This window comes from Nocardioides halotolerans DSM 19273 (genome assembly GCF_000422805.1).
Taxonomy (GTDB): domain Bacteria; phylum Actinomycetota; class Actinomycetes; order Propionibacteriales; family Nocardioidaceae; genus Nocardioides; species Nocardioides halotolerans.
Genome location: NZ_KE383923.1, coordinates 498773 through 555195, shown reverse-complemented (window position 1 = coordinate 555195; position 56423 = coordinate 498773). Strand labels below are relative to the sequence as shown.

Below are 56423 nucleotides of genomic sequence, written 5' to 3'. Positions count from 1 at the left end.
AGCGCCGTCCGCACGCCGTACGACCGGCTGCTGACCTGGATGCGTCCCCGCGACCACCGCGTCGCGGCGCGCACGGTCTCGGCGCTGTGTGCGGTCGGCGTCGCCGTCACCGTCCTGACGCTGCCGCTCGCCCCCGCGCAGATGCGCGAGGCGAACCCCACGATCACGGCCCTCGCGGTCCTCGCGCTGGTCGTGGCGGGCCTGATGAGCATCGCGGCGTGGTTCTTCGACGAGGCGAGCCGGCTGGCCTGGGCGCTGTGCCCGATCACGGCGATCGCGGTGATCGTGTTCGTCGACCTCGCGACCCACGACGCCTCGGTGTCGGCCCAGATCTTCTTCGTGTTCCCGATCGTGTACGCCGCCGCCATGCTGCCGCGCCAGGGGGCCGTCCTCATGACCGCGCTCGCGCTGGCGGGCGAGCTGGTCGTGGTCTTCAGCCAGCTGCCGGTCCGGCAGGCGCTCCTGGACAGCTCCTACACGGCGGCCGCGCTCGTGACCGTGGCGGTGATGCTGGTCCGCGGCGCCGAGCGCCAGGCGGCGCTCGTCGCCGAGCTGGGGCGGCTCGCGCTCATCGACCCGCTGACCGGCCTGGTCACCCGGCGCGCCTTCGACGAGGCGCTCGACGTGGTGCTCGCCCATCCCGATGGCGAGGAGGGCACCTCGCTGGTGCTGATCGACGTCGACGACTTCAAGTCGCTCAACGACCGGTTCGGCCACCCCGGCGGCGACCGGATCCTGGTCCAGCTGTCCGAGCTGCTCGTCGACGGCTCGCGCCGCGGCGACGTCGTCTGCCGCCTCGGTGGCGACGAGATCGCGGTGCTGCTGCCGCGCTGCACCTACGACACGGCGGTGCGTCGCGCCGAGGAGATCAACCAGCTCGTGCGGACCCACGGCTTCCAGCTCGACGTCGGCGAGCTGGTGAAGGTCTCGGTGAGCGCCGGCCTCGCGCACGCACCGACCCACGGCTCGGACGCCCACGCGCTCTACGTCGCCGCGGACTCGGCGCTCTACGAGGCCAAGCGGAGCGGGCGCGACCGGGTGGTCGCCCAGCCGATGCCCGCGGTCTGAGGGACGGCTCGGCTCAGGAGGACGAGCCCACCAGCTCGTCGTCGCCCTCGGGCGTCAGGTAGTGCCCGTCGTCGAAGAGGATGATGCCGTTGCAGAGGCGGCACCAGCCCTGGCCGCTGCGGTCGGAGACGACGTGGGCGCCGTAGCAGTTGGTGTCGTGCGCGTCCGGACACGCCGGTGTGTGGCTGCACATGTTCGATTCCCTCTCCCCATGTCCGATCCCTGCCGGGGTTCGAACGTTCCAACTCTGTTGTACTCCTCGAGGGGGACCGGCGCACGCGCTGTGCCGCAATCGCGGTGGAAATCCTCCGAACGGACCAGTCGCGCCTGGTGGACGTGGCCCGAACGTGTCAATGCGCGCGCTCAGAACACGTCGACGTGGACGTGGTCGCGGTGCTCCAGGACGGCCGGGTCACCCGAGCTCTCGGGCGGGTCGTAGTCGCGCCAGCCGTCCCCGGACCTCCGCCCCGCCGTCCAGATCCGGTCGTCGAAGATCACCGTCCGCACCGAGAGCCGGTCGGCCTGGCTGACGAGGTAGTGCGCGATCACCCAGCCCCGCGTCCGGTTGGCCGGCGAGACCGGACGGACGAACGCGTCGATCGCGCGGCCGTCGTAGTGGGCCGAGCCCTGCATGTGCCCGGTCGAGACCCCGCCCGGTTCGAAGCCGCCGAGCGGCAGGTCGGGGAAGCGGGCGAGGAGGTCGCGGCGTACGGCGTCCGCGCGGGCCGTCAGCCCGGAGTCCGCCAGCGCCGTCGGCCCGTCGTCGCTCTCGCCGAGCCGGCAGCTGAACCCCTCGGGCGAGTTGCCGGTCAAGGCGGAGGCCAGCGCGCGGGCGTCGGCCTCGTGGTCGGCGTAGGCGTCCGGGAAGCCGGACCGCTGGACCTCCTGCGCCGCCACCGTGATGTCGAGCTGCTGGTAGCCGTCGACCTTCACCAGCGCGTCGTAGAAGGCGTTCGCGGCGTGGACCGGGTCGCGCACCTCCTCCTCGGTGCCCCAGCCCTGGGAGGGGCGCTGCTGGAAGAGCCCGGCGGAGTCGCGGTCGCCGCCGTCGAGGTTGCGCAGGCCGGACTCCTGGTAGGCGACGGCGAGCGCGATGGAGGCCGCCCGCGCCGGCAGCCCGCGCTGCACGGCGATCGCGGTGATCAGGCCGGCGTACCTCGCCTGCGACGGCTCCAGGACCACGCTGTGGTCGCCCGTCTCGGCGGTGCACTGGTCGGGGGCGAGCCACGGCACGACGTCCTGCCGGACCGCGAACCAGCCGACCCCGGCGAGCAGCGCGACCACGGCGATGCCGATGGCCACGACCCCCCGACGCCTCACGCGGGCAAGTGTCGGGGATCAGTCCAAGTCCCTGCCCTGGTCAGCCGGGGTCAGTTGGCGTGCAGCGCGGCGTTGAGGGCCACGCCGTCGCTGCGCCACGGCACCGCCTCGACCGCGCCGGTGACCGAGTTGCGGCGGAAGAGCACGTTGTCGACGCCCGACAGCTCCAGCGCCTTGACCACCCGCGACGTGCCGTCGGTGTCCTGCACCGTGACCTTGGTGCCGGCGGTGACGTAGCAGCCGGCCTCGACGACGCAGTCGTCGCCGAGCGAGATGCCGAGGCCGGCGTTCGCGCCGACGAGGCAGCGCTTGCCGATCGAGATCACCTCGGTGCCGCCGCCGGAGAGCGTGCCCATGATCGAGGCGCCGCCACCGACGTCGGAGTCGGCGTCGACGACGACGTGGGCCGAGATCCGGCCCTCGACCATCGAGGTGCCGAGCGTGCCGGCGTTGTAGTTGACGAACCCCTCGTGCATGACGGTGGTGCCCTCGGCGAGGTGGGCGCCGAGCCGGACCCGGTCGGCGTCGCCGATGCGGACGCCGGTGGGCAGCACGTAGTCGACCATCCGCGGGAACTTGTCGACGCCGTAGACGGTCACCCGCGCGCCGGTCGCCATCAGCCGCGCCCGGGTCTGCTCGAAGCCGGCCACCGCGCACGGGCCGGCGCTGGTCCACACGACGTTGGTCAGGACGCCGAAGATGCCGTCCACGGAGACCGTCCTGGGCCGCACGATGCGGTGGCTGAGCAGGTGGAGCCGCAGCCAGGCGTCCTCGGTGGAGGCGGGCGGGGCCTGCAGGTCCGCGACCTCCACGAGCCGGACCTCGCGGGTCACCCGGCGCACGTCGTCGGGCCCGGCCAGCGCCGCGAGCTCGGCCGGCGCGTCGCTCCCGTCGGCCGCGCCCAGCCCCGGCGCCGGGAACCACGCGTCGAGCACGGCCCCGCCCTCGTCGAGGGTGACCAGGGCGTGCCCCCAGGCGTTGGTGGGTGTCTCGCTCATCCCGGCGAATCCTATGGGCGGTCGGCGGCGGCGCGTTTCACCGGGTACCCGGTGAAACTGGCGCTGACCGCAAGGAACTCCAACCGGTCAGCGCCAGTTTCGTGCGGGCAGTCCCGTCTGTCGACGCCAACGTCTACCGTCACCGCGTGGTCCACGAGCTCTCGAAGGCCGACGCCCGGCGCATCTGCGTGCAGGCGCAACTGCTCGACGCGCCGCGCCCCGGCAGCGTGCTCGAGGTCATCCGGCACCTCACCGTGCTGCAGGCCGAGCCGACCGCGCCGCTGAGCGTGCCGAGCGCCGACCTCGTGCTGTGGAGCCGGCTCGGGTCGGCGTACGACCGCGCCGAGCTCGTCGACCTCGTCGATCAGCAGGTGGTCATCGAGCACCAGGGCTACCTGCGGCCCAGCGAGGACCTCGCGCTGTTCCGTGCCGAGATGTCGATCTGGCCCGGCCGCGAGCCGCTCAAGGAGTGGCAGCGCGACATCGCCCGGTGGGTCGAGACCAACGACGGCTGCCGGCGCGAGATCCTCGACGAGCTGCGGCGCGAGGGTCCGCTGCCGACCAGCGCATTCGAGGACACCTGCGAGGTGCCGTGGCCGTCGTCGGGGTGGAACAACAACAAGAACGTCCAGATGCTGCTCAAGCAGATGGTCGCCCGCGGCGAGGTCGCGGCGGCCGGGCGCGAGGGCCGCCAGAAGCTGTGGGACCTCGCCGAGCGGATCTACCCCGACGACCCCGTGCCCGACCCCGACGAGGCGCTCGCGACGCGCAACGCCCGGCGGCTTCGCGCGCTCGGGCTGGCACGCGCGCGCTTCGCCGAGCAGCCCGGCGAGCCCCACCACGTCGGCGAGGCCGGCGAGCCGGCGGTCGTCGAGGGCGTGAAGGGGGAGTGGCGGGTCGAGCCGACGCTGCTCGACCGGCCGTTCGAGGGCCGGGCCGCGCTGCTCTCGCCGTTCGACCGCCTCGTCCAGGACCGCAAGCGCCTCGACCAGCTCTTCGAGTTCGACTACCTGCTCGAGATGTACAAGCCGGTCGAGCAGCGCATCTGGGGCTACTACGCGCTTCCGATCCTCCACGGCGACCTGCTGGTCGGAAAGCTCGACGCCACCGCCGAGCCGGCCGAGGGCGTGCTGCGCGTCGACAAGGTCCACGAGGACTTCGACTGGTCCGAGGAGACCCGCGTCGCCGTCGCTGCCGAGATCGACGACCTGGCCGGCTGGCTCGGCCTCGAGGTCATGTACGTCGACTGACTACTCGCCGGTCCGGCCGTCGATCGCCTCGCGGAGCAGGTCGAGGTGGCCCAGGTGGCGCGCGTACTCGTAGACCACCTGCGTGAGCGCGCCGCGCACCGAGCCGGTGCGGTCGTCGGGGTCCCAGACGAACTCCAGGTCGCTCGCGTCGAGCCCGTCGAGGACGCCGTCGGATCGGGCGCACTGTGACCGCCAGGTCTCGAACGCCTCGGCTACCACGGCGTCGTCGGCGACGGCGTCGCGGAACTGCGCGTCCCAGTCGCCGTCGGGCACGAAGAGCTGCGGCTCGTCGGCCCGCGAGAGGGTCAGCACGAACCAGTAGTGCTCCATCTGCGCGAGGTGCCTGACCAGCCCGAGCACCGACAGCCCGGACGGCGGCACGGCGCGGGCGGCCAGCTGGTCAGCTGACAGGCCCTCGGCCTTCCGCTCCACGCTCGCGCGGAGGTCTCCCAACCAGCGCCTCATGCTCTCCAGCTCGGTCATCGTCCCGTCCACCACACGTCGCTCATGGCCCCAGCCAATCACTCCATCAGGACGAACGGCGTCCGGATAGGCCCGGGCGGGCGGCCTGTGGAGAGGGACGGCGGTGCCGGCGCGGTCCTCGGCACGATGGCGACGTCCTGCTCTCGGGTCCACAATGGAAGGAGCGTTGATGTGTCCCTGTCGCGCACGGGAGGTCCGGTGTCCGCCACCAGCGAGGAGCCGCTGCTGCGGGTGCCCATGTCCTGGGAGGAGTACCTCCGGCTCCCCGAGAAGCCGAAGGCCGAGTGGGTGGACGGGGTGGCGGTCCTCATGACGGCGCCTCCCCTCTGGGAGCACAGCGACGTCCTCGCCCGGCTCTGCGCGTGCCTGGTGTCCGCCGGCCCGGGCCTGCTCGTCGCCACGGACACCAGCGTCAAGCTCCCGGACAACCGGGTGCGGCGGCCCGACGTGACGATCGTCGGTGCGGTCCCCTCGGACGGCTGGGTCACCGAGCCGCCGCTGATGGTCGCCGAGGTGCTGTCCCGCTCGACGCGCTCGGAGGACCTGGTCCGCAAGTCCGCGGAGTACGCCGGGGCGGGGATCGGCCAGTACTGGCTGGTGGACCCAGAGCTGCGCACCCTCACGGTCATGACCAACGTCGACGGCACCTGGGAGGACCTGGTCCGGCTGGACGACGGCGAGCCGGAGGGCAGCGTCGAGGTCGCCGGAGTGAGGATCCCGCTCGACCTGCGCCGGCTCCTGCGCAACTGATTCGCACCCGCTCGCGCGCCGCCGTACGCTGGTGCCACAGGCGTTCGAGCCGTCATCAGCGGCGAGCCTCCGGAAGAAAGCCACTGCCCCGGCAGCGGCGAGTAGAACCGGACGGGTGGCCCGTCACAGCCGTGAGAGAGGCTCCCAGCGACACCGGGGGCAAGCAGGGTGGTACCGCGGTCTCCGCTGACAACAGAGATCGTCCCTGCGGTTGGCACACCGATCGCAGGAGACAGACCGCATGACCTACCCGAAGGCCTCGACGAGCACGTCCGACGGCGTCCCGCCGAACCCTCGCTTCCCGCAGATCGAGGAGGCGGTGCTCGCGTACTGGGAGCAGGACGGCACCTTCCAGGCCAGCGTCGACGCGCGCGAGGCCGGCGAGGACGGCGCCAACGAGTTCGTCTTCTACGACGGTCCGCCGTTCGCCAACGGCCTGCCGCACTACGGCCACCTGCTCACCGGCTACGTCAAGGACGTCGTCCCGCGCTACCAGACCATGCGCGGTCGCAAGGTCGAGCGCCGGTTCGGCTGGGACACGCACGGCCTGCCCGCCGAGCTCGAGGCGATGCGCCTGGAGGGCATCAAGACCACCGACGAGATCCTCGAGCTCGGCATCGAGAAGTTCAACGAGGCCTGCCGCGCCTCGGTGATGAAGTACACCGCCGAGTGGCGCGAGTACGTCACCCGCCAGGCGCGCTGGGTCGACTTCGACCACGACTACCGGACCTACGAGCCCGACTACATGGAGTCGGTGATCTGGGCGTTCAAGCAGCTCTACGACAAGGGCTGGGTCTACGAGGGCTTCCGCGTGCTGCCCTATTGCTGGAACGACGAGACGCCGCTGTCCAACCACGAGCTCCGCATGGACGACGACGTCTACCAGATGCGGCAGGACCCGGCCGTCACCGTCGGGTTCCGGGTCACCTCCGAGGGGCCACTGCGCGACGCGCTGCTGCTGACCTGGACGACCACGCCCTGGACGTTGCCCAGCAACCTCGCGGTGATGGTCGGCGCCGAGATCGACTACGTCGCCGTCGAGCACGACGGCGCGCGGCTGGTGCTCGCCGAGGCGAGGCTCGCGGCGTACGCCCGCGAGCTCGGCGACACCCCCGACGTCGTCTGGCGCGGCACGGGCGCCGACCTCCTGGGCCTGACGTACGCGCCGCCGTTCAGCTACTTCGCGGGGCACGAGAACGCCTTCCGCGTCGTGCGCGCCGACGAGTTCGTGACGACCACGGACGGCACCGGTCTCGTGCACAGCGCCGGCGCGTTCGGTGAGGCCGACAAGGAGGTCACCGACCGCGAGGGCATCGCCCCGGTGATGCCGGTCGGCAAGGACGGCCGATTCACCGAGCCGATCGACGAGTACGCCGGCATGCTCGTCTTCGACGCCAACCTGCACGTCATCGACGACCTCAAGGCCGCCACCCGAGGAGAGCCGGCCGGGAGCGTCACGCCCGGCACCGTGCTGCTGCGCCGCGAGACCTACGACCACAGCTACCCGCACTGCTGGCGCTGTCGCGAGCCGCTGATCTACAAGGGCGTCTCGTCGTGGTTCGTCGAGGTGACGGCGTTCAAGCAGCGGATGCTCGAGCTCAACCAGCAGATCAACTGGGTGCCCGAGCACACCCGCGACGGCTCGTTCGGCAAGTGGCTCGCCAACGCCCGCGACTGGTCGATCACCCGCAACCGGTTCTGGGGCTCGCCGGTGCCGGTGTGGCAGTCCGACGACCCGGCGTACCCGCGCACCGACGTCTACGGCTCCTTCGAGGAGCTCGAGCGCGACTTCGGGCGGCTGCCGCGCGACCGCGCCGGCAACCCCGACCTGCACCGCCCCTACGTCGACGAGCTGACCCGCCCCAACCCGGACGACCCCACCGGGAGGTCGACGATGCGCCGGGTGGCCGACGTGCTCGACGTGTGGTTCGACTCGGGCTCGATGTCGTTCGCGCAGAACCACGTGCCGTTCGAGAACTCCGAGTGGTTCGAGCACCACTTCCCGGCCGACTTCATCGTGGAGTACGTCGGGCAGACCCGCGGCTGGTTCTACACGCTGCACATCCTGGCCACCGGCGTCTTCGACCGGCCGGCGTTCGAGAACTGCATCAGCCACGGCATCGTGCTCGGCTCCGACGGCGAGAAGATGTCGAAGTCGCTGCGCAACTACCCCGACGTGCGCGAGGTCTTCGACCGCGACGGCGCCGACGCGATGCGGTGGTTCCTCATGGCCTCGCCGATCCTGCGGGGCGGCAACCTCATCGTCACCGAGCAGGGCATCCGCGACGCCGTGCGCGGCGTGATGATCCCGCTCTGGAACAGCTGGTACTTCTTCCAGCTCTACGCCAACGCCTTCGGCGACGGGCAGGGCTACGACGCGCGCGCCCGCTCCGACTCGACGGACCCGCTCGACCGCTACCTGCTCGCCAAGTGCCGCCAGTACGTCGACCAGCTCACCGGCGAGATGGACTCCTACGCGATCGCCGACGCGTGCGAGACCACCCGGCAGTTCCTCGACGTGCTGACGAACTGGTACATCCGCCGCTCACGCGACCGGTTCTGGGGCGACAACACCGACGCGTTCGACACCCTCTACACGGTGCTCGAGACGGTCTGCCGGGTCACCGCGCCGCTCCTGCCGCTCACGACCGAGGAGGTCTGGCGCGGGCTCACCGGCGAGCGCTCGGTGCACCTGGCCGACTGGCCGCTGGCCGACGCGCTGCCGGCCGACGACGCGCTGGTCGCGGCGATGGACAAGGTCCGCGAGGTCTGCTCGGCCACCTCAGCCCTGCGCAAGGCCGGCAACCTGCGCAACCGGCTGCCGCTCTCGACGCTCACGGTCGTGGTGCCCGACCCGGCCGCCCTCGACGGCTTCGAGTCGATCGTGCGCGACGAGGTGAACGTGAAGACGGTCGTGCTGCTCCCGGCCGACGCGCCGGAGGCCGCGGCGTACGGCGTCTCGCAGCGCCTCACCGTCAACGCCCGCGCCGCCGGGCCGCGCCTGGGCAAGGAGGTGCAGCAGGCGATCCGGGGCTCGAAGTCCGGCGACTGGTCGGTGGCCGACGACGGCACCGTCACCGCGGGCGGGCTGGCGCTGGAGGAGGGGGAGTACACCCTCGAGACCGTCGCCGGCTCGGCCGACGAGTCCGCGGCCGTCGGCGTGCTGCCGACCGGCGGCTTCGTCGTCCTCGACACCGACGTGACGCCGGAACTCGCCGAGGAGGGCCTCGCCCGTGACCTGGTGCGCGCCGTCCAGCAGGCCCGCCGCGACGCCGGCCTCGACGTCTCCGACCGGATCTCGCTCACCATCGGCGGCGCCGACGCCGTCCAGGCCGCCGCCCGTGCCCACGAGCAGCTGATCACCAGCGAGACCCTCGCGACGTCGTACGCCGTGGTGGGCGGCCCCGACGGCGACCCCCAGATCGCCGTCACCAAGGCCTGACCGCTCCGGCGAGTCGGCGTTACTGATCATCAGTAGCGCCGACTCGGCGTGTTACTCGTCAGCACGAACGCCGACTCGGCGGGAGCTCAGGCGGGGGAGAGGCCGAGCCGGCCGGCGAGCTTGTCGAGGTGGGCGAGCACCTCGTCCTCGGACTTGTCGGGCACGCCCCAGATGAGCTCGGAGACGCCGGCCTCGGCCCAGGCCGCCAGGTCGGCGGGGTCGGGACGGAACGCGATGAGCACCCGGATGTCGGGGAGGCCGTCGCGACCGGCCTCGGTCCAGGCGGCCTTGAGCGCCTCGATCTGGCCGCTGATGTCGGTCTGGTTGGGGGTGGTCATCCAGCCGTCGGCGTGCCGGGAGATCCACCGGAACGTCTTCGGGCCGCCTCCCGCGCCGATGATGAGCGGGATGTGCGCCTGCACCGGCTTGGGGTAGGCCCACGACGGGCCGAACGACACGAACTCCCCGTCGTACGCCGCCTCCTCCTGGGTCCAGAGGGCGCGCATCGCCTCGACGTACTCGCGCAGCACCGTGCGCCGCTTGCCCGGCGGGACGTGGTGGTCCTCGAGCTCGTCGGTGTTCCAGCCGAAGCCGGCGCCGATGGTCACCCGGCCGCCGGAGAGGTGGTCGAGGGTCGCGATCGCCTTGGCGAGGGTGATCGGGTCGGACTCGACCGGCAGCGCGACCGCGGTGGAGAGCCCGATCCGCGTCGTGACCGCGGCGGCGGTGGCCAGGGAGATCCACGGGTCGAGGGTGCGGGTGTAGCGGTCGTCGGGCAGCGACTCGTCGCCGGTGCCCGGGTGCGCTGCGGTCCGCTTGACGGGGATGTGGGTGTGCTCGGGGACGTAGAACGTGTCGAAGCCCCGCTCCTCGGCGGCCTTGGCCAGCCCGGCGGGCGTGAACCCACGGTCGGAGGAGAACAGCACCAGCCCGTTGCGCATGGGCGAAGCGTAGGGCAGAACTAGAACGAGTTCTAGTTTCTAGGATGGCGGCATGTACGCCCAGACCGCGTCCCGGCTCGTGCGCGCTCCGCGCGCAACGGTGTACGCCGCCCTCCTCGACCCGCGCGCGATCGAGACCTGGCGGGTGCCCGACGACATGACCGCCCGCGTCGCCGAGTGGGAGCCGGTCGAGGGCGGGCGCTTCCGGGTGGCGCTGACCTACCGCGCAGAGGACCGCACCGGCAAGACCGAGGGTGCGACCGACGCCTACTCGGGGGAGTTCACGTCGCTGGTGCCCGACGAGCAGGTGGTCGAGCGCGTCGAGTTCGACACCGCGGACGCCGCGCTCCGGGGTGCGATGACGCTGACGTGGCGGCTGACCGACGCCGGCGGCGGCACGCAGGTCGAGCTGCTCCATGAGGGCATCCCCGACGCCGTGTCGCCCGACGACAACGCGGCCGGCACCGACATGTCGCTCACCAAGCTGGCGGCGTACGTCGAGGGGGCCGGCTGAGCCCGGCCTGATTGACTAGCGCCGTGCCCGCCCTCGACCTCTCCGCGACCGCCGTCGACCTGACGGTCCAGCTCGTCGACATCGAGTCGGTCAGCAAGAACGAGCAGGCGATCGCCGACGCGGTCGAGGAGGCACTCTCGCCGTACGAGCACCTGAGCGTCAGCCGGCACGGCAACACCGTCGTGGCCCGCACCGACCTCGGTCGCGGCGAGCGGGTCGTCATCGCCGGCCACCTCGACACGGTGCCGGTCAACGCCAACCTGCCCGCGCGCCGGGAGCAGCGGCCGGACGGCGACCTGCTGCACGGCCTCGGCACCTGCGACATGAAGGGCGGCGACGCGGTCATCCTGCGCCTGGCCGCCACGATCCCCGAGCCCAACCGCGACGTCACCTACATCCTCTACGAGGCCGAGGAGATCGACGCGGAGTTCAACGGCCTCAACCTGCTCAGCCAGAGCCACCCCGAGCTGATGGAGGCCGACTTCGCGATCCTCATGGAGCCGTCGAACGCCGAGGTCGAGGCGGGCTGCCAGGGCACGCTGCGGGTCGAGGTGCGCGCCACCGGCGAGCGGGCGCACTCCGCGCGCAGCTGGAAGGGCGTCAACGCCATCCACGCCGCGACGCCCATCCTCGAGCGCCTGTGCGACTACGAGCCCCGCAAGCCGGTCATCGACGGGCTGGAGTATCACGAGGGCCTCAACGCCGTCTTCATCCGCGGCGGCGTCGCCGGCAACGTGCTGCCCGACGAGTGCGTCGTCGAGGTCAACCACCGCTTCGCGCCCGACCGCAGCGAGGCCGAGGCGCAGCAGTTCGTCCGCGACTTCTTCGAGGGCTACGACGTCACGGTCACCGACAGCGCGCCGGGTGCGCTGCCCGGTCTCGACCTGCCGGCGGCGAAGGCGTTCATCGACGCGGTGGGTCGCGAGGTCAACCCCAAGTTCGGCTGGACCGACGTGGCACGCTTCACCAGCCTCGGCATCCCGGCGGTCAACTTCGGCCCCGGCGACCCGATGCTGGCCCACAAGCAGGAGGAGTTCGTGCCGGTCGAGCACATCGAGCGCTGCGAGCGCCAGCTCCGCGACTGGCTGTCGTGAGGCGGCCGGCATGGTGAGGAGCAAGCAGAAGGGGCCGATCATCCAGCGACGCGACCAGGTCGACGGGAGCACGACCGACCAGCGCCTGCTCGACTCGCGCGGCCCCTCCGACTGGGTGCACGCCGACCCATGGCGGGTGCTGCGCATCCAGGCCGAGTTCGTCGAGGGCTTCGGGGCGCTGGCCGAGCTCGGGCCGGCGATCGCGGTGTTCGGGTCGGCGCGGACGCCGGCCGACCACCCGACGTACGCCTTGGCCGAGCGGCTCGGCGGCGCGCTGGTCGCGGCCGGGTTCGCGGTGATCACCGGTGGCGGTCCCGGCGCCATGGAGGCCGCCAACAGGGGGACGAGCGAGGCCGGCGGCGTCAGCGTCGGCCTCGGGATCGAGCTCCCGTGGGAGTCGGGGCTCAACGAGTGGGCCGACGTCGGCATCAACTTCCGCTACTTCTTCGCCCGCAAGACCATGTTCGTGAAGTACTCCCAGGGCTTCATCGTGCTGCCCGGCGGCTTCGGCACCCTCGACGAGCTCTTCGAGGCGCTCACGCTCGTGCAGACCCGGAAGGTCACGCGGTTCCCGATCGTGCTCGTCGGCACCGACTACTGGGCCGGGCTCCTGTCGTGGATGAAGGACACCTGTCTCACCGACGGCAAGATCAGCGCGAGCGACCTGGAGATGCTCACGGTCACCGACGACATCGAGGAGGCCGTCAAGCTGATGGTCGACGCGCGGGACGGGCGGGTGGTCGACCCGTGATGTGGTTCTTCGCGATCCTCGTGGTCGTGGTGATGGGGGGCGTCGCCGCGCTCGCAGCCGGGCGGGGCGCCCCGATGTCCGACGCGTACGACGACCGGCCCGACTCGCTGGTCCCGCGCGAGGGCGCGCTGCGTGCCGAGCACATCCGCCGGGTCCGCTTCTCGCTCGCCTTCCGCGGCTACCGCATGTCGGAGGTCGACGCGCTGCTCGACCGCGTGGCGCGCCAGCTGGACGACGGTCCCCGGCCGCCCGAGGACTCCGCGGAGCCACGCACCCCCGGTCAAGACGAGGTTGTCGACACGCCCGCGGATCGGGAGGCTCGTGGCGACGGACCGCCGGGGTAAGGCACACTCTCGCCCGTGTCGCTGCCCGTGGTCATCTACGTGCTCACCGCCCTCGCGGCGGTGGTCGTGGTGCTCACGCGCCTGCGGATGCGGGGCGGCCAGGGGGCCGGCCGGTTCCACGTCGGCAACCGCCTGCTCGACGTCCACACGGCGACGGGCGTGCTCGCGATCGCGGTCTGGACGACGTTCCTGATCGCGCCTGAGGACTCCCCGGTCGGCACCTCGACGTTCGGGATCATCGGGCTGGGGCTGTTCTGGATCGTCACGATCACCGGGCTGATGATCCTGGTCCGCTGGCTGCCGAGCCACGGCAAGCACGCCTCCGAGGCGGTGCAGGACACCTGGTCCGAGGGCCCGGGTCTCTCGGTGCTCGCCCACGTTGGCATGCTGGTCGGCGTGGTCCTCTTCACCTTCGCCTACCTGACCAACGCGGTGTGAGCCGGGTCCTCCGGAGCCTCGTCGCCCCGGTGGCGGCCCTGGTCGTGGCCGCGGGTGCGCCCGGCGTACCTGCCTCTGCTGCCACGGCGTCGTCGGTGTCGACGGCCCCCGGTCACGTGGCCGAGCGCGCCGGCAACGTCCTCGAGACCAGGGTGCTCGGACGATCGGCCCGCGGCCGCCCCATCACCGCCTGGCACCTCGACAGCCGGCCTCTCGACGGTCGTCGTGGTCCGACGGTCGTGCTGCTCGCGACCATGCACGGCAACGAGGGAGCGCCGCGGCAGATCCTGCGGACCCTGCGCAGCGCGCGGGTCATCCACGGCGTCGACCTGTGGGTGGTGCCGGTCTACAACCCCGACGGCTTCGCGGCCCACCACCGCCGCAACGCCCACGGCGTCGACCTCAACCGCAACTACCCCTACCACTGGGTCGACCTCGACGGGAGCTACGAGTCCGGCCCCCGCCCCGCCTCGGAGCCGGAGACGAAGGCGATGATGCGCTTCCTGCGCGACGTCGATCCCGCCTACCTGCTCAGCTTCCACCAGCCGCTGCACGGCGTCGACACCGACAACAAGCGACCGGGCTTCTCCCGGCATGTCGCACGCACGCTCCACCTGCCGGCCACGACCCTCGACTGCGGCGGGGTGTGCCACGGCACGATGACCGGCTGGTTCAACCACAACTTCCGCGGCTTCGCCCTCACCGTCGAGTACGGCGCGCACCCGCCGCGTCGGCTGATGGAGGCCGTCGCACCGCGCCAGGTGCTGCGGATCTTCGGCGCGTTCGGGTCCTTCACTAGCTCCCGTTGAAGGCCGGCTTCTCCTTGGCCACGAACGCCGCCACGGCGGTCCGGTGGTCGGCCGTGGCGCCGGTGCGGGTCATCATCTCGCCCTCCAGGGTCAGCGCCTCCTCGAAGGTGTGCGAGGCGGCATAGGCGACCGAGCGTCGGATCGCGCCGAGCGCGACCGTCGGGCCGGCGGCCAGCCGGGCAGCGACCTCGGCGACCGTCGACTCGAGCTCGTCGGCGGGCACGACCTGGGTCGCCAGGCCCAGCGACAGCGCCTCCTCCGCCTTGACCGTGCGCGGGAAGTAGAGGAGCTCCATCGCCCGGGCCGGTCCGACCAACCGCTGCAGGGTGTAGCTCGACCCGGTGTCGCAGGAGAGCGCGACGTTGGCGAACGCGAGGTTGAACCCCGCGGTGTCCGCCACGATGCGCAGGTCGCAGGCGAAGGCGAGCGACGCGCCGGCGCCGGCCGCGACGCCGTTCACCGCCGCGACGACGGGCTTCTCCATTGACGCGAGCGCCAGCACGGTCGGGTTGTAGTGCCGCTCGACGGTGGTGAAGAGCTCGTCGCTGCTGCCGCTCTCGAGGAGCGCGATGTGCTCCTTGAGGTCCTGGCCGGTGCAGAACGCGCGACCCGATCCGGTGAGCACGACGCAGCGCGCCGCGGGGTCCTCGGCCGCGTGCTGCACGGTCTCGCGGAGCAGCTCCTTGGTGGCGATGTCCAGGCTGTTCATCGCGTCGGGACGGTTCAGCCTGATGGTGGCGACGCCGTCGGTGAGGTCGTAGAGGACGGGAGCTTGCTCGGCGCGGGTCATCGAATCGGGCGCGGTCATGGAGGCAGTGTGCCTTGCACCACGGTCCATGAGGGATAATGGTCTCGCGCCCGTACGGCGTCCTCGGGTCCTCCGACCCGAGTCTTGTGTGGACGGAAAGGCAGGGTGCCGCATGGCGGCGATGAAGCCGCGGACCGGCGACGGTCCGATGGAGGTCACCAAGGAAGGTCGCGGCATCGTGATGCGCGTCCCCCTGGAAGGCGGAGGCCGCCTCGTCGTGGAGCTCAACGCCGAGGAGGCAGGCGAGCTCGGCGACAAGCTGAAGGACGTCGTGGGCTGATGACCCGCCGCGCGAGGTTCAGCTGATGGGTTCCGGGTCCCCACAGGCGTCCACCTCGAGGTGAGCTCCTCACCGACGCTGCCACCCCAGGCCTCCCCGCCCGAGTTCGCGGTGACGGCGACACGTCCGCACGCCCTCGCGGGCGTCGACGTGATCGCGCTGCCGGTGCTCCAGGGCGACGACGCCGCGGCACCGGTCCTCGGCCCGGGTGCCGACGAGCTCGAGGAGCTCCTCGGCGTCGACCTGCTCGCGGTGCTCGAAGGCGACCGCGCGACCGGCAAGGTCGGCGAGCTGACCGTGCTGCCGACGCCGCTCGGCGCGCCCGACAACGCCGACCTGCGCCAGGTCCTGCTGGTCGGGCTGGGCTCCGCGGGCGCCGACGACTTCCGGCGCGCCGGCGCGACGCTCGCCAAGGCGGTCCTCGACCGCGACGCGGTCGCCACGACCATCACCGCCGTCGACCCGGAGGTGGGTCTCCAGCAGTTCGTGGTCGGCATGAGCCTGGGCGCGTTCTCGTTCGTCCTGAAGAAGGAGCCTGCCGGCCCCGCACCGGCGGCCCGCGTCGTGCTGGGTGGCATGGCCGACGGCGACCGAGCCGCCCTGGAGCGGGCGGTCGCGATCGCCGGCGCGAGCTGGCGCGCCCGCACCCTCGCCTGGGTGCCGTCCAACCTCAAGAGCCCGGCGTGGCTGGCCGAGCAGGCGACGGCCCTGGGGTCCGAGGCCGGGCTGGACGTCACGGTCTGGGACGAGCAGAAGCTCGCCCGTGAGGGGTTCGGCGGCGTCCTCGCCGTCGGCCGGGCCTCGCCGACGCCGCCGCGGCTGATCCGCCTCGACTACCGGCCCTCCCGCAGGTCGCGGAGGACGAAGCCGGTCGTGCTGGTCGGCAAGGGCATCACCTTCGACACCGGCGGCCTGTCGATCAAGCCCGGCGAGGCCATGGTCAACATGAAGCGCGACATGACCGGCGGGGCCGTGGTCATGTCCGTCATGGCCGCGCTGGCCGCCGTCGGGTGCCCGGTGCCGGTCGTGGGGCTCGTCCCGGCCGCGGAGAACTCCATCGGCGGCGACGCGATGCGACCCGGCGACGTGGTCCGCCACTACGGCGGTCGCACCACCGAGGTCACCAACACCGATGCCGAGGGTCGGCTGGTGCTCGCCGACGCGATGGCGTGGGCCGTGGCGCACCTCGACCCGGCCGTGGTCGTCGACGTCGCCACGCTCACCGGCGCGATCAAGGTCGCGCTCGGCCAGCAGGTCGGCGGCGTCTTCGCCAACGACGACGCGCTGGCGGACGCCTTGCTCACCTCCGGCACGGCCACCGGCGAGCCGCTGTGGCGGTTCCCGCTGGCGTCGGTCTACGAGGACCGGCTCTCCTCGCGGGTCGCCGACGCCGACAACGCCGGCAGCGGGCCGGGCGCGATCATCGCCGCCCTGTTCCTCCAGCACTTCGCCGGCGACGTGCCGTGGGCCCACCTCGACCTCGCCTCCACCGGCGACGCGCCCGCCGACAGCTACGAGCTGGCCAAGGGGCCGACCGGCTTCGGCGCCCGGCTGCTCCTCGACTGGCTCGGCTCGCCCGAGCCCCTGGCCGGGGTGCGGGCGTCGTGAACGGCCTCACCGTCCGCTGGTCGCTCGCCGACGCGCCCGCCGGCGTCGAGGAGGCGCTCGCGACGTACGTCGCCGACACCTCGCACGCGCGGTTCAGCTCGATGACCGGGCTGCGCTTCAAGACCTGGCGCTACGTCGCGGGGGAGTGGTTCGAGGGCTGCTACGTCTTCGCCGACGACGCCGCCCGGGTGGCGTTCCAGGAGACGTTCACCGCGACCGCCGGCGAGTCGCCCGGCTCGCAGATCGTCGGGAGCCCGCCGGTCCTGATCGAGGCGTGCTCGGTCATGGCCGTGGCCGAGGGTGCTGCGGGCTTCGTGGCGGCGCCGCGCGTCGAGTGACCCCCGCCCGGGTCACTCCGACTCGGGCGTCCACTCCTTCTTCGCGAGCAGCAGGCCGTCACCGACGGGCAGCAGCAGGGGCACCAGGCTGTCGTCGGCGCCGACCTCGCGGATGAGCTCGCGGATCGCCAGCGTCTCGTCGTCGCGGACCGACGGGTCGGCGACGCGGTCGTGCCACAGCGCGTTGTCGAAGGCCACGACGCCGCCGGGCCGCAGGAGCCGCAGGGCCTCGCGCAGGCAGGCGGTGTACTCCGCCTTGTCGCCGTCGACGAACACGATGTCGTAGTGGCCGTCGGTGAGCCGGGGAAGCACGTCGAGGGCGGCGCCGGCGATGGTGCGGGCGCGCTGGGTCGGGATGCCGCCCTCGTTGAACGTCTCGCGCGCCAGCCGCTGGTGCTCGGTCTCGATGTCGACGGTGGTCAGGATGCCGTCGGACCGCATGCCGCGGAGCATCCAGAGCCCCGAGACGCCGGTGCCGGTGCCGATCTCCACCACCGCGCGGGCCTCCAGGACCGAGGCGAGGAACCGCAGCGCGGCCCCGCCGCCCGGGCCGATCGCGACGACGCCGACCTCCTCGGCACGCTCGCGGGCACGGGTGAGGACGTCGTCCTCGGCGACGAAGGCCTCCGAGTAGGACCAGCTCGCGCTGGAGATGGGGTCCGTCACGTCAGCAACCTAGCGCGATCGGGAACCGATCAGCGGGAACACCGCCGCACCGTCGTCCGTTCAGGACCATGACGGCTCACAGGCAACGTTCAGCAACACGGCGTAGCCTCGTCGTTCCCCCGAGCACCACCCGGCACCACCGAGCACCAGGAGACCCGAGGACCGATGGACGACGTTGCTGGCACTGAGCCGGGCGCCGTACCCACCTGGGACGAGATCGTCGACCAGCACTCCGACCGGGTCTACCGGCTCGCCTACCGCCTCACCGGCAACCGGCACGACGCCGAGGACCTCACCCAGGAGGTCTTCGTCCGGGTCTTCCGGTCGCTCTCGACCTACACGCCCGGCACGTTCGAGGGCTGGCTGCACCGGATCACCACCAACCTCTTCCTCGACGGCGCCCGTCGCAAGCAGCGGATCCGCTTCGACGCGATGACCGACGAGCGCGCCGACCGCCTGACCAGCCCGCTGCCGAGCCCGGACGCGGCGTACGCCGACCAGCGGTTCGACGACGACATCGAGCGCGCGATCGCGACCCTGCCGCCCGACTTCCGCGCCGCCGTGGTGCTGTGCGACGTCGAGGGGCTGTCCTACGAGGAGATCGCCGAGATCCTGGGCGCCAAGCTCGGCACCGTGCGGTCGCGGATCCACCGCGGGCGGGCTCTGCTCCGCAAGGCGCTCGCCCACCGCGCCCCGGCGACCGGCCGGGCGCGCTACTCCGGGCCGCTCACCGCGCCGCTCCGCTCCCTCCAGGGACGTCCATCGTGATGATCGGCCACCTCGGCGACCGCGTCAGCGCGCTCCTCGACGGCCAGATGGCGCCGGCCGAGGAGGAGCGGGCCTGGTCGCACGTGCACACCTGCCACCAGTGCCGCGACCTCGTCGAGCGCGAGGGCTGGGTCAAGACCCGGCTGGCCGGGCTGTCCTTCGACACGGCGTGCGCGCCGTCCTCGCTCAAGGGGTCGCTGCTCTCGTCGCTGGTCGCCGGGCTGCCGCCGGGCGACGTCTACCTCGCCGCCGAGCCGGACCCCCGGCCCCGGCGGGTCTCGCTGGTCGCCCTGGGCGGCGGTGCGGCCGGTGCGGCCGTGATGGGCGTCCTGGCGCTCGGCGCCGCGCCCGCGGACGCCCCGACCGTCGACCGGCGGGTGCCCTCGACCTCGATCACCACGCCGGTGCCGGCCGGGATGAGCGTCCACCAGCGCCGCGCCGTGCCCCAGCCCTGACCGGTCGGACCTGATCGACCAGCCCCTTCCCGTGTGGGATTTCGCTCCACCGGGAACAATGGGCGTGTGAACGACCAGCCGGGCGACCCGGGCTACGAGGAGACCCAGCCGTTCGGCACGTCGTTCGGTGCGCTGGGGCCGCGGCCCGACTGGACGCCCCCGTCAGCGTACCCGCCGCCCGGCTCGACCGCTCCGCTCCCGGTGTCGACGCCACCGGTCCACCTCGAGCGAGTGTCGGCGCGGCCCTCCGGCTGGGTGTGGCCGGCGACCGCGGTGCTCGCGCTGGTGCTCGGGCTCGGCGGCGGCGTCGCCGGCAGCGTGATCTACCACCGCACCAGCGACACGTCCGCGTCCGACGGCGGCACCGGCTCCGGGCTGACGTCGTCCAACGTCAGCACCGCCGCACCGATCAAGGGCGGCAGGTCCTCGGTCGCTGCCGTCGCGGCCGAGCTGCTGCCGAGCACGGTCCAGATCTCGGCCGAGTACGAAGGCCAGGAGAACGGCGCCACCGGCTCGGGGTTCGTCATCGACACCAACGGCCACATCGTCACCAACAACCACGTGGTCGAGCAGGCCGCCGACGACGAGGGCCCGATCGAGATCGTCGACCAGGACGGCAACCGCTACGACGCGACCGTCGTCGGCCGCTCCCCGGTCTACGACCTCGCCGTCCTCTACTCCGACCAGGCCAAGCAGATGAAGCCCGCCGCGCTGGGCGAGTCGGTGGTGCTGCACGTGGGCGATCCCGTCGTCGCGATCGGCTCGCCGCTCGGCCTCTCGTCCACGGTGACCGCCGGCATCGTCTCGGCGCTGCAGCGCCCGGTCACGACCGGCGACTCCGCCAGCGAGTCGTCGTACATCAACGCCGTGCAGACCGACGCCGCGATCAACCCCGGCAACTCCGGTGGCCCGCTGGTGAACATGCTGGGCCAGGTCATCGGCGTCAACTCCGCCATCGCGACCACCGGCGGCACCACCGGTGGTGACCAGGCCGGCAACATCGGCGTGGGGTTCGCGATCCCGATCGAGCAGGTCAAGGTGACCGCCGACCAGATCCTGCGCACCGGCGAGGCGCGCTACCCCGTCATCGGCGCCAAGGTGCAGACGGGCCAACGCGACGGCTCCGGCGCCGAGATCGACGAGGTCATCGAGGACACCCCGGCGGAGGACGCCGGGCTCGAGGAGGGTGACGTCGTGGTCGCCGTCGAGGGCCAGAAGGTCACCGACGGCATCGCCCTCATCGTCTCGATCCGCTCGCACCAGCCCGGCGAGACGCTGACCTTCACGGTCGTCCGCGACGGCGACGAGCAGGACATCGACGTCACGCTCGACTCCGAGGTCGGCTGACCGCAGCGCGGCCGGCTCCGTGCGAGCATCGGGGGGTGCGCATCACGGAGAAGTGCTCACTGGACGTGCCCGGAGGCCGGGCGTTCTGGTGGACCAAGTCGCTGTGGGCTGCGTCGGAAGGGCTGCCCGTGCTCCAGGTCGCCATCGCCGACATCCGCGAGTTCGACGAGGACTGCTGGTTCGGCGGTCGCGCGCCGAGCTGCCGTGAGGTCGCCGAGCACGCCCGCCGCATCCAGGAGGCGGACCTCGGACATCCCGTGATCCTGCACTCCGACGGCCAGCTCATGGACGGTGGCCACCGGATCGCCAAGGCCTGGCTCGAGGGCCGCGAGGCGGTCGACGCGGTGCGGTTCACCGTCGACCCGGAACCGGACTGGGTGGAGCTGGACCAGCCCTAGGACCTCCGGGTCTCCGACAGCAGGGTCCAGCTGCCCTCGGAGACGACCTCCATGGTCCCGTCGACGACCTGGAACGCCGTCTGGTCGTCCACGGCGTACGCCGGACCGTCGATCGTCGCGGCCCACGCCTTCGCCTCGGCCATCGTGTTGCCGGGCTGGTCGTCGCCGTTGACGTGCGGGCAGATCGAGAAGTCGACGACGCCCAGCGTGCGGTCGTCGCCGTTCGGCGGTCGCCACTGGATGAAGTCGTCGCCGACCTGCGGCGTCATCACCATGCTGCCCGAGCTCAGCCCCACCCACACGGTGTCGGTCAGCGAGGGGAGCAGGTCCACCAGCCCCGACTCGCGCATCCAGTGGCACAGGTAGAGCACGTCACCACCGGCGGCCAGCAGCACGTCGGCCTCGCGCACCTTCGGGACCCAGAGCTCCTCGTCGAGGGTCGGCAGCGCGGTCAGCTCGAGGACGCCCACCGACTTCCAGCCAAGGCTGACCATGGGGTTCCCGGACTCGCCGCTGATGAACTGCCAGACCCGCTCGCCCGGCCCGACCATCGGGTGCGCGTACATCGCTGTCGGGATGCACAGTGCGGTGCTCTCGTCGATCGGCTTGTCGAGCAGGCCGACGAGAGCCGCGTGGATGCTGGGGTTGGTGACCCCTCCGGAGGTCAGCAGGAGCTTCACGGGCGTCCTGACCGGCCGGGGCCCGCAAACTCATCGCCCGTCACAGCCACCGCCTCACGCGGCGAGCGTAGTCGTCGTAGGTCGCCCCGAACCGCTCGTGCAGGAACCGCTCCTCCGGGCGGATGGCACCCCAGAAGACCAGCAGCACGGCCGCCGGGAACAGGATCAGCCCCCACCCGGTCGGTGCGAGCAGCGCCAGCCCGAGGTGGAGCGCCAGCAGGCCGACGTAGAGCGGGTTGCGGGAGAGCCGGTAGGGCCCGTCCTCGATGACGGCGTACGTCGCCTGGCCGGGCAGCAGCCCGGTCTCGTGCCGCGCGAACAGCCACAGCGACCAGCCGTTCCACACCGCGAAGGCCAGCACCAGCACCCAGCCCATCGGGACCCGCCAGCCGCCCAGCGCGACCGGGTCGCCCCACGCCGACGTCGCCAGCCAGCCCGCGAGCAGCGGTGCCCCGATCGCGACCGGCGGCCAGAGCCGGAACGCGACGGTGTCCTCGGGTCCGCGCGTCATGCTCGCATTGTGGTCCTCGCACCTCAGCCATCGTGCGACGCCGGCCGCGCCACGGGGGCTGAGGGGGCGAGGCGTGCTGCGCCTGAGCCTCGAAGCCCGGTGGGCCGGGGCTGGGACCGGCCCACCGCTCGTCGAGCTTGTGTCGGCGCAGCCTCCGAGGTCGGAGCCTGCGCTGGGAGCTGCTCGGCTCGGGTGCCTTCGCTGCGGTGATCTCGACAGGCTCGATCAGCGGTGGTCGACCGGGTGCCTTCGCTGCGGGGATCTCGACAGGCTCGATCAGCGGTGGTCGACCGGGTGCCTTCGCTGCGGTGATCTCGACAGGCTCGATCGGCGGTGGTCGGCCGGGTGCCTTCCTTGCGGTGGCTGAGGTGCGAAGGCGTGCTGCGCCTGAGCCTCGAAGCCTCCGCAGCCTGCGCTGGGACTCAGCTCGTGACGTCGTCGTCGACGGCGGTCTCGGCCGGGTCGAAGGGGTGCTCGTCGATGAACTTGCGCGTCTCGACCCGCAGGTGGGCGATGTGCTCCTCGAGGTCGGCCTCGCTCACGCGCCACTGGCCTCGGCCGCCGATCTTGATGGCGGGGAGGTCTCCGCGGCGCACCATGGCGTAGACCTGCGCGACCGAGGTGTTGAGGATCTCGGCGACGTCCGGCAGCGTGAGGAAGCGCGGGAGGTCGGCCATGCGCCCCATCGTGGCACCTCAGGGGAACCACCTGCCTCATGGATCACCATCTGTGGACGAGCGGTGGCACCGTCAAGCCGTGCTGGGCATGATGTCGCTGTGGCTCTCAATCTCGGGGAGGCCACGGCTGCTGCGCCCGACCGCGGGCGTGCGCCGTCGGTCGGCGACGTGCCCCCGGCGCTGCGCGGGCAGCGTCCGGCGTGGCGCGACCCGCGGCTCTGGGTCGGCATCGTGCTGGTCGCCGCCAGCGTGGTCGTGGGCGCGCGGGTGCTTGCCTCGGCCGACGACACGGTGCAGGTCTGGGCCGCGGCGGGCGACCTCGGGGCGGGCCAGCGGGTCGAGGCCGACGACTTGGTCGCGCAGCGGGTGCGGTTCGCCGACCCCGACGCCCTCGCGGGCTACTTCACCGTCGACGACGAGCTCCCCGGCGACCTCGAGCTGACCCGCAGCGTGGCCGAGGGTGAGCTCCTCCCCAGGGCGGCGGTCGGCACGGCCGACACGAGCGGGCTGGTTGAGCTGCCCGTGGCCGTCGAGCCCGAGCTGGTCCCGCCGGGCGTCGGGCCGGGCGACGTGGTCGACGTCTACGTCGTCGCGCCGATCAGCGCCGACGCCCAGGCGGGCCAGGGCGACCAGCCGCCGCCGCAGGGCCCGGCCCTGACCGGCGCGACGGTCGTCGACGCGCCCGACCCGGCGTCGTCGTTCGGCACCAGCGGCAAGCGCCAGCTCGTGCTCGCCGTGCCAGAGGCCGACGCTCCGGCGTTCTTCGCCCTGCTGGCCCGCTACGACGCCCCGAGTCTCACCGTCGTGCGCCGCGGATGAGGGTCGTCCTGCTGCTCGCGGCGGGCGCGGCGTGGGAGACCCGGGCGCTGACGGTCCTCGGCGGCCGGCGCGACCTCGTCGTGCTCAAGCGCTGCGTCGACGTCCACGACCTGCTGGCGACCGCGACGTCGGGGCAGGCCGACGCGGCGGTCGTCTCGGTCGAGGCGCCGGGGTTCGACCTCGCCGCCGTCGACCACCTCACCCAGCACGGCGTCCGCGCGGTCACCGTCGTCGCCGACGAGCGCGGCATGGTGCGCGCGGGCCGCATCGGCGTGCGGTCGACCGTCCGCGTCGACGACCTCGAGGCGCTCCCCGAGACGATCACCAGCGACCACGAGCCGGTCCCGGAGCCGGCACCGGTCGCCGACGCGCCGGCGCCGATGGCGCCGACGGTGGGGCGGGTGGTCGCCGTCTGGGGTCCGGCGGGCGCACCGGGCCGCACCACGGTCGCGATCACGCTCGCCGCCGTGCTCGGCAGCCGCAGCCGCACCACGCTGGTCGACGCCGACCCGTGCGGCGGCACGGTGGCACAGGCGCTCGGCGTCCTCGACGAGGTGTCCGGGCTGCTCTCGGCCGCGCGGCTCGCCGGCAGCGGGATGCTGGAGGAACGGTTCGCCGGCGTGCAGCGCGCGTTCGACGAGCGGTTCACGGTGGTCACCGGCCTGCCGCGCCCCGACCGCTGGGCCGAGGTGCGGCCCGGCACCGTCGAGCTGCTCGCCGAGGTCGCGGGCCGTCAGGGCCACGTCGTGATCGACACCGGCTCCAGCCTCGACGACGACGACCTGGGTGGGCGGCCGGGGCGCAGCCGGCTCACGCTGGCCGCGCTCGACGTGGCCGACGAGGTGGTGGTCGTCGGCACCGCCGACCCCGTCGGACTCTCCCGGCTCGCGCGCGCCCTCGTCGACCTCCGCGAGCGGAGCCCCCTGGCGCGGGTGCGGGTCGTGGTCAACCGGATGCGGCCCACGATCGGCTGGAGCGAGCGCGACGTCACCCAGATGCTGTCCGACTTCGCGCAACCCGTCGGTCTGCACTTCCTGCCCGAGGATCGCCCGAACGCCGACCGCGCGCTGGTGACTGGGCGCACCCTGCTCGAGACCGCGGCCGACAGCCCGCTGACGGTGGCCATCGGCCGGCTCGCCGACGCGCTGGTCCCGCCGCCGGAGCCCGCCCGGCCCCGGGCGAGGGGCGGTCTCAGGCCGCGAACAGCAGGTACAGCCCGCCCGCGGTGAAGCAGATCATCGCCACCAGCAGCGACAGCTGGCCGGTGAGCTGGTGCTTCCTCGGCAGGAGGTGGATCGCCCGGTCATGGGCGGCGACGACGCCGACCACGTGACCGACGACGACGCAGACGACCTTGAGCGTCGCCAGGGCGGTCGGGTGGTAGGAGAAGAAGTAGGACACCTGCCAGTCGGCGGTGCCGAACCAGTTCGACCCGTTGCTGAACGGGTCGCTCATCAGGATCAGCGTGTTCTGGCCGACCTCGAGCAGGTAGGTCAGGTAGTGCGCGAGCACGTAGCCGATCACGATCGGCACGATCGAGTGCGCGAACTGGCCCGGCAGCTCGCGACGCCGCTGGTCGGGGCCGACGCCAGTGAGCATCGTGCCCGCCGTGAACACCAGCGCCACGACCAGCACGAACCCGAGCAGGCCGAGGTTGTTGAACAGGTGGGTCAGGCCGTTGTCCTGCACGAAGTCGCCCTGGATGAACTTCACCCAGCGCACCGAGTCCTTGAAGGAGTCGAACGCCGTGCTGCCGAACAGCACCGCCATCACCGCCACCAGGCCGGGCCGGATCGGGGTGGTGTCGAGGTTGGCGAGCGGGCTGCGCACCACCAGCCGCCCGCGACGCCGGCCCCACGCCGACATCCGCGAGACCAGCGTGGAGTAGACCTCGAACGGGTCGGCGCGCTCGTAGAAGGTGTTGCCGAACAGCGCGCCGCCGACCAGCATCGCCGCGACGTACGCCGCACACCAGAGCCGCACCGGGCCCAGCTCGGTCGCGAACGGGTAGACGAGCTCCATCCACACGAACAGGTAGAGCCCGACCGCCGCCGGCCAGTGACCCAGCCACGTCGGATAGGTGAAGACTCCGACGTCCGGGTCGCCCCCGGTGAGCTTGGCGAACACCGCGTTGACGGTCCGCACCGGGCTGATCGCCTTGTACGCCGGCCCGAACAGCAGCGACGCCGGCACGAAGCCGACCCACAGGAGGACGTAGAAGATGCCGAAGAACGGGTTGAGCAGGCTGTCCTCGCCGCCCACGGCGACCATGACGGTGTAGGCGAGCGCGAGGAGCCCGAACGCGCGCCAGGCCACGAACCACGGCCGCGAGCCGACGACCCCCGCCAGCCACGCCGGCGCCGGCCGGCCGGTGCGGTCGGCGTCGTAGCGCGGGGTCCGCCACGCGATCGCCAGCACCGTGAAGCTCACGGTCAGCGCCGCGACGGCGCCGGCGATGGTCAGCTCGAGCGGGATGGGCAGGTCCTTCGACCCGCCGATCCCGTGTGCGAGCACCTCGCCGAGCGAGGAGGAGTCCGCCAAGGTGGCTACTTCTTCACCTCGAGCTGGACGATCGTCTTCTCCAGCGCGTGCGACTCGACCTCGACGATGCCCGGCTTGTCGATCGTGAACGTCGGCAGCGTGGTGGTGCCGGCGGCGTACTCGAGCTCCTTCTCGGGGTCGGAGTGCACGTGGATCTCGCCGGCCGCGTCGGCCTGGACCACGAGCTCGATCGGCTGGCCGGTCTTGACCTCGACCCGGTCGCCGTTCGGCGTGACGTCGTCGCCCTCGATCGTGACCTGGATGGTCTTCTTGGCGAGGTCCTTGCCGTCGCCCGAGCCGCTGGAGTCGTCGTCACCGCAGCCGGCCAGGGCGGCCGCGCACACGACGAGGGTGAGGACAGCGAGCGCACGCCGCATCACGTCGTTCTCCTGACATGTCTGGAAGGTGGCCCGCGGAAGTGGTGCCGGGCCCTCACGATGGTGACGGACGGCCGTGTGGGCGTCCTGAGACCTCTGTAAGAATCCCACGAGGACCAAACGACGCGGACAGGGGTGTGGGCGTAGATGACCGAGCGACTGCGCCCGCGCGACCTCGCGTTCCTCGAGCTCGAGTCACCGACCAACCCGTGCCACAACGCCACGGTGGAGGTCTTCGACCCGACCGGCTCCTCCTTCGACTACGACCGGTTCGTGGCGCTGATCCTCGACCGGATCCCGTTCGTCCCGCGCTACCGCCAGCGGGTCCAGTCCGTGCCCGGGCACCTCGCCACGCCGGTCTGGGTCGACGACGACCACTTCGACATCGGCTACCACGTACGCCGGTCGGCGCTGCCCCGCCCGGGCAACACCGAGCAGCTGCGCGAGCTGGTCTCGCGGATCATCTCGCGCCCGCTCGACCGCGCCCGGCCGCTGTGGGAGATCTACTTCGTCGAAGGCCTCGGCGACGGCCGGGTCGCGCTGCTCTACAAGACCCACCAGGCGCTCGTCGACGGCGTCGAGACCGTCGACCTCGGCCAGGTGCTGCTCGACAAGGACCCCGACGCCAGGATCATCGGCGGGGAGGAGTGGCACCCCCACCGGCGCCCCTCCAGCACCGGCCTGCTGGTCGGCGCCCTCCACGACAACCTCACCGAGCCCGACACCGCGCTCGACACCGCGCGCCAGGCCGTCGGCTCGGCCCTGCGCACGGCGGAGCGGTTCACGACGAGCGCGGGCAAGGTGGTCGCCGGGCTGACGGGGCGGCGGCCCGATCGCGGCAACGCGCTCTCCGGCGAGCTCTCGCAGCAGCGGCGGGTGGTCGGGGTCGAGACCGACCTCGCCGACTACCGGACCATCCGCGACGCCCACGGCGGCACCGTCAACGACGTCATCCTGGCCACGCTCACCGGCGCGCTGCGCGCCTGGCTGATGACGCGGGCGGAGTCGATGGGCGGGCTCCGGCAGATCCACGCGGTGGTCCCGGTCTCGGTCATCGATCGCGAGCTCGAGGCCACCTCGCTCGGCAGCCAGATCGCGCCGCACTTCGTGACGCTCCCGATCGCCGAACCGAGCCCGGTGGTCCGGCTGCACCAGGTCTCCTACTCCTTCAAGGCCCACAAGGAGACCGGCCGCGCGGTGGCCGCCAACCGGCTGGCCGGCATCGCGGGGTTCGCGCCCACGACCTTCCACGCGATCGGCTCGCGGGTCGCGGCCGCGGAGGTGCGCCGCGACTTCCAGCTCTCGATCACCAACGTCCCCGGTCCGCAGTCGCCGCTCTACGCCGCCGGGGCCCGCATGGTGCGCACCTTCCCGATCCCGCCGCTGCTGCCCCGCCAGGCGCTGGCCATCGGCGTGACGTCCTACGACGGCCAGGTGTTCTACGGCATCACGGCCGACCGCGACCTGGTGCCCGACGCCGACGTCCTCGGCCAGTGCGTGACCGAGGCGCTGACCGAGCTGCTCGACACGGCCACCGGCAGCCGGCCGAAGACCCCGCGCGGCCGGCGCAAGAAGGCCGCCCCGAAGCCGTGAGCGCCCGCATCTACCTGCCCACCACGCTCGCCGGCCTGGCGCGGCTCCGCGACGAGGGGTCGCTCCCCGACTCGGCCGAGCGCTACGTCGCCGACGGCGACAGCGAGGAGCAGGAGTACGCCGCCCTGATGGCCGCGGCAGCCGAGTCGGCCGAGCTGCTCGGCGGCGCGGGCCGCCGGGTGGTGGTCGTGGCCGACCTCGCCGACCCGGACGGCGACGTACCCCTGCGCGACGTCGTCGCGGTGCACGCCGACCCGCACGACCGCCCGGCCGGGGCGGATCCGGAGGAGGACCTGGCGTGGTACGCCACCCAGGAGATCGGCGCTCTGCTGTCCGGATAGTGTCCGAGCCATGGACGCGATCACCTTTCCGCCGGCTCCCACCAACGAGCCGAACCTGACCTACGCGCCCGGCAGCCCCGAACGGGAGGCCCTGCTCGTGGAGGTCGAGAAGCTCGAGCGCCGCGAGAAGGACCTCAAGGCGCACATCGGCGGCCGGCGTAAGGCCGGCGGCGGGCCGGAGTTCAAGGTCGTGCAGCCGCACGACCACCAGCACGTGCTGGGCCGGTTCAAGGGCGCGACCCAGGCCGACACCCGCGCGGCGATCAAGGCCGCGACCGAGGCGGCGCCGGGGTGGCGCTCGCTCGACATGGACGAGCGCTGCGCCGTCCTGCTCAAGGCCGCCGACCTGCTCGCCGGCCCGTGGCGGCAGCGGATCAACGCCGCCACCATGCTCGGTCAGTCCAAGACGGCGTTCCAGGCCGAGATCGACTCGGCGTGCGAGCTCATCGACTTCTGGCGCTACAACGTCCACTACGCCAAGCAGATCCTCACCGACCAGCCGATCGCCAACAGCCCGGGCGTCTGGAACCGCACCGACCACCGGCCGCTCGAGGGCTTCGTCTACGCGATCACGCCGTTCAACTTCACCGCGATCGCCGGCAACCTGCCGACGGCCCCGGCCCTGATGGGCAACACCGTCATCTGGAAGCCGTCGCCCACCCAGCAGCTCGCCGCGTCGCTGACCATGGAGCTGCTCGAGGAGGCGGGCCTGCCGCCGGGCGTCATCAACATGCTGCCCGGTGACGGCATCGAGGTCTCCCAGGTCGCGCTGGCCCACCCCGACCTCGCGGGCATCCACTTCACCGGGTCGACGCCGACGTTCCAGCACCTGTGGCGCACCGTCGGCGAGAACATCGCCGGCTACCGGTCCTACCCCCGGATCGTCGGCGAGACCGGCGGCAAGGACTTCGTGCTCGCGCACCCGACCGCCGACCCCGACGTCGTGCGCACCGCGCTGATCCGCGGCGCGTTCGAGTTCCAGGGCCAGAAGTGCTCGGCCGCGTCGCGCGCCTACGTCGCGCGCTCGGTCTGGAACAAGATGCGCGACTCGTTCCTCGGCGAGGTCGAGGCGATCTCGATGGGCGACGTCACCGACTTCTCCAACTTCATGGGCGCGGTGATCGACGACCGGGCGTTCGCCAAGCACAAGGCCGCCGTCGACCGGGCGAAGCGCTCGCGCAAGCTCGACGTGCTGGTCGGCGGCACCCTGGACGACTCCGTCGGCTGGTTCGTACGGCCCACGGTCGTCGAGGGCGGCGACCCGACCGACGAGATGTTCTCCACCGAGTACTTCGGCCCGATCCTCGTCGTGCACGTCTACGACGACGGCGACTTCGAGAAGGTCGCACGCCAGCTCGAGGGGATCGCACCGTACGCGCTGACCGGGTCGATCATCGCCCGCGACCGGCGCGCGATCGCCTGGGCGCAGGAGGAGCTGCGCTTCGCGGCGGGCAACTTCTACATCAACGACAAGCCGACGGGCGCGGTGGTGGGGCAGCAGCCCTTCGGCGGCGGGCGCGCCTCGGGCACCAACGACAAGGCCGGCGCGGCGGTCAACCTCCTGCGCTGGACCTCGCCCCGCTCGATCAAGGAGACGCTGGTCCCGCCGACCGACTACCGCTACCCCTACATGGGATGACGCACCTGTCGCTCGTGGGGATGCACCTCGGTGGGCTGCATCCCTACGAGAAGGTGCTCACGCTGCTGCTCGCGTTCGGCCCGTTCATCGTGCTCGGCGTCGTGGTCGCCGTACGCCGGCGGCGCGAGGACGGCTCGGAGGACCCGCCCGGCTGAGTGCTACGACCCGGTCTGGGCGACGTGGACGCGCCCACCGGACTGGACGACGAACGCCTCGCGCAGCGCGGCGGGGTCGACGTCGAGGACGCGGAGCGAGTAGCGCAGGCCCTTGCGCTGCACGATCTCGAACATGCTGGCGTTGAGCCTCGTGTGGTCGACCTGCTGGAACCGCGGGTCGGTCGAGGGCACCAGCCGCACCCGCAGCAGCCGGCCGGTCCACCGGCGCTCGACCGCGACGGACTGCACGGCCTCCCACGGCACCGCGAGCTCGCCGAACTGCGAGCGCGCGAGGAGGCCGTCGCCGCGCAGCGCCAGCGGGACGTCGACCCTGCGCATCCGGGTCCAGCCGAAGACGTAGAGGCCCGACCAGAACACCCAGGCGACCACGAGCACGACCAGGACCACCAGGAGCGCGGTGTCGCCGAGGTCGAGGACCGCCGTCGCGAACCAGACCGCCGCCGTGAAGACCGCGGCGTAGACGACCAGGACGCCTGCCGCGAACAGGTCGAAGCGCGTGCGCGCGAGCGGGATCTCCACGGGTCGTCGGCTGGGCGTCAGCCGGCGAGGTACTGGCGGCCGACGGAGTTCTCGGCCTTCAGCGCCTTGCGCAGGAGGTCGGCGATCAGCGACTCGATCTTGCCGGCGACCAGGGGGATGTTCACCTTGATCTCCATCTGCACGGTCTCGGTCGTCGTACCCCCGGACTCGCGGAGCGCCACCGTGCCGGTCATGTGGCCGGGCTTGCCCGGGATGACGACCTCGACGCGGCCGGTCTCCATGTCGGACCAGTGCTCGGTCTGCACGAGCTGGATGTCGTCGCCCACGAACTTCTTCGCGAACCCGGGGATCCCATGCGCGGGCTGGACCATGTCGATGACGACCTTCATGCCGCCGCCGTCGGGGCCGACCGTGACGTCCTTGCGGGTCGCTCCGATGGCGTCGCAGACCTGCTCGCGGAACGCCGGGTCGAGCAGCATCTCGCCCACCGCGGTCAGCGGGGCGTCGTAGGTCAGGTCGTAGGTGAGTCGGGTCGCCATGTCAGTGCTCCTCCAGCCAGGAGACGCCGACCGAGCGCTCCACGTCCATGCCCTCGGCCACCTTCTGGGCCATGAGCTTCTCGAGCCGCCCGCCGATCAGCGGCACCTTCACCGTGATGTCGAGCTCCACGACCTCGGTGGTACCCCTCGCGCTCGGCTCCAGCCGGATCGTCCCGGACGTCGCGACCGGCTTGCCCGGCGACTCGATCACCAGGGTCCCGCCCGACGTGCTGCGCCACTCCTCGCGCTGGATCACGTGGGTCGACTCGCCCGCGAAGGTCCGCGTGAACGCCGGCAGGTCCCTGGTGTTCTGCTGCTGGTCGATGACCAGCGTGAACCCGTCGTCGCCCCGGTCGAGCTGCACGTCGGCCGAGATCACCTGCATCGCCTCGGCCGACATCCGCCGGAAGTCCGGGTCGGCCAGCATGGCGTACACCGCCTCCGGCGGCGCGTCGTAGGACAGCTCGTGGCGGAACCGCATGGCGCCCATCATGGCGGACGCCCGGCACCGACTCGCGTCGCCCGGCCCGGTGGCTACGGTGAGGACATGGCGCAGGAGCAGTCTGGAGCCCGGTCCGGAGCCCAGTCGGAGTCGGAGCAGTTCGTCTCGTTCGGGGAGCAGGGTGCCCAGCTCACCTACGGCAGCTACCTGAGCCTGCCGACGCTGCTCGACTCGCAGCACCTGGAGTCCGACCCGCCCGCTCACGACGAGCTGCTGTTCATCACGATCCACCAGGTCTACGAGCTGTGGTTCAAGCAGCTGCTCCACGAGGCGGCCGCCGCGCGCAACGCGATGTCGCACGGCGAGCTGTGGTGGGCCCAGCACCTGCTGCAGCGGATGCACGTCATCGAGCGCGTGCTGGTGCACCAGGTCGACGTGCTCGAGACGATGACCCCCCAGGACTTCCTCGAGTTCCGGCAGCGGCTGGCCCCGGCCAGCGGCTTCCAGTCCGTGCAGTTCCGGGAGCTGGAGTTCCTCTCCGGGGCCAAGGACCCGGCGTACGTCCAGCGGTTCAAGGGGCTCACCGAGGCAGAGCAGGCGCGCCTGCGGCAGCGGCTGGAGGAGCCGACCCTGTGGGACGCGTTCCTCGACGTGCTCCGCACCCGCGGGCTCCCGGCCGGCTCCGACGACGAGATCCGCGAGTCGCTGCGCACGGCCGCCCACGACCGGTCGCAGTACGCCGACATCTGGGCCGTCAGCGAGGCGCTGCTCCAGCACGACGAGCTCGCCGCCAACTGGCGCGCCCGCCACGTGACCATGGTCGAGCGGATGATCGGAAGCAAGTCCGGCACCGGCGGGTCGAGCGGCTCGACGTACCTCCGCGGCCGGCTGCCGCTGCGCTACTACCCGCTGCTCTGGGGCCTGCGCTCCGAGCTCTAGAGCTTCCCCGGCCCGCAGACGGATCGGGAAGCGGGCGGGGACTAACCTCGGGCTTGTGTCAACGACGACGCACCAGGCGACAGAGCAGTCCAAGGCCGAGCTGGTCGACAAGGCGATCAGCGTGGCCCAGGCAGGGAAGGGCAGCGGTGGCCCGCCGCACGACGAGGTCGGCGCGCTGGTCAAGGCCTACTACCGCCACGTGGCCCCCGAGGACCTCGTCGAGCGCTCCGACGTCGACCTCTACGGCGCCTTCGCGTCGCACTACAAGCTCGCCCTGGAGCGGCCGCAGGGCACCGCACGGGTGCGTGTGACCACGCCGACGCTGGCCGAGCAGGGCTGGTCGGCCAGCGGGCACAGCGTGGTCGAGGTCGTGGTCGACGACATGCCCTTCCTCGTCGACTCGCTGACGATGGAGCTCTCGCGGCAGCTGCGCGACGTGCACGTCGTGATCCACCCGGGCTTCGACGTCGTGCGCGACATCACCGGCGCCCTCCAGTCGGTCCGCGCCGTGTCCGACGGGGCGCTCGAGCCCGACGGCGAGGCCGTGCGCGAGTCGTGGATGCACGTCGAGATCGACCGGCTGCCCGACGGCGACGACCCCGACGCGATCGTCGAGGACATCCAGCGGGTGCTGCGCGACGTCCGCGAGGCGGTCGAGGACTGGGGCAAGATGCACTCCCAGGTCGAGGCCATCGTCGCCGACCTGCGGAGCAGCCCGCCGCCGCTCGACGCCGAGGAGGTCCGGCAGGCCGCCGAGCTGCTCGAGTGGCTGGCCAACGAGCATTTCACATTCCTCGGCTACCGGGAGTACAGGCTCGAGCGACACGACGACGGCGACCACCTGCGCGCGATGCCCGGCACCGGCCTGGGCATCCTGCGCTCCGACACCGACATGTCCGAGTCGTCCGGCAAGCTGCCGGAGGCGGTGGCGGACAAGGCGCGCGAGAAGGCGCTGCTGGTGCTGGCCAAGGCCAACTCCCGCGCGACCGTGCACCGCCCGGCCTACCTCGACTACGTCGGCGTGAAGACCTTCGACGCGAACGGCGAGGTCGACGGCGAGCGTCGCTTCCTCGGGCTGCTCGCCAGCGCGGCGTACACCGAGAGCCTGACGCGGATCCCGCTGATCCGCGAGAAGACCAAGGAGGTCCTCAAGCGCAGTGGCTTCGACCCGCGCAGCCACGCCGGCAAGGCGCTGATGGACACGCTCGAGACCTACCCCCGCGACGAGCTGCTGCACACCCCCATCGACGAGCTCGCGCCCATGACCGAGGCCGCGATGAGCGCCCGGGAGCGCCGTGCGGTGCGGATGCTCATCCGCCGCGACACCTACGGCCGCTACGTCTCGGTCCTCGTCTACCTGCCCCGCGACCGCTACAACACGGGCGTCCGCGAGCGCTTCGAGCGGATCCTCCAGGACCAGCTGCACGGCGAGTCCATCGACTTCACGGTCCGCATCAACGAGTCGACGACGGCGCGCGTGCACTTCGTCGTGCACCTGCCCAAGGGCGACGAGATCCCCGACGTCGACACGGCCGACCTCGAGCGCCGCCTGACCGAGGCGTCCCGCTCGTGGCGCGACGACTTCGTGCAGGCCGTCAACGCGGAGTACGGCGAGGAGGTCGGCACCATCCTCGGGCGCCGGTACGCCGACTCGTTCCCCGAGGCCTACAAGGAGGACTTCGCGGCCCGCACCGCTGCGGTCGACCTGGGCCGGCTCGAGGCGATCCGCACCGAGGGCCCGGACGACGGCGGCCTCGACCTCTCGCTCTACGAGCACCTCGACGCCGGCCCCGGAGAGGCGCGGCTGAAGGTCTACCGCATCGGCGTCCCGCTGTCGCTCTCCGAGGTGCTGCCGATGCTCTCCTCGATGGGCGTCGAGGTCCTCGACGAGCGTCCCTACTCGCTCGAGGGCCTCGAGCGGCAGTCGATGATCTACGAGTTCGGCCTGCGGTACGGCGACCGCCTCCCCAGCGGCTCGCGGGAGCTGTTCCAGGACGCCCTTCGGGCGGTGTGGGAGGGCTACAACGAGATCGACGGCTTCAACGCGCTGGTCCTCGGCGCCGGGCTGACCTGGCGGCAGGCGACGGTGCTGCGCGCCTACGCGAAGTACATGCGCCAGGGCAACAGCCCCTTCGCGCAGGACTACATCGAGGGCGCGCTGCGCGGGAACGTCGACCTGACGCGGCTGCTCGTCGCGCTGTTCGAGGCGAGGTTCGACCCCGAGCGCGACGAACCCCAGGAGGAGGAGCGCATCGAGAAGCGCATCCTCGCGGCGCTCGACGACGTGGCCAGCCTCGACCACGACCGGATCCTGCGGTCCTACCTCACCCACATCAAGGCGACGCTGCGCACCAACTACTTCCAGGAGGCCCGGCCCGACGAGGGTGCCGGCGGCGGTCCGCACGCCTACATGTCCTTCAAGCTCGAGCCCTCGTCGATCCCCGACCTGCCGCAGCCGCGGCCGAAGTTCGAGATCTTCGTCTACTCACCGCGGGTCGAGGGCGTGCACCTGCGCTTCGGCCCGGTGGCGCGCGGAGGCCTGCGCTGGTCGGACCGCCGCGACGACTTCCGCACCGAGGTGCTGGGCCTGGTCAAGGCGCAGATGGTGAAGAACACGGTGATCGTGCCGGTCGGCGCCAAGGGCGGGTTCTTCTGCAAGCAGCTCCCCGACCCGGGCAACCGCGACGCGTGGCTGGCCGAGGGGGTCGCCTGCTACAAGACCTTCATCTGCGGCCTGCTCGACATCACCGACAACCTCGTCGACGGCGAGACCGTGCCGCCGAAGGGCGTCCGCCGCCACGACGGCGACGACTCCTACCTCGTGGTCGCCGCGGACAAGGGCACGGCGACGTTCTCGGACATCGCCAACGGCGTCTCGCGGGACTACGGGTTCTGGCTGGGCGACGCGTTCGCCAGTGGCGGTTCGGTCGGCTACGACCACAAGGCGATGGGCATCACCGCTCGCGGCGCGTGGGTCTCGGTGCAGCGGCACTTCCGCGAGCGCGGGATCGACTGCCAGACCGAGGAGTTCACCGCGGTCGGCATCGGCGACATGAGCGGCGACGTGTTCGGCAACGGGCTGCTGTGCTCCGAGACCACGAGGCTGGTCGCGGCGTTCGACCACCGCGACATCTTCCTCGACCCCGCACCGGACCCGGCGGCGTCGTACGCCGAGCGGCGGCGGCTCTTCGACCTGCCGCGCTCGAGCTGGCAGGACTACGACAAGAGCCTGATCTCCGAGGGTGGCGGGGTCTACTCGCGCTCGCTGAAGAAGGTGCCGCTCAACGACGCCGTGCGCGGCGCCCTCGGCATCGACGAGTCGGTGCAGACCATGACGCCGGCCGAGCTGATGAAGGCGATCCTCAAGGCGCCCGTCGACCTGCTCTGGAACGGCGGCATCGGCACCTACGTCAAGGGCGAGGGCGAGAGCCACGCCGACGTGGGCGACAAGGCCAACGACGCCATCCGGATCAACGGCTCGGAGCTGCGGGCGCGGTGCGTGGGGGAGGGCGGCAACCTCGGCCTCACCCAGGCCGGCCGCATCGAGTACGTGCTGAGCGGCGGCGATGCCGGAGGCGCGAACGAGGAGGGGGGGCGGATCAACACCGACTTCATCGACAACTCGGCCGGCGTGGACACCTCCGACCACGAGGTCAACATCAAGATCCTGCTCGATCGCGTGGTCAAGGACGGCGACCTCACCGCCAAGCAGCGCAACAGCCTGCTGGCCGAGATGACCGACGAGGTCGCGGACCTCGTGCTGCGCGACAACTACGAGCAGAACCTCGCGATCGCGAACGCCGTGGCCCACGCGCCCTCGCTGCTGCACGTGCACGAGGACTTCATGCGCCGCCTCGAGCAGGCCGGCACCCTCGACCGAGAGATCGAGGGCCTGCCGTCGCGCCGGGCGGTCCGGCGCCGCCTCGACCGCGGCCAGGGGCTCACCCCGCCCGAGCTCGCCGTGCTGCTCGCGTGGACCAAGATCGTGCTGGCCGAGGAGCTGCTGGCCGGTGACCTCCCCGACGACCCGTACCTCGACCTCGACCTGAAGGCGTACTTCCCGACGCCGATGCGCGAGCGGTTCCGGTCGCACATCGAGGCCCACCCGCTGCGCCGCGAGATCATCGTGACCCAGGTCGTCAACGACCTCGTCAACGGTGCCGGCATGACCTACTGGCCGCGGCTGGCCGACGAGACCGGGGCCACCATCGCCGACCTCACCCGGGCCAACTTCGTGGCGCGCGAGATCTACGCGTCACTGCCGCTGCGCGACGAGCTGAAGTCCTACGACAACAAGATCGACGCGCGGGTGCAGACCTCGATGCGGATCCAGATGCGCACCCTGGTCGAGCGGGCGTCGCGGTGGCTGGTCAACAACCGCCGGCCGCCGATGGCCAGCCAGGCCACCGTCGACGCCTTCGCCGGGCCGGTGCAGGCGACGATGGGGCGGCTGCCCGAGCTCATGACAGGGCGCGAGCTCGAGGCGTTCCAGGAGCGGCAGGCGGGCTACGAGCGTCGTGGGGTCCCGGAGGACCTCGCCCGACGGGTGGCGGTGCTCGAGCCGGCGTACATGCTGCTCGGGCTGGTCGAGGTCGCCCAGCGCTCCTCGGAGTGGGGCGAGGAGCTCTCGCCCGAGGACGTCGCGCGGGTGCACTTCGCGCTCGGCGAGCGGCTCGGGCTGCCGGTGCTGCTGCAGCGGATCGTCGCGCTCCCGCGCGCGGACAAGTGGCAGACGATGGCGCGGGCCTCGCTGCGCGACGACCTGCACGCCGTGCACACGGCGCTGACCGCGCAGGTGCTGCGCACCACCTCGCCGGACGACGCCGGGCCGGCCCGCATTGCCGCGTGGGAGGCCAGCGAGGCCGAGCTGGCCCGCCGCGCCACCGAGACCCTCGAGCAGATCTGCGCCGACGACGACGGCGACCTGGCCAGGATGTCCGTGGGCCTGCGGGTCGTGCGGGGGCTGCTCGCCGGCTGAGCCAACCCCCTGGTGGCCAGGGACGGCGTGAGGGCAGCCGCTGCTCAGGCGGGTGGCGGCATCGGCAGGCAGAGCTCGTTGCCCTCGGGGTCGGCGAGCACGACCCAGGCGATGTGCGGACCCTGGGTGCCGCTGCCGACCTCGGTCGCGCCGAGGGCCACCAGCCGGTCGCGCTCGGCCGGGCTGGGCTCGGCGGTGCTGCGCAGGTCGAGGTGGAGGCGGTTCTTGACCGTCTTGGGCTCCGGCACCTTCTGGAACAGGATGCGGGGCGCCCGGTCGCTGCCGTCGGGGTGGTTGATCGCCGCGCCGACGGCCCAGACGAGGTTGCCGCGGTGGTGGGTGGTCTGCTCGGCGGTGGCGAACCCCTGGTCGACCATCGACTGGATGAAGTCGGGGTCCTGCGGCTCCACCTGCCACCCGAGGGCCTCGGCCCACCAGTCGGCGAGCGGGTGGGGGTCGGCGCAGTCGACGACGACCTGGACGGTGTAGGGCTGTGTCTCGGTCATCCCGACAGCCTGCCGGAGGCCACCGACAGCCGGTGCCAGGTAAGCACCAGATATCGATTAGCCCCTGTCGGCGGCCGGTCCTAACATCGTTGATGATGACAACTCCCGAGGCCGCCGACCCGCCTGCGGGGATCCATTCGCTGTGGCGCCTCCGGGGATACCTCCGCCCGCACGTCGCCGCGCTGTCGATCATGGCCGCCGCCGCGGTCGCCGCCGTCGGGCTCACGATCACCATCCCGCTGGTGACCAAGGCGATCATCGACGGCCCGATCACCGACCGCGACCTCGGCGCGCTGCTCCCGCTCGGGCTGCTCGCCCTCGGGCTGGGGGTGCTCGAGGCCTTCCTGATCTGGGTCCGGCGCTGGGTGCAGTCCAACGCCGTCCTGGGCCTGGAGACCGAGATCCGGCACGACCTCTACGAGCGGCTCCAGGAGCTGCCGATGAGCTTCCACACCAGGTGGGAGTCCGGCCAGCTGCTCTCGCGCGCGACCCAGGACCTGTCGTCGATCCGCCGGTTCGCCGGCTTCGGGCTGCTGTTCCTGGTGCTCAACATCCTCCAGGTCACCGTCGTCACCGGCGTGCTGCTGCACCTCTACTGGCCGCTCGGGCTGGTGGTCGCGGCGACCACGGTGCCCGTGGTCTGGCTCTCGATGCGCTTCGAGAAGGCCTACGTCGTCGTCTCCCGGCGGGTCCAGGACGAGCAGGGCGACCTGGCCACCCGCGCCGAGGAAGGTGCGGTCGGCATCCGCGTCATCAAGTCGTTCGGCCGCTCCGAGCACGTCTCGGAGCAGTACGAAGCCGCGGCGCGCACGCTCTACGCCACCTCGATGGACAAGGTCCGGCTCTCGGCCCGGTTCTTCACCTTCCTCGAGGTCATCCCCAACTGTGCGGTGGTGATCGTGCTGCTCTCCGGCGCGATCGGCGTCGGCAAGGGGCTGCTCACGCCCGGCGAGCTCGTCGCGTTCATCACGCTGCTGCTCTCGCTGGTGTGGCCGGTCGCCTCGCTCGGGGTGATCCTGGCGATGGCCCAGGAGGCGATGACGTCGAGCGCCCGCATCCTCGAGATCTTCGACATCGAGCCCGACATCGTCGGCGGCACCCAGACCATCGCCGAGCCCCGCGGGCACCTGCGCTTCGAGGGCGTCGAGTTCGCGTTCCCCGACAGCGACGAGCCGGTCCTGCGCGGGGTCGACCTCGAGATCCGGCCCGGCGAGACCGTCGCGCTGGTCGGGGCCACCGGCTCCGGCAAGACCGTGCTGACCGCCCTGGTCCCGCGGCTCTTCGACGTCACCGGCGGCCGGGTCACCATCGACGGCGTCGACGTCCGCGAGCTCGACCTCGGCCACCTGCGCTCGCTCGTCGCGACGGCGTTCGAGGAGCCGACGCTGTTCTCGATGAGTGCCCGCGAGAACCTCACGCTCGGCCGCGCCGACGCGACCGACGCCGAGGTCGAGCAGGCCCTCGACGTCGCCCAGGCCGACTTCGTCCACGACCTGCCGTGGGGCCTCGACACGAGGGTCGGCGAGCAGGGGCTCTCGCTCTCCGGCGGCCAGCGGCAGCGGCTCGCGCTGGCCCGCGCCGTTCTCGCGCAGCCGAAGATCCTCGTGCTCGACGACACCCTCTCCGCCCTCGACGTCCACACCGAGAAGCTCGTCGAGGAGGCGCTGCAGAGGGTGCTGGCCGACACGACCGGGCTGATCGTCGCCCACCGCGCCTCGACGGTGCTCCTGGCCGACCGGGTCGCGCTGCTCCAGGACGGCCGGATCACCCACGTCGGCGACCACCGCGAGCTGCTGGCCACCGTGCCCGCCTACCGCGACCTGCTCGGCTCCGACGCCGACCTGCCCGTCCTCGAGGACGAGGTGCCCGCGTGACGACCGAGACACCGGAGATCCCACCGGAGACACCACCGGAGGTCCCGGTCGACGAGACCACCTCCTGGCGCGGGCTCGCCGAGGTCGACGCCGACGAGGCCGCCGAGCGAATGACCGCCGGCACGCTCGGCGGGGGCTCCAAGCGGCTGCTCCGCGAGCTGCTGGCGCCCTACAAGCGGGCGATCCAGGTGCTGATCGGCATCGTGGTGCTCGAGAACGCCGCGCGGCTCGCGATCCCCTACCTCGTCAAGGAGGGCATCGACACCGGCATCCCGCCGATCCGGGAGCACGACGACCTCGAGCCGCTGCTCGTGATCGTCGGCATCGTGCTGGTCGCCACGATTACCCAGGCCCTGGCGCGGCAGCTGTTCCTCGTGCGGTCGGGCCAGATCGGCCAGGACATCCTCTTCGAGATCCGGCGCCGGGTGTTCCGCCACTTCCAGGCGCTCAGCCCGGCCTTCCACGACGGCTACACCTCCGGGCGGGTGATCTCGCGGCAGACGTCCGACGTCGACGCGATCTACGAGATGCTCGAGACCGGCTTCGACGGGCTGGTCACCGCCGCGCTGACCCTGGTCGGCACCGCCGGGCTGCTGCTGTTCCTCGACGTCAAGCTCGGGCTCGTGGCGCTGACGTGCGGGCCGTTCCTCGCCTGGCTCACGATGTGGTTCCGCCGCGAGTCCGCGAAGTCCTACAAGGTCACCCGCGAGAAGGTCGCGCTGGTCATCGTCCACTTCGTCGAGTCGATGGGCGGCATCCGCGCGGTGCAGGCGTTCCGCCGCGAGCCGCGCAACCAGGAGATCTTCGACGACGTCAACGACCAGTACCGCCGCGCCAACCTCGTCGCGTTCCGCCTCGTCGCGTGGTTCATGCCCGGCATCCGGCTGATCGGCAATGTCACGATCGGCGTCGTGCTGCTCTACGGCGGCTACCGCGCCTACCACGGCGACGTCACCGTCGGCGTGCTCGCGGCGTTCCTGCTCTACCTGCGGCAGTTCTTCGAGCCGATGATGGAGATCTCGCAGTTCTACAACACCTTCCAGTCGGCCTCGGCCGCTCTCGACAAGCTCGCCGGCGTGCTCGACGAGGAGCCCTCCGTGCCCGAGCCGACCGATCCGGTCGAGCTGAGCGGGGGCGTGGGCGGTGAGCTGCGCTTCGACCACGTGGCCTTCGAGTACGTCGCCGGCCGCCCCGTGCTGCCCGACCTCGACCTCACGGTCCCCGCCGGGCAGACCCTCGCGCTGGTCGGCACGACGGGCGCCGGCAAGACCACGCTCGCCAAGCTGGCCACCCGCTTCTACGACCCCACCGCGGGACGGGTCCTGCTCGACGGCACCGACCTGCGCGACCTGCGCACCGACGACCTGCGCGACGCCGTCGTGATGGTCACCCAGGAGAACTACCTGTTCTCCGGCACCATCGCCGACAACATCCGCTTCGGGCGCCCCGACGCGACCTTCGACGAGGTCGTCGCGGCCACCACGGCGCTCGGCGCGCACGACTTCATCAGCGCGATGCCCGACGGCTACGACACCGACGTCGCCAACTCCGGCGGCAGGCTCTCCGCGGGCCAGCGGCAGCTCGTGGCGTTCGCCCGCGCGTTCCTCGCCGACCCCGCCGTGCTCATCCTCGACGAGGCGACGTCCTCGCTCGACGTACCCTCCGAGCGGCTCGTCCAGCAGGCCCTCCGCACCGTCCTCGCCGGCCGGACCGCCGTGATCATCGCCCACCGCCTCTCCACGGTCGAGATCGCCGACCGGGTGCTCGTCATGGAGCACGGCCGGATCGTCGAGGACGGCGCCCCCGCCGACCTGGTCGCCGGTGGCGGCGGCCGCTACTCCGAGCTGCACGAGGCGTGGCTCGAGTCGCTGGCGTGACCGCCGTCGTGGGCCGGCGGCACCGGCTGGTTGGATCGGGCGCATGACCGCTCGGGCGATCGAGGTCGTCGACCTCACCATGACCTATGGCCAGCTGAGGGCCGTCGACGGCGTCAGCCTCGAGGTCGGCGAGGGCGAGTTCGTCGGCATCCTCGGCCCCAACGGCGCCGGCAAGACCACCACCCTCGAGACCATCGAGGGGCTGCGCCGTCCCGACTCCGGCACGGTCACCGTGCTCGGCCTGCCGGTCTGGCCCCGCAACTCCGCGCTGCTGCCGCGCATCGGCGTCCAGCTCCAGGCCTCGTCGTTCTTCGAGCGGCTCACGGCCCGTGAGCAGATCCACACCTTCGCCGCGCTCTACGGCGTCGGCGCGGCCGCCGCCGACACGTGGCTCGAGCGCGTCGGGCTCGAGGACAAGGCCGACACCCGCGTCGAGGACCTCTCCGGCGGCCAGGCCCAGCGGCTCTCGATCGCATCTGCGCTCGTCCACGACCCCGACGTGGTCTTCCTCGACGAGCCGACCGCCGCGCTCGACCCGCAGGCACGGCGCAACCTCTGGGACCTCCTGTCGGGGCTCAACGACTCCGGCCGCACCGTCGTGCTCACGACGCACTACATGGACGAGGCCGAGGTGCTCTGCGACCGGGTGGCGATCATGGACCACGGCCGGATCCTGCAGTTCGACTCGCCCGCCGCCCTGATCCGCGGGCTCGACGCCCCCGCCCGCATCACCGTCGCACCCGGCCAGCTGACCCACGACGAGGGCCGCGCGCTCAACGGCGTGGACGACGTCGTCGAGGGGCCCGAGGGCGTCGTGCTCACCACCCGGCAGCCGGCCGTCGTGGTCTCGCAGCTCGCCGACGCCGACCACCTCGACGGCGTCCGCGTGCAGACCGGCACCCTCGAAGACGTCTTCCTCGACCTCACCGGCAGGGAGTACCGCGCATGAGGACGACAGGTGCGTTCAAGGCGCTGTCGCTGGCCATCGTGAAGGGGTTCGTGCGCGACAAGACCTCGGTGTTCTTCGCGGTCGTCTTCCCGCTGATGTTCCTGGTGCTCTTCGGCGGGCTGTTCGCCGACCAGAGCACCTCGAAGGTCGAGCTCGTCCAGGTCGGCGACGTCGCGCTGCTCGACGACCTGCCGAAGGGTGCCGACGAGGCGTTCACCGACACCTTCGACGTCGAGCACTCCGACGACCTCGACGCGGCGATCGAGAAGGTCCGCAAGGGCGACGCCGACGTCGCGGTGGAGATGCGCGGCGACACGCTGGTGGCCCACTACACGCAGACCGACCAGGTGAAGGCCGCGGTGACCCAGGGGGCGCTCCGGGCCTTCGTCGACGGCACCAACGTCGCCCTGCTGTCGCAGGAGGCGGGCAGCCCGCCGGCCTACGACCTCGAGGCCGAGAAGGTCGAGGACGACTCCCTCCGGACCATCCAGTACTACACGCCGGGCCTGCTCGGCTGGGCCGTCGCGATGAGTGCGGCGTTCGGTGCCGCCGCGACGATCCAGGGCTGGCGGCAGTCCAAGCTGATCCGGCGGCTCCAGCTGGCGCCGGTCTCGACCCGGACCGTCGTGGCCGCCCGGATCTCGGTGACCATCGGCATCGCGCTGGTCCAGCTGGCGATCTTCGTGGGCCTGGCCGCCGCGGCGTTCGGCCTCACGCTGACCGGGTCGTGGTGGATGTCGGTGCCGTTGCTCGTCGTCGGCACGCTCTGCTTCATGGCGATCGGGCTCCTCGCCGGCGCGATCACCAAGACCACGGAGGGCGCCGTCAACGCCGCGAACTTCATGGTGCTGCCCATGTCGTTCCTGTCCGGCTCGTTCTTCCCCCTCGACGCGTCGCCGGCCTGGCTGCGGGCGTTCTCGAACCTCCTGCCGCTCAAGCACCTCAACGACGCGATGCTCGACGTGATGGTCCGTGGCGAAGGCCCCTCGGCCGCGGTGGTCCCGATCCTCATCCTGCTCGGCTTCGCGGTGGTGGTGACCGCCGTGGCCGCGCGGCTGTTTCGCTGGGAGACCACCTGACGCGTGGGTTCAGGTCGTGGCCCAGGACCGCAGCTTCTCCGGGTTGCGGACCGCCCAGATGCGGGTGATCCGCCCGCCCTGCACGTCGAAGGCGAGGACCGTCACGATCACGTCCTCGTCGCGCATCACCAGGCCGGGCTGACCGTTGACGACCACCTCGTGGAGCGTGCGACCGGAGGCGATCGTCTGGAACGACACGAGCCGGCGCGCGATCTCCTCGCCGCCCACCACGGGCGCAGGCAGCGCCTGCACCACGCCACCGCCGTCGGCGACCGTGACGGCGTCGGGGTCCAGCAGGGCCACGAGGGCCTCGATGTCCTGGGCGGCCCACGCGTCCTTGAAGTCCCGCACGACCTCGGCCCGCTCCGCGATGGACGGCGCCGGCGCGTCGGACGAGGCGAGGTGTCGGCGTGCCCGCGAGGCCAGCTGCCGGCAGGCCGCGGGGGAGCGTCCGACGACCTCGGCCACCTCGTCGAAGGAGTAGTGGAAGACGTCGTGGAGGATGAACGACACCCTCTCGGCCGGCGTCATCGACTCGAGCACGACGAGGAAGGCCATGCTGATCGACTCGTCGAGCGTGACCCGGTCGGCCGGGTCGACCGAGGTGTCGCCCCATCGGCCGTTCGCCCACTCGGCGCCGCCCGGCACCGGCTCCGGCACCCACTCGCCGACGTACGCCTCCCGCCTGACCCGCGCCGAGCCGAGCACGTCGAGGCAGATCCGGCTGGCGACCTTGGTGAGCCACGCCCCCGGCTTCTCGATGGCCTCGCGCTGCTCCGGGGTCTGGGCGTACCAGCGCGCGTAGGTCTCCTGCACGACGTCCTCCGCGTCGGCCACCGACCCGAGCAGGCGGTAGGCCACCCCGATCAGCTGGCTGCGCTCGCTCATCACCACCTGCAGGCTCGGGTCGTGCGACACGTCTCCGGGCTGGGCTGGGGTGGTCACGGCAGGGCTCCCTTCGAGGGCGACTCTCTCACCAGCCCGACGACACACGCACCCGGGTTGTGACCGCGCGACCCCCGCCGCATTGCCAGACTGGAGCGGTGACCCACCGCTGGACCGCCCAGGAGCTGCTCGACCTCGTGCTCGACGCCGGCTCCTTCGAGTCGTGGGACGAGCCGATCGACATCTCCGACGCGCCGCCGGACTACCGCGCCGCGCTCGAGGCGGCCCGCGCGAAGGCCGGCACCGACGAGTCGGTGCTCACCGGCCGCGGCCTGGTGCATGGCCGGCCGGTGGCCGTGGTCGCGAACGAGTTCCGGTTCCTGGCCGGGTCGATCGGGTTGGCGGCGGCGCGCCGCATCACCAGCGCCGTACGCCGCGCGACCGCCGAGCGACTGCCGGTGCTGGCCACGACGGCCAGCGGCGGGACCCGCATGCAGGAGGGCACGCCGGCGTTCGTGCAGATGGTCGAGATCTCCCGGGCGGTGATGGAGCACCGCGCCGCCGGGCTGCCCTACCTCGTCTACCTCCGGCACCCGACGACCGGCGGCGTCTACGCGTCGTGGGGCTCGCTCGCGCACGTGACCGTGGGCGAGCCGGGGGCCCTGATCGGGTTCCTCGGGCCCAAGGTGTTCGAGGCCCTCAACGGCAGGCCGTTCCCCGACGGGGTCCAGGTGGCGGAGAACCTCTCCCACCACGGCGTCATCGACGGCATCGCCACCGCCGAGGAGCTGCCGGGCCTGGTCGACGCGGTGCTCGGCATCCTCGTCGACCCGCCCTCCGAGCCACGGCTGCCGCGACGGACCGGCGAGCTCGACCCTGACCGGGACGCGTGGGCGTCGGTGGAGGAGACCCGCGGCGAGGAGCGGATCGGAGTCCGCGACGTCCTCCGGCACGGCACCGACGTCGTGCTGCCGCTGTCGGGCACCGAGAAGGGCGAGCGCGACAGCACGGTGCTGGTCGTCATGGCCAGGCTCGACGGCGAGCCGTGCCTGGTGGTGGGCCAGGACCGCAGCCGGCAGGGGCCGGCCACCCCGATGGGCCCGGGCGCGCTGCGCACCGCCCGGCGGGCGATGCGGCTGGCGAACGAGATGCGGCTGCCGCTGGTCACCGTGATCGACACCCCCGGCGCCGAGCTCTCCCAACGTGCCGAGGAGGGCGCGATCGCCGGCGAGATCGCGCGTTGCCTCGCGAGCCTCGCCACGATGACCGTGCCGACCGTCTCGGTCGTGCTCGGCCAGGGCTGCGGTGGCGGGGCCCTGGCCCTGCTGCCCGCCCAGCGGGTGATCGTCGCGGAGAAGGCGTGGCTGATGCCGCTCCCGCCCGAGGGTGCCAGTGTGATCGTGCACGGCGACGCCGACCACGCCGCCGAGCAGGCGCGCACCATGCGGATCCGCGCCGTCGACCTGCTCGCGCACGGTACGGCGCACCACGTCGTCCCCGAGCCCGACGGCGACACGGGGGAGGCGCTGGCCGTGGCCGTGGCGGCCGAGATCGGCGCCGCGATCCGCCTCAGCCGGTCCTGACCGCTCGCCGCGTTTTCACCCAATCCGCGGAGCGGCACCGGCGGCTGGTCCTACCCTCGCCGTGTGACGGAGGCACAGCACGTCGGCCAGGTCGAGGGGTGGCACGAGGACCCCTACGGCCGCCACGAGCTGCGCTTCTTCGACGGGCACCGCTGGACGCCGTACGTCCGCGACGGGGAGCAGAACGGCCTCGACGAGCCCGGCGGCGCCGAGGGATCGGCCACCCGCAGCGCGCTGCTCGACGCCGACCTCCTCGTGGTCGAGCGGTTCACCGACCTCGGCCGACGCTGGTCGGACCGCTCGGTGCTCCGGCCCGACGGCACGAAGGCCGGGACCCTGCGCCGCGCGGCGCCGTCGGTGCCGCGCTCGGCCGCCGGGCTGAAGGCGATCGTGGCCCGCGATCACGGCAAGAACGACGTCGTGGAGCTCGTCGACGACATTCAGGCCGTGGTGCTGACCCTGATCCGGCCGGTCGGCGTCCCGAAGAGCTGGGTCGAGGTGCGCGACCACGACGGACGCGACGCCGGCCGGATCGTGCAGCAGAGCCTGCGCCGCAACGAGACGACCTACGCCTTCCTCGGACCCAACGGGCACTTCCTCGGCGACCTCCAGAGCGACAACTGGGTGGCCTGGGACCTCCGGATCATGGACAGCCACGCGCGGCAGGTGGCCACGATCAACCGCGACTGGACCGGCCTCGACCAGACGAGCTTCGACACGCCCGACAACTACGTCGTGCGCATCAGCGAGAGCGTGCACGAGCCGCTGCGCACCCTCGTCGTGGCGTGCGCGCTCAGCCTCGAGATCGTGGTCCGCCCCGGGATCTGACGAGGTCAGCTGGCCTTGCGGGCCGCGGCCTTCTTCGTGGTGGTCTTCTTCGCCGCGGCCTTCTTGGCGGTGGTCTTCTTCGCCGCCGCCTTCTTGGTCGTGGTCTTCTTGGTGGTCGTCTTCTTCGCGGTCGACTTCTTGGCGGGCTTCTCGTCCGCCTCGCCTGCGTCGCCTGTGTCGTCGGTGTCGTCGACGTCGCCGAAGATCGCCGAGCCCGTCTCGCCGCGGCCCTTCTTGGCGGCGTCGACCGAGCGCTGCAGGGCCGCGAGCAGGTCGACCACCTCGCCGGAGCTCTTGGTCGAGGTGGGGGTGCGCTTGATCTCGCCGCCCTCGATCTTGGCCTTGACGAGGGTCTCGACCGCGCCGGCGTAGTCGTCCTCGAACTCGCTCGGGTCGAAGTCGCCGGCCAGCGTCTCGACCAGCATGTGCGCCATCTTGACCTCGGCGTCCTTGACCTCGCCGGTCTCGACGGAGAAGTCGGGGGTGCGGACCTCGTCGGGCCACATCATCGTCTGGAGCACGATCACGTCGTCCTTGACCCGCAGCACGGCGATCGTCGTGCGCTGGCGCAGCGCGACCGTCACGACCGCCATCCGGTCGGCGTCGAGCAGGGCCTGGCGCAGCAGCCCGTAGGGCTTGGAGCCGGACTTCTCCGGCTCGAGGTAGTAGGACTTCTCGAACAGCATCGGGTCGATCTGCTCGGTGGGCACGAACTTCTCGACCGCGATCTCGCGCGATGACGTCGAGGGCAGCTGCTCCATGTCCTCGTCGGTGAGGATGACCATCTCGCCGTCCTCGGTCTCGTAGCCCTTGGCGATGTCGGCGTACGCGACCTCCTCGCCGTCGATCGAGCAGACCCGCTGGTACTTGATCCGGCCGCCGTCCTTGGCGTGCACCTGTCGGAACGAGACGTCGTGCGACTCGGTCGCGGCGTACAGCTTCACTGGCACGCTGACCAGCCCGAAGGACACCGCGCCCTTCCAGATCGCCCGCATCCGTCACTCCTCCTGTGTGCGCGAACCCTGCTCCAACCGAGACCGTGACCAGTGTGACCGGTGTGACGCCGAGAATCCATCGGTCACCCGATCGGCGAGGATGGGGCCATGCGCCCCATGCTCGCGACGACCGGTACCCATGTGCCGACCGATGCCGGCTGGTCGCACGAGGTGAAGTGGGACGGCGTGCGCGTCCTCGCCGACACCACCAGGGGCGGCACCACGCGGCTGCTGAGCCGCAACGAGAACCCCGTCACCGTCGCCTGGCCCGAGCTCAACCGCAGCCCGCTGGGCGACCGCGACCTGCTCGTCGACGGCGAGGTGATCGCGCTCAACGACCGCGGGCTGCCCGACTTCCGGGTGCTCCAGGACCGGATGCACGTGCGCAACGCCGCCAGCGCGGCCCGCCTCGCCGACCGGCTCCCGGCGACCTACATGGTCTTCGACGTGATGCGGGTCGACGGCAAGGACGTGACCGACCAGCCGCTGGGGGAGCGCCGCAGGATCCTCCGCGGCCTCGGCCTCGAGCACTCCACCTGGCAGGTCCCCGACGCCTACGACGACGGCCCGATGCTGTTCGACGCGACGCTCCAGCAGGGGCTCGAGGGGATCGTCAGCAAGAGGAGCACCTCGCGCTACGTCTTCGGCGAGCGCAGCCGCAGCTGGCTGAAGTTCGCGCACCGGCACCGGCGCTCCTACGTCGTGGGTGGCTGGCGCCCGCAGGAGGGCACCAGCGACCGGTTGGCCGCCCTGCTCGTCGGTGAGCTCACCGGGGAGGGCCTCGTCTACCGCGGCCGGGTCGGCAGCGGCATCGGCGCGGTCGCGAGCCGCTCGCTGACCGAGCTCGTCGCCCCGATCGGGCGTGCCGACAGCCCCTTCGACGACGAGGTGCCGGCCGTCGACGCGCGGGGCACGTTCTGGGTCGAGCCGGTGCTCGTCGTCGACGTCGAGACCCACGGGGTCGGCTACACCCGGCTGCGCCAGCCGTCCTACCGCGGCGTGCGTCCCGACCTCGCGCCCAGTGACGTCCGGAGCGACGCGTGATCGCCGAGCTCGTCGTCGCCGCCGCGCTCGCGGCCGGCCCCGGCGCGTCCGTCACCCTCGACGGGGTCAAGATCCACCTGCGCGAGGGCACCACGCAGGTCGTCACCGTCAACCACACCGACGGCCACCACGCCCGGGTGACGTTCTGGAAGCTCGCCGGCAGCGGCTGGAGGGCCAGGTTCGGCGCCGAGGACGGGCGGATCGGCTACGGCGGCCTGGTGCGAGGCACCCGGCGCGAGCAGGGCACCGGCACCACGCCGCTCGGCACCTACGCGCTCCCGTGGGCGTTCGGCACCGGCGCCGCCGACGAGCGGTGGCGGCTGCGCTACCGCCACGTCGAGCCCGGCGACTTCTGGGTGCAGGACAACGCGTCTCCCCACTACAACCGCTACCGCAACCAGGCCGAGGGCGGCTTCCGCTGGTGGCTGCCGGCCAGCGACCCCGACGCCTCCGAGCGGCTCACCGACTTCGGTCGCCAGTACCGCATCTCGGTCGTCACCGACTTCAACGTCGCCCAGGTGCGGCACCGCGGCGCCGGCATCTTCCTTCACGTCAACGGCGCGGGGGCCACCGCCGGCTGCGTGAGCGCGCCCGGCGTGTTCATGGACAAGCTGATGCGCGCCCTGGACCCGGGCCGGGTCCCCGTCATCGCGGTGGGGCGCTGATGGCGAGGCGCGAGCAGCACGACAAGGCAGAGGTCTACGTCGACGTCGAGGGCCGCACGCTGAAGATCAGCAGCCTCGACAAGGTCCTCTACCCCCGCACCGGCACCACCAAGGGCGAGGTGCTGAGCTACTACGCCCAGATCGCGCCGGTCATGCTGCCGCACCTCAAGGACCGCGCCGTCACGCGCATCCGCTGGCCGCACGGTGTCGAGGACATGAGCTTCTTCGAGAAGAACACGCCCGCGGGCACCCCGTCGTGGGTGCACACCGTGACCGTCCCGACCACCGGCTCGCGCACGGCTTCGAAGGAGGAGGGCACGCTCACCTTCCCGATCGTCGACGACCTGGCCACCCTGACCTGGCTGGTCAACCTGGCCGCGCTCGAGCTGCACGTGCACCAGTGGACCGTCGGCCGCAACGGCAGGCCCCGCAATGCCGACCGGCTGGTGATCGACCTCGACCCGGGCGAGCCGGCCGGGCTGCACGAGTGCTGCCAGGTCGCCCTGCTCGTCTCCGAGGCGCTCGAGGAGCGCGGGCTGGTGCCCAAGCCCGTCACCAGCGGCAGCAAGGGGCTGCACCTCTACGCCGACCTGCCGAAGCCGCTGCCGACGGACCAGAGCACCGCGCTGGCCAAGACCGTCGCCGAGGAGCTCGAGAAGGCCCATCCCACGCTCGTGACGGCGACGATGACCAAGGCGCGCCGCTCGGGGAAGGTCTTCCTCGACTGGTCGCAGAACTCCGGCTCGAAGACGACGATCTCGCCGTACTCGCTGCGCGGCAAGGACAAGCCGTACGTCGCCGCGCCGCTGGGGTGGGACGAGGTCGAGGCGGGCGCCGAGGACCCCGACGCGCTCGAGCAGCTGAGGTACGACCAGGTCCTGGCGCGGGTCGAGGAGTACGGCGACCTGTTTGCCTGAGCAGCCGCGACCGCGCGTCGAGACCACCGCAGGGCGGGCTCGGAGCCGAGCGGGCGCAGCTGTTACCCAACCTTGGTGGTGGTGTGGACCAGTCGTGGACCCGAGGGGACACAGTCCACCTAGTTTGGCGATCACGGGCCGCTCGGGACGGCCCGTCCTGCAGGGGGGTCTGTCTTGGAGATCGCGCCCGTTCCGCACCGGTCGTCCCACGGCGACCAACGGCGGCTCGCGCTCGGACTGCTGGTGCTCGCACCCGTGGTCCTGCTCGTGCTGCTGCCCGCCGTGCTCGGGCTGGAGCGCACCGTCGTGTCCGACCGGTCGATGGACGGCTCGCTCGCGCGGGGGTCGGTCGTGTTCGTCCGCGAGGTGCCGGCCGCGGACCTGGAGGTCGGCGACGTCATCAGCCTCCGCCCGCCGCGCGGTGCCGCCGACGACCGGGTGAGCCGCCGCATCGTGGCCGTTCGCGACGGCGTCGCCACGACCGAGGCAGACCGCACGGCCGACCGATGGGACGTCGAGCTGACCAGTGCGACGTACGCCCGGGTCTGGCTCGGCGTGCCCTACATCGGCTACCCGTTCCTGATGGGCGGGGGCTGGATGCTGCTCGTCGGAGCCGCGCTCGTGGCGCTCGTCCTCGCCGTCACGGCGGGGCGGCGGACCCCGCAGCCGGCGGTCGCGCGGACCCGCACCCGGATACCGGTCGCGTAGGACGAGGGCCGCGCACCGGCGGCGATCGGTGCGTTGAGCCACGCGCACCGGCTGTCTAGTCCTATCATCGCGGCATGCCGCAGAGAGTCCTCGTCGTCGAGGACGAGGAGGACATCGCGTTCCCGCTGGTCCGCACCCTGGAGCGCGAGGGTTACGACGTGCACTGGGTCGACTCCGGCCAGAAGGCGCTCGACGACGTCCAGGCGCGGCACGCCGACGTCGTCATCCTCGACCTGGGGCTGCCCGACATGGACGGGCTGGAGGTCTGTCGCAAGGCCCGTGACGGCGGCTACGACGGCGCGATCATGATCGTCACCGCCCGCGCCGGCGAGCTCGACCGCGTGGTCGGCCTCGACTACGGCGCCGACGACTACATGGCCAAGCCGTTCGGGCTGGCCGAGCTCCAGGCGCGGGTCCGCGCGCTCCTGCGGCGCACCAACAACGCCGCGACCGCCGCCGAGAGCGGCACCGAGGGCGGCCTGCGCATCGACGTGGCCGCGCGCCGCGTGTTCTCCGGCGACGACGAGGTGCCGCTGACCGGCAAGGAGTTCGAGGTCCTCAACGTCCTGGTCGCCAACAAGGACAAGGTCGTCTCGCGCACCCGCCTGATGGCCGACGTGTGGGACGAGAACTGGTACGGCTCCACCAAGACGCTCGACGTCACCATCGGCCGGCTGCGCCAGAAGCTCGAGAGCGTGGGGGTCCAGGAGAAGGTCGTCGCCGTGCGCGGGGTCGGGTTCCGCCTCGAGGGCAGCCCGTCCGACTGAGCTCGGACCGCCGGGGAGGTGAGGGGTGCGGGCGCGGCTGACGGCATCGTTCGTCGTCCTCAGCGTCGTGCTGGTCGTCGGCGCGCTGTGGGTCCGGGGCTACACGGAGTACTCCGAGCAGCGCACCCACGAGAGCCGTGAGCTGCGCGGCGAGGCCATTGCCGTCGCTCTCCTGATCGACCAGCGCGAGCAGCTCGGCCGGCCGGTGGACCGCGCGTACCTCTCCGGGCTCGTCGACACCTCCGACCGGCTGCAGTACGACCCCGTCGACGACGAGCCGATCGTCGTCGAGGGCAAGGCGTACGACGAGGACCGTCCCGACGACGCGATCCGGGCCACCGTCGACGCCGCGGGCGGCACGGTGACGCTGACGCAGGCCGGTGAGGTGCTCGGCAGCCTCACCTCCCGCGACAAGGGGTCGCTGGGCTTCCTCGTGGTCCTCGTGGCGCTGCTGGCGGCGCTGGTGGGTTACGTCATGGCACTGCTGCTCTCGGGGCCGTTCCGGCAGCTCGCCGGGGCCGCCGGGCAGCTGGGTCGCGGCCGGTTCGACCTCGACCTGCCCCGCACCCGGATCCCCGAGGCGAAGGCGATCAGCCAGGCGCTGCTCACCTCCGCCGGGCAGCTCCAGGAACGGCTGGCCTCCGAGCAGGCGTTCGCCGAGCATGCGTCGCACGTGCTGCGCACGCCCCTGACCGGGCTGCGGCTCGAGCTCGAGGAGTTCGCCGAGCGCGACGACGTACCCCCCGACGCGCGGCAGGCCGCCACGCGCTCGATCGGCCGGATCGAGGCCATCGACTCGGTCACCGGCGACCTGGTCGCGCTCGCCCGTCGTGGGGCCCTGGTGGCCGGCGCCGAGATCCCGCTGCGCGACCTGGCGACCCAGGCCGCGCAGGCCTGGGCCGACGCGCTCGGCGAGCAGGACCGCCAGCTCACCGCCGCGGTCGAGGGCGAGATCGAGACGACGTACACCCCCGGGCCGGTCGAGCACATCCTCGACCTGCTGCTGGCCGACGTGCTCAGGCGCGGGCAGGGCGCGGTCCGGATGGTCTTCGACGCCGACCCCGAGGGCCACCTCTCGATCGAGATCTCGAGCGGCGGCGTCCGGCCGGTCACCGGGCCCAACGTGCACATCCCCCTCACCCAGGCGCGGGCGGTGATCACCGCCCTGGGCGGCCGGCTCTCGGGCGAGACTCCCGAGCACCTCTCGGTCCTGCTGCCGAGGCGCTAGGACATGGCCTAGCGATCCGCAGCGGGGAGCGGTGGCGGCACCGGGCTGGGGCGGTAGCGGCCGGCGTTCACGTGCGGTCGGGTGCCGTCGAGGTCGTCGATGCCGTAGCGCTCGGCCAGCTCGCCGACGTCGACGACCTGACCGGTGAGGCTCATCGCCTCGGGGTCGGCGGCGAGGGCCGCCATCACGCGCGCCGCGTAGTGGGGCGTCTCGGTCTGCCCGGCCAGCTCGTCGGCGGTGTGGTGGGTCAGCATCAGCTCGGTGCGCATCCAGCCCGGCGCCACCGCGATGACCGGGATGCCCTTGTCCTGGAGGTGGTGGCCGAGGGCGTAGACGAGCCGGTTCTTGGCCGCCTTGCTCGACTCGTAGGGGAGCCACGCCGGTGGCTCCGGGGTGTGCCACGTGGTGGTCAGCACGATGCCGCTGCGTGCCGGGCCCATCGCGAGCCTGAGCGTGAGCAGGGTCGTGACGTAGTCGGAGTAGGCACCGCCGAGCAGCATCGCCCGGAACTGCTCCAGCGACTCGTCCCAGACCTCCCCGCCGGGCACGTCCTCGTGGTGGTCGTGGCCGCCCCACGCGTTGTTGACCAGGACGTCGACCCGCCCGTGCCGGTCGAGCACGTCGCGCAGCAGCGCCTCGACCTGGGCCGGCTCGGTGTGGTCGCAGCGGTGCCACTCGCCGTCCCCGCCGGCCCTGCGGACGGCGTCGAGCGTGCCCTCCAGGGTGAGGTCGTCGACGGCGGTCTGTGTCGCGTGGCCCCGCGTGCTGCGGGCGGTGCACACGACGTACGCCCCCGCGGCGGCGAGCTCGACGGCCGTCGCCCGCCCGAGCCCGCGCGACGCGCCGGTGACGAGCGCGACCCGTCCTGCCAGTGACCGGTCGTCCATGCACCCAGCCTGCCTCGCCGAAGGGAGGGTGGGCTTGACCGAACTTGCTCCCCGGTGACGCTCGCCCGAAGGGGTGAGGTGCCTCCCCAATCGAGGCGATGATCCGCCTCGGCCGAGAACCGTCCGGGCCTCCTGCCTACGGTGTCGGGACGCCCTCGGGGACGGCTCTGGCCAGTGCATCCGAGGGGGAGATCATGGTTCGACGAGGGTTCTCGGCAGCGTTCGTGCTCGGGGTCGCGTGCGTCCTCGGCGTCGGTGTGTCACCGTCGTTCGCCTCGGGCGCTCCGCCCGTGGCGGAGGACGGCTCGATGTTCGTCTCCGTCGACGAGCCGGCGTCCGTCTTCCTCGACGCCTTCGACGACGAGGGCGACCCCCTGACCTTCGCCGTCGTGTCAGGACCCACACACGGAGCCCTCAGCGGGGACTGCTCCGACGGCGAGTGCACCTACACCCCGGGCGCCGGGTACGTGGGTTCCGACTCCTTCACGTGGAGGGCGAACGACGGCACGTCGAACTCGAACGTCGCGACGATGTCGATCGAGGTCGCTGACCCGAATGCTCTCGAGGCCTATGACACCGAGGCGACCCTGGAGGACGGTGCCGCGGCCGACATCGAGCTCTCCGGCTACGACCCCGGCGGCCACGACCTCGCCTTCCAGGTCGTCGACGCTCCCGCCCACGGCACGCTGAGCACCATCAGCACGCCTGCGTGCGAGACGGGTTTCTGCACCGCCACCGTGACCTACACCTCGACGCAGACCGCCTCGACGGACTCCTTCACCTATCGCGTGCACAACGCGACCCGGCAGAGTGCCCCGGCCACCGTGAGCCTCACCATCACCCCGTCGACCGGCGCCCACATCACCTCGGCGGGGCCGCTCACCAGCATCGGCATCTCGTCGGTGCTCAACTGCTCGGTCCGGCACACCGGCGACTTCTCCGGCGAGTTCTACGGCGACACCGCCTGCGGCACCTTCGTCGCGCTCGGCGGCACCGTCTACGGCCCGGCGTCCGTGCCGGCCGGTGGCGTGGGCCAGACGGCGTACACCCCGGTCAGCCAGACCAAGAGCGGCGCCGGCACCGCCGGCAACCCCTTCGAGATCCACACGGTCGTCACGCTCGTCCCGGGCGTCAACCTCGACCAGGTCGACAGCTACGTCGTCGGCCAGGAGTCCTACCGCACCTCGTCCACCCTCGTGAACACCACCGGGTCCGCGATCAGCGCGGTGATCTACAAGGCCGCCGACTGCTACCTGCAGGACAGCGACAGCGGCTACGGCCGCTACGACGCCGCCACCGGCGCCATCGCGTGCGTCGGTGTGGGCGAGGACGGGCCGAGCAGCAGGATCGAGCAGTTCTTCCCGCTCTCGGCAGGCAGCTCCTACTACGAGTCCGGATACAGCGCGGTCTGGAGCGCCGTCGGCACCGGCACGCCGCTGCCCAACCTCTGCCAGCAGTGCAGCAACGCGGTCGACAACGGCGCCGGGCTCAGCTGGAGCGTGAGCGTGCCGGCCGGTGGCTCGGTCTCCCGCGCCCACCTGACGACGTTCTCCCCGCTCGGCATCAGCCCGCTCAGCACCACCAAGACCGCCGACAGCGCCTCGGCCGTGGGCGGCCATGCCGACGGCTACACGATCACCGTCACGAACCCGAACTCCACCGCGGCCACCCTGACCAGCATCACCGACGACCTGCCGGCGGGGTTCAGCTACACGGCCGGGTCCACGACCGGCGTCACCAGCGCCAACCCGACCGTGGCCGGGCAGAAGCTCACCTGGTCCGGATCGTTCACCGTGCCAGCGTCGGGTCAGGTCACGCTGCACTTCGGTGTGCGCGTCACGACCACGGCGGGGACCTACCACAACAACGCGGGCGGGACGGCCGTCGACCTCGTCGTGGTGCCGACCGGTGACACGGCACCGGTGACCGTGACCGCGAACCACCCGCCGGTGGCAGGGGCCGACACGATCACCACCGCCCAGGACACGCCGTCGGCGGTCACGAACGTCCTGGCGAACGACACCGATGC

57 protein-coding genes (1 of these 57 cut by a window edge) are annotated in these 56423 nt (G+C 72.1%); 38 read left to right on the top strand and 19 right to left on the bottom strand.

Annotation, left to right across the window (positions count from 1 at the left end; translation table 11 throughout):
* Window positions 1-1068, top strand: partial view of a GGDEF domain-containing protein gene (locus G514_RS27475; RefSeq protein WP_051247636.1) — the 3' portion only. The gene continues 48 nt to the left of window position 1, outside the view; only the last 1068 of its 1116 coding nucleotides appear in the window; its start codon lies beyond the left edge, outside the window; its stop codon occupies window positions 1066-1068.
* Between the two features lie 13 nt (window positions 1069-1081).
* Here G514_RS27475 and G514_RS0117520 read toward each other — a convergent pair whose 3' ends face one another.
* The 3 genes from G514_RS0117520 to dapD form a co-directional block, all read right to left on the bottom strand.
* The gene (locus tag G514_RS0117520; RefSeq protein WP_028652816.1) at window positions 1082-1261 is read right to left on the bottom strand and encodes a DUF5999 family protein; all 180 of its coding nucleotides are present in this window, start codon (window positions 1259-1261) and stop codon (window positions 1082-1084) included.
* A gap of 170 nt (window positions 1262-1431) precedes the next feature.
* Window positions 1432-2388, bottom strand: a complete 957-nt coding sequence (locus G514_RS27470) for a VldE C-terminal domain-containing protein (protein WP_157544939.1) — start codon at window positions 2386-2388, stop codon at window positions 1432-1434.
* A gap of 50 nt (window positions 2389-2438) precedes the next feature.
* On the bottom strand, window positions 2439-3386 hold the full coding sequence (dapD, locus tag G514_RS0117510; protein WP_028652815.1) for a 2,3,4,5-tetrahydropyridine-2,6-dicarboxylate N-succinyltransferase: 948 nt from the start codon (window positions 3384-3386) through the stop codon (window positions 2439-2441).
* Window positions 3387-3532: 146 nt separating this feature from the next.
* On the opposite strand from dapD, the gene G514_RS0117505 reads away from it, so the two are divergent.
* A complete protein-coding gene (locus G514_RS0117505) occupies window positions 3533-4636 on the top strand; it encodes a DNA glycosylase AlkZ-like family protein (protein WP_028652814.1) in 1104 nt (367 codons plus the stop codon).
* Here the strand turns inward: G514_RS0117505 and G514_RS0117500 are convergent, their stop codons facing one another.
* Window positions 4637-5101: a DinB family protein gene (locus tag G514_RS0117500; protein ID WP_169576483.1), complete on the bottom strand. Its 465-nt coding sequence runs from the start codon at window positions 5099-5101 to the stop codon at window positions 4637-4639.
* A gap of 216 nt (window positions 5102-5317) precedes the next feature.
* Between G514_RS0117500 and G514_RS29445 the strand changes: the two genes are divergently transcribed.
* Window positions 5318-5869, top strand: coding sequence for a Uma2 family endonuclease (locus G514_RS29445; RefSeq protein ID WP_028652812.1), 552 nt, complete (start codon window positions 5318-5320; stop codon window positions 5867-5869).
* Between the two features lie 241 nt (window positions 5870-6110).
* A complete protein-coding gene (gene ileS, locus G514_RS0117490) occupies window positions 6111-9311 on the top strand; it encodes an isoleucine--tRNA ligase (RefSeq protein ID WP_028652811.1) in 3201 nt (1066 codons plus the stop codon).
* A gap of 86 nt (window positions 9312-9397) precedes the next feature.
* Here ileS and G514_RS0117485 read toward each other — a convergent pair whose 3' ends face one another.
* Complete coding sequence (locus G514_RS0117485; protein WP_028652810.1) at window positions 9398-10252, bottom strand: LLM class F420-dependent oxidoreductase; 855 nt, start codon at window positions 10250-10252, stop codon at window positions 9398-9400.
* Window positions 10253-10304: 52 nt separating this feature from the next.
* Between G514_RS0117485 and G514_RS0117480 the strand changes: the two genes are divergently transcribed.
* From G514_RS0117480 to G514_RS0117455, 6 genes are read left to right on the top strand one after another with little or no spacing between them, the layout of a single operon-like run.
* Window positions 10305-10766 carry an SRPBCC domain-containing protein gene (locus G514_RS0117480; RefSeq protein ID WP_028652809.1) on the top strand — a complete coding sequence of 154 codons (462 nt, stop codon included), beginning with the start codon at window positions 10305-10307 and terminating at the stop codon, window positions 10764-10766.
* Window positions 10767-10789: 23 nt separating this feature from the next.
* Window positions 10790-11860: a succinyl-diaminopimelate desuccinylase gene (gene dapE / locus G514_RS0117475; RefSeq protein WP_028652808.1), complete on the top strand. Its 1071-nt coding sequence runs from the start codon at window positions 10790-10792 to the stop codon at window positions 11858-11860.
* 10 nt (window positions 11861-11870) lie between these two features.
* Window positions 11871-12611, top strand: coding sequence for an LOG family protein (locus G514_RS0117470; RefSeq protein WP_028652807.1), 741 nt, complete (start codon window positions 11871-11873; stop codon window positions 12609-12611).
* Window positions 12611-12955 carry a DivIVA domain-containing protein gene (locus tag G514_RS27460; protein ID WP_051247633.1) on the top strand — a complete coding sequence of 115 codons (345 nt, stop codon included), beginning with the start codon at window positions 12611-12613 and terminating at the stop codon, window positions 12953-12955. The genes G514_RS0117470 and G514_RS27460 overlap by 1 nt, the downstream gene beginning before the upstream one ends.
* Before the next feature lie 15 nt (window positions 12956-12970).
* Window positions 12971-13393, top strand: a complete 423-nt coding sequence (locus G514_RS0117460) for a hypothetical protein (RefSeq protein ID WP_028652806.1) — start codon at window positions 12971-12973, stop codon at window positions 13391-13393.
* Entirely contained in the window at window positions 13390-14202 is an 813-nt protein-coding gene (locus G514_RS0117455; protein WP_028652805.1) for a M14 family metallopeptidase, read from the top strand. Before G514_RS0117460 ends, G514_RS0117455 begins: the two co-directional genes overlap by 4 nt.
* Here the strand turns inward: G514_RS0117455 and G514_RS0117450 are convergent.
* Window positions 14189-15010, bottom strand: a complete 822-nt coding sequence (locus G514_RS0117450; RefSeq protein WP_084152185.1) for an enoyl-CoA hydratase-related protein — start codon at window positions 15008-15010, stop codon at window positions 14189-14191. The genes G514_RS0117455 and G514_RS0117450 overlap by 14 nt on opposite strands.
* A 112-nt stretch (window positions 15011-15122) precedes the next feature.
* Here G514_RS0117450 and G514_RS29950 point away from each other — a divergent pair, with 112 nt between their 5' ends.
* From G514_RS29950 to G514_RS0117435, 3 genes are read left to right on the top strand one after another with little or no spacing between them, the layout of a single operon-like run.
* Entirely contained in the window at window positions 15123-15290 is a 168-nt protein-coding gene (locus G514_RS29950; protein ID WP_084152184.1) for a DUF3117 domain-containing protein, read from the top strand.
* 60 nt (window positions 15291-15350) lie between these two features.
* Entirely contained in the window at window positions 15351-16898 is a 1548-nt protein-coding gene (locus G514_RS0117440; RefSeq protein ID WP_028652803.1) for a leucyl aminopeptidase family protein, read from the top strand.
* Window positions 16895-17236: a hypothetical protein gene (locus tag G514_RS0117435; RefSeq protein WP_028652802.1), complete on the top strand. Its 342-nt coding sequence runs from the start codon at window positions 16895-16897 to the stop codon at window positions 17234-17236. The genes G514_RS0117440 and G514_RS0117435 overlap by 4 nt, the downstream gene beginning before the upstream one ends.
* 12 nt (window positions 17237-17248) lie before the next feature.
* On the opposite strand, the gene G514_RS0117430 is transcribed toward G514_RS0117435, so the two are convergent.
* Window positions 17249-17902 carry an O-methyltransferase gene (locus G514_RS0117430; RefSeq protein WP_028652801.1) on the bottom strand — a complete coding sequence of 218 codons (654 nt, stop codon included), beginning with the start codon at window positions 17900-17902 and terminating at the stop codon, window positions 17249-17251.
* A 165-nt stretch (window positions 17903-18067) separates the two neighbouring features.
* Here G514_RS0117430 and sigE point away from each other — a divergent pair, with 165 nt between their 5' ends.
* The 4 genes from sigE to G514_RS0117410 all read left to right on the top strand — a co-directional run bounded on the left by sigE (window position 18068) and on the right by G514_RS0117410 (window position 20870).
* Entirely contained in the window at window positions 18068-18670 is a 603-nt protein-coding gene (sigE, locus tag G514_RS27455) for an RNA polymerase sigma factor SigE (RefSeq protein WP_051247632.1), read from the top strand.
* Window positions 18667-19125: a hypothetical protein gene (locus G514_RS29440; RefSeq protein WP_157544936.1), complete on the top strand. Its 459-nt coding sequence runs from the start codon at window positions 18667-18669 to the stop codon at window positions 19123-19125. The genes sigE and G514_RS29440 overlap by 4 nt, the downstream gene beginning before the upstream one ends.
* A gap of 66 nt (window positions 19126-19191) precedes the next feature.
* The gene (locus tag G514_RS27445; protein ID WP_051247631.1) at window positions 19192-20472 is read left to right on the top strand and encodes a S1C family serine protease; all 1281 of its coding nucleotides are present in this window, start codon (window positions 19192-19194) and stop codon (window positions 20470-20472) included.
* A 35-nt stretch (window positions 20473-20507) separates the two neighbouring features.
* Window positions 20508-20870, top strand: a complete 363-nt coding sequence (locus G514_RS0117410; RefSeq protein ID WP_084152182.1) for a hypothetical protein — start codon at window positions 20508-20510, stop codon at window positions 20868-20870.
* On the opposite strand, the gene G514_RS0117405 is transcribed toward G514_RS0117410, so the two are convergent.
* The 3 genes from G514_RS0117405 to G514_RS0117395 form a co-directional block, all read right to left on the bottom strand.
* Complete coding sequence (locus G514_RS0117405; RefSeq protein ID WP_028652798.1) at window positions 20867-21550, bottom strand: Type 1 glutamine amidotransferase-like domain-containing protein; 684 nt, start codon at window positions 21548-21550, stop codon at window positions 20867-20869. The two genes, G514_RS0117410 and G514_RS0117405, sit on opposite strands and share 4 nt — an antisense overlap.
* Window positions 21551-21590: 40 nt before the next feature.
* A complete protein-coding gene (locus G514_RS29435; protein ID WP_051247628.1) occupies window positions 21591-22061 on the bottom strand; it encodes a methyltransferase family protein in 471 nt (156 codons plus the stop codon).
* 422 nt (window positions 22062-22483) lie between these two features.
* On the bottom strand, window positions 22484-22738 hold the full coding sequence (locus tag G514_RS0117395) for a helix-turn-helix domain-containing protein (RefSeq protein WP_028652797.1): 255 nt from the start codon (window positions 22736-22738) through the stop codon (window positions 22484-22486).
* A 99-nt stretch (window positions 22739-22837) separates the two neighbouring features.
* On the opposite strand from G514_RS0117395, the gene G514_RS29430 reads away from it, so the two are divergent.
* Together G514_RS29430 and G514_RS27430 are read left to right on the top strand one after the other, a co-directional pair.
* Window positions 22838-23557: a CpaB family protein gene (locus G514_RS29430; RefSeq protein WP_051247626.1), complete on the top strand. Its 720-nt coding sequence runs from the start codon at window positions 22838-22840 to the stop codon at window positions 23555-23557.
* Entirely contained in the window at window positions 23554-24786 is a 1233-nt protein-coding gene (locus tag G514_RS27430) for a CpaE/TadZ family protein (protein WP_051247624.1), read from the top strand. Before G514_RS29430 ends, G514_RS27430 begins: the two co-directional genes overlap by 4 nt.
* On the opposite strand, the gene G514_RS0117380 is transcribed toward G514_RS27430, so the two are convergent.
* Window positions 24749-26098, bottom strand: a complete 1350-nt coding sequence (locus G514_RS0117380; RefSeq protein WP_028652796.1) for a hypothetical protein — start codon at window positions 26096-26098, stop codon at window positions 24749-24751. The genes G514_RS27430 and G514_RS0117380 overlap by 38 nt on opposite strands.
* A 5-nt stretch (window positions 26099-26103) precedes the next feature.
* Entirely contained in the window at window positions 26104-26475 is a 372-nt protein-coding gene (locus G514_RS0117375; protein WP_028652795.1) for a cupredoxin domain-containing protein, read from the bottom strand.
* Window positions 26476-26622: 147 nt separating this feature from the next.
* On the opposite strand from G514_RS0117375, the gene G514_RS0117370 reads away from it, so the two are divergent.
* From G514_RS0117370 to G514_RS30445, 4 genes are read left to right on the top strand one after another with little or no spacing between them, the layout of a single operon-like run.
* Window positions 26623-28068: a WS/DGAT/MGAT family O-acyltransferase gene (locus G514_RS0117370; RefSeq protein WP_028652794.1), complete on the top strand. Its 1446-nt coding sequence runs from the start codon at window positions 26623-26625 to the stop codon at window positions 28066-28068.
* Window positions 28065-28409: a DUF6912 family protein gene (locus tag G514_RS0117365; protein WP_028652793.1), complete on the top strand. Its 345-nt coding sequence runs from the start codon at window positions 28065-28067 to the stop codon at window positions 28407-28409. The genes G514_RS0117370 and G514_RS0117365 overlap by 4 nt, the downstream gene beginning before the upstream one ends.
* A gap of 10 nt (window positions 28410-28419) precedes the next feature.
* Window positions 28420-30048 (top strand): L-glutamate gamma-semialdehyde dehydrogenase, encoded by a 1629-nt coding sequence (gene pruA, locus G514_RS0117360; protein ID WP_028652792.1) that lies wholly within the window; start codon window positions 28420-28422, stop codon window positions 30046-30048.
* Window positions 30045-30203, top strand: a complete 159-nt coding sequence (locus G514_RS30445) for a hypothetical protein (RefSeq protein ID WP_157544934.1) — start codon at window positions 30045-30047, stop codon at window positions 30201-30203. Before pruA ends, G514_RS30445 begins: the two co-directional genes overlap by 4 nt.
* A gap of 3 nt (window positions 30204-30206) precedes the next feature.
* Here G514_RS30445 and G514_RS0117350 read toward each other — a convergent pair whose 3' ends face one another.
* From G514_RS0117350 to G514_RS0117340, 3 genes are read right to left on the bottom strand one after another with little or no spacing between them, the layout of a single operon-like run.
* Entirely contained in the window at window positions 30207-30743 is a 537-nt protein-coding gene (locus G514_RS0117350; protein ID WP_028652791.1) for a hypothetical protein, read from the bottom strand.
* A gap of 17 nt (window positions 30744-30760) precedes the next feature.
* The gene (locus G514_RS0117345) at window positions 30761-31243 is read right to left on the bottom strand and encodes a DUF2505 domain-containing protein (RefSeq protein WP_028652790.1); all 483 of its coding nucleotides are present in this window, start codon (window positions 31241-31243) and stop codon (window positions 30761-30763) included.
* A gap of 1 nt (window position 31244) precedes the next feature.
* Window positions 31245-31724 carry a DUF2505 domain-containing protein gene (locus G514_RS0117340; protein WP_028652789.1) on the bottom strand — a complete coding sequence of 160 codons (480 nt, stop codon included), beginning with the start codon at window positions 31722-31724 and terminating at the stop codon, window positions 31245-31247.
* A gap of 66 nt (window positions 31725-31790) precedes the next feature.
* Here G514_RS0117340 and G514_RS0117335 point away from each other — a divergent pair, with 66 nt between their 5' ends.
* Entirely contained in the window at window positions 31791-32624 is an 834-nt protein-coding gene (locus G514_RS0117335; protein ID WP_028652788.1) for a tryptophan 2,3-dioxygenase family protein, read from the top strand.
* Between the two features lie 55 nt (window positions 32625-32679).
* Complete coding sequence (locus tag G514_RS0117330) at window positions 32680-37602, top strand: NAD-glutamate dehydrogenase (RefSeq protein ID WP_028652787.1); 4923 nt, start codon at window positions 32680-32682, stop codon at window positions 37600-37602.
* Between the two features lie 44 nt (window positions 37603-37646).
* On the opposite strand, the gene G514_RS0117325 is transcribed toward G514_RS0117330, so the two are convergent.
* Window positions 37647-38108 carry a VOC family protein gene (locus G514_RS0117325; RefSeq protein ID WP_028652786.1) on the bottom strand — a complete coding sequence of 154 codons (462 nt, stop codon included), beginning with the start codon at window positions 38106-38108 and terminating at the stop codon, window positions 37647-37649.
* Window positions 38109-38203: 95 nt separating this feature from the next.
* Here G514_RS0117325 and G514_RS0117320 point away from each other — a divergent pair, with 95 nt between their 5' ends.
* The 4 genes from G514_RS0117320 to G514_RS0117305 are packed head-to-tail and all read left to right on the top strand — an operon-like array spanning window position 38204 to window position 43887.
* Window positions 38204-39982, top strand: coding sequence for an ABC transporter ATP-binding protein (locus G514_RS0117320; protein ID WP_028652785.1), 1779 nt, complete (start codon window positions 38204-38206; stop codon window positions 39980-39982).
* Window positions 39979-41859, top strand: coding sequence for an ABC transporter ATP-binding protein (locus tag G514_RS0117315; RefSeq protein ID WP_028652784.1), 1881 nt, complete (start codon window positions 39979-39981; stop codon window positions 41857-41859). Before G514_RS0117320 ends, G514_RS0117315 begins: the two co-directional genes overlap by 4 nt.
* 43 nt (window positions 41860-41902) lie before the next feature.
* Window positions 41903-42808 carry an ABC transporter ATP-binding protein gene (locus G514_RS0117310; RefSeq protein WP_028652783.1) on the top strand — a complete coding sequence of 302 codons (906 nt, stop codon included), beginning with the start codon at window positions 41903-41905 and terminating at the stop codon, window positions 42806-42808.
* Window positions 42805-43887, top strand: coding sequence for an ABC transporter permease (locus G514_RS0117305; protein ID WP_028652782.1), 1083 nt, complete (start codon window positions 42805-42807; stop codon window positions 43885-43887). Before G514_RS0117310 ends, G514_RS0117305 begins: the two co-directional genes overlap by 4 nt.
* A 9-nt stretch (window positions 43888-43896) precedes the next feature.
* Here the strand turns inward: G514_RS0117305 and sigJ are convergent, their stop codons facing one another.
* A complete protein-coding gene (gene sigJ, locus G514_RS0117300; protein WP_028652781.1) occupies window positions 43897-44832 on the bottom strand; it encodes an RNA polymerase sigma factor SigJ in 936 nt (311 codons plus the stop codon).
* Between the two features lie 98 nt (window positions 44833-44930).
* Here sigJ and G514_RS0117295 point away from each other — a divergent pair, with 98 nt between their 5' ends.
* Together G514_RS0117295 and G514_RS0117290 are read left to right on the top strand one after the other, a co-directional pair.
* Window positions 44931-46355 carry a carboxyl transferase domain-containing protein gene (locus G514_RS0117295; RefSeq protein WP_028652780.1) on the top strand — a complete coding sequence of 475 codons (1425 nt, stop codon included), beginning with the start codon at window positions 44931-44933 and terminating at the stop codon, window positions 46353-46355.
* Window positions 46356-46418: 63 nt separating this feature from the next.
* Window positions 46419-47183, top strand: coding sequence for a phospholipid scramblase-related protein (locus tag G514_RS0117290; protein WP_028652779.1), 765 nt, complete (start codon window positions 46419-46421; stop codon window positions 47181-47183).
* A gap of 5 nt (window positions 47184-47188) precedes the next feature.
* Here G514_RS0117290 and ku read toward each other — a convergent pair whose 3' ends face one another.
* Window positions 47189-48178 (bottom strand): non-homologous end joining protein Ku, encoded by a 990-nt coding sequence (gene ku / locus G514_RS0117285; protein ID WP_028652778.1) that lies wholly within the window; start codon window positions 48176-48178, stop codon window positions 47189-47191.
* A 108-nt stretch (window positions 48179-48286) separates the two neighbouring features.
* Between ku and ligD (G514_RS0117280) the strand changes: the two genes are divergently transcribed.
* From ligD (G514_RS0117280) to G514_RS0117255, 6 genes are all read left to right on the top strand, one after another.
* Window positions 48287-49222, top strand: coding sequence for a non-homologous end-joining DNA ligase (gene ligD, locus G514_RS0117280; protein ID WP_036565102.1), 936 nt, complete (start codon window positions 48287-48289; stop codon window positions 49220-49222).
* Window positions 49219-49887 (top strand): L,D-transpeptidase family protein, encoded by a 669-nt coding sequence (locus tag G514_RS0117275; protein WP_028652776.1) that lies wholly within the window; start codon window positions 49219-49221, stop codon window positions 49885-49887. The genes ligD (G514_RS0117280) and G514_RS0117275 overlap by 4 nt, the downstream gene beginning before the upstream one ends.
* The gene (gene ligD / locus G514_RS0117270; protein ID WP_036565099.1) at window positions 49887-50804 is read left to right on the top strand and encodes a non-homologous end-joining DNA ligase; all 918 of its coding nucleotides are present in this window, start codon (window positions 49887-49889) and stop codon (window positions 50802-50804) included. Before G514_RS0117275 ends, ligD (G514_RS0117270) begins: the two co-directional genes overlap by 1 nt.
* A 174-nt stretch (window positions 50805-50978) precedes the next feature.
* A complete protein-coding gene (locus G514_RS29425; protein WP_028652774.1) occupies window positions 50979-51512 on the top strand; it encodes a S24/S26 family peptidase in 534 nt (177 codons plus the stop codon).
* 74 nt (window positions 51513-51586) lie between these two features.
* Window positions 51587-52279: a response regulator transcription factor gene (locus G514_RS0117260; protein WP_028652773.1), complete on the top strand. Its 693-nt coding sequence runs from the start codon at window positions 51587-51589 to the stop codon at window positions 52277-52279.
* Window positions 52280-52304: 25 nt separating this feature from the next.
* The gene (locus G514_RS0117255; protein ID WP_028652772.1) at window positions 52305-53507 is read left to right on the top strand and encodes a histidine kinase dimerization/phospho-acceptor domain-containing protein; all 1203 of its coding nucleotides are present in this window, start codon (window positions 52305-52307) and stop codon (window positions 53505-53507) included.
* Window positions 53508-53515: 8 nt separating this feature from the next.
* On the opposite strand, the gene G514_RS27420 is transcribed toward G514_RS0117255, so the two are convergent.
* Window positions 53516-54394: an SDR family NAD(P)-dependent oxidoreductase gene (locus tag G514_RS27420; protein WP_051247622.1), complete on the bottom strand. Its 879-nt coding sequence runs from the start codon at window positions 54392-54394 to the stop codon at window positions 53516-53518.
* 194 nt (window positions 54395-54588) lie between these two features.
* Between G514_RS27420 and G514_RS30750 the strand changes: the two genes are divergently transcribed.
* The coding region (locus G514_RS30750; protein WP_169576481.1) for an Ig-like domain-containing protein at window positions 54589-56423 on the top strand (1835 nt) is incomplete at its 3' end.

Excerpts from the sequence above, each read along its gene's own strand:
- G514_RS27430 (WP_051247624.1), top strand. The coding sequence starts at position 23,554 with ATGAGGGTCGTCCTGCTGCTCGCGGCGGGCGCGGCGTGGGAGACCCGG.
- ligD (WP_036565102.1), top strand. The coding sequence starts at position 48,287 with ATGCGCCCCATGCTCGCGACGACCGGTACCCATGTGCCGACCGATGCC.
- G514_RS30445 (WP_157544934.1), top strand. The coding sequence starts at position 30,045 with ATGACGCACCTGTCGCTCGTGGGGATGCACCTCGGTGGGCTGCATCCC.
- G514_RS0117500 (WP_169576483.1), bottom strand. The coding sequence starts at position 5,101 with ATGAGGCGCTGGTTGGGAGACCTCCGCGCGAGCGTGGAGCGGAAGGCC.
- G514_RS0117520 (WP_028652816.1), bottom strand. The coding sequence starts at position 1,261 with ATGTGCAGCCACACACCGGCGTGTCCGGACGCGCACGACACCAACTGC.
- ileS (WP_028652811.1), top strand. The coding sequence starts at position 6,111 with ATGACCTACCCGAAGGCCTCGACGAGCACGTCCGACGGCGTCCCGCCG.
- dapD (WP_028652815.1), bottom strand. The coding sequence starts at position 3,386 with ATGAGCGAGACACCCACCAACGCCTGGGGGCACGCCCTGGTCACCCTC.
- G514_RS0117310 (WP_028652783.1), top strand. The coding sequence starts at position 41,903 with ATGACCGCTCGGGCGATCGAGGTCGTCGACCTCACCATGACCTATGGC.
- G514_RS0117345 (WP_028652790.1), bottom strand. The coding sequence starts at position 31,243 with ATGGCGACCCGACTCACCTACGACCTGACCTACGACGCCCCGCTGACC.
- G514_RS0117480 (WP_028652809.1), top strand. The coding sequence starts at position 10,305 with ATGTACGCCCAGACCGCGTCCCGGCTCGTGCGCGCTCCGCGCGCAACG.
- G514_RS0117335 (WP_028652788.1), top strand. The coding sequence starts at position 31,791 with ATGGCGCAGGAGCAGTCTGGAGCCCGGTCCGGAGCCCAGTCGGAGTCG.
- ku (WP_028652778.1), bottom strand. The coding sequence starts at position 48,178 with ATGCGGGCGATCTGGAAGGGCGCGGTGTCCTTCGGGCTGGTCAGCGTG.
- G514_RS0117470 (WP_028652807.1), top strand. The coding sequence starts at position 11,871 with ATGGTGAGGAGCAAGCAGAAGGGGCCGATCATCCAGCGACGCGACCAG.
- G514_RS29435 (WP_051247628.1), bottom strand. The coding sequence starts at position 22,061 with ATGACGCGCGGACCCGAGGACACCGTCGCGTTCCGGCTCTGGCCGCCG.
- ligD (WP_036565099.1), top strand. The coding sequence starts at position 49,887 with ATGGCGAGGCGCGAGCAGCACGACAAGGCAGAGGTCTACGTCGACGTC.
- G514_RS0117325 (WP_028652786.1), bottom strand. The coding sequence starts at position 38,108 with ATGACCGAGACACAGCCCTACACCGTCCAGGTCGTCGTCGACTGCGCC.
- G514_RS29950 (WP_084152184.1), top strand. The coding sequence starts at position 15,123 with ATGGCGGCGATGAAGCCGCGGACCGGCGACGGTCCGATGGAGGTCACC.
- G514_RS0117260 (WP_028652773.1), top strand. The coding sequence starts at position 51,587 with ATGCCGCAGAGAGTCCTCGTCGTCGAGGACGAGGAGGACATCGCGTTC.
- G514_RS0117375 (WP_028652795.1), bottom strand. The coding sequence starts at position 26,475 with ATGCGGCGTGCGCTCGCTGTCCTCACCCTCGTCGTGTGCGCGGCCGCC.
- G514_RS0117450 (WP_084152185.1), bottom strand. The coding sequence starts at position 15,010 with ATGACCGCGCCCGATTCGATGACCCGCGCCGAGCAAGCTCCCGTCCTC.
- G514_RS27420 (WP_051247622.1), bottom strand. The coding sequence starts at position 54,394 with ATGGACGACCGGTCACTGGCAGGACGGGTCGCGCTCGTCACCGGCGCG.
- G514_RS0117320 (WP_028652785.1), top strand. The coding sequence starts at position 38,204 with ATGACAACTCCCGAGGCCGCCGACCCGCCTGCGGGGATCCATTCGCTG.
- G514_RS0117305 (WP_028652782.1), top strand. The coding sequence starts at position 42,805 with ATGAGGACGACAGGTGCGTTCAAGGCGCTGTCGCTGGCCATCGTGAAG.
- G514_RS0117485 (WP_028652810.1), bottom strand. The coding sequence starts at position 10,252 with ATGCGCAACGGGCTGGTGCTGTTCTCCTCCGACCGTGGGTTCACGCCC.
- sigE (WP_051247632.1), top strand. The coding sequence starts at position 18,068 with ATGGACGACGTTGCTGGCACTGAGCCGGGCGCCGTACCCACCTGGGAC.
- pruA (WP_028652792.1), top strand. The coding sequence starts at position 28,420 with ATGGACGCGATCACCTTTCCGCCGGCTCCCACCAACGAGCCGAACCTG.
- G514_RS0117395 (WP_028652797.1), bottom strand. The coding sequence starts at position 22,738 with ATGGCCGACCTCCCGCGCTTCCTCACGCTGCCGGACGTCGCCGAGATC.
- G514_RS27460 (WP_051247633.1), top strand. The coding sequence starts at position 12,611 with ATGTGGTTCTTCGCGATCCTCGTGGTCGTGGTGATGGGGGGCGTCGCC.
- G514_RS0117370 (WP_028652794.1), top strand. The coding sequence starts at position 26,623 with ATGACCGAGCGACTGCGCCCGCGCGACCTCGCGTTCCTCGAGCTCGAG.
- G514_RS0117340 (WP_028652789.1), bottom strand. The coding sequence starts at position 31,724 with ATGCGGTTCCGCCACGAGCTGTCCTACGACGCGCCGCCGGAGGCGGTG.